Source organism: Pedobacter sp. BMA (assembly GCF_001027745.1).
Classification (GTDB): Bacteria; Bacteroidota; Bacteroidia; order Sphingobacteriales; family Sphingobacteriaceae; genus Pedobacter.
In genome coordinates this window covers 230,685-288,355 of the sequence record NZ_LECU01000004.1, presented here as the reverse complement: position 1 = coordinate 288,355, position 57,671 = coordinate 230,685, and the positions used below count along the sequence as shown (strand labels likewise).

The following is a 57,671-nucleotide window of genomic DNA, read 5'->3' as shown; positions in this document are numbered from 1 at the left end:
ATAAGTTTCCTCCACGAAGATGTTTGCTGTTGGGAAGCCGATTGTCCTTCCTATTTTATCACCTTTAATAACTCTTCCGAAAATGGAAAACGGGTAACCCAGATAATCTGAAGCCAAGCCAACATCGCCAGCCAGAAGCGCTTCTCTTATTTTAGTGGAACTCACCGCTACATCGTGAATGTCCTGTTCCATAATTTCTTCCACAGTAAAGCCATAATGAAGTCCGGCAGCTTTTAAATCCGACAGGTTTCCCGTACGGTCCTTTCCAAAACGATGATCGTAGCCAATAATAATATGCCTGGTACCAATGTTGTCCACCAGTGTATTACTGATGTAGTCGTCAGGGAGTTGATTAGAGAAATCGCGTGTAAATGGGGTGATGATCAGATGATCTACACCCAGTGCTTTTAAGATTTCAGCTTTTTCATTGATGGTGTTGATCATTTTCAAATCCTGATTTTCAGGGTCGATAATCATTCTGGGGTGTGGAAAAAAGGTTAAGATTACACTTTCCCCTCCATCTTGTTTAGCTTTTTCTACAAGCTGTTTGATAATTTTCTGGTGACCAAAATGCACCCCGTCGAAGGTGCCTATAGTAACAACGGCGTTTTCTAATTTCGAAAATTCTGAAAGATGATTATATATTTTCAAGTGACAGGGTATTAATGTAATGCGTGGCGTTTAACCACGCCGCCTTTTAAATCAGCAATTTGTTGTTGTATCACAAAAGCATCTGCATCTATCTGCCTGATAGCAGTTTGCAGCTTGCTCATTTCAAGTTTGGTCACTACGGTGAATATGATGTCGATATCTTTCTTCTCCCCGTAGCCACCTTCGCCTTTGTAAATGGTAACTCCCCGTTTCATTTCTCTGATGATAAAGTCTTTTATGGCTTCCTGATGTTCGGAAATGACGGTTACACCTGTATATTGCTCAATACCATTTACAATGAAATCGATGGTGTAGGAGGCGGAAAGGTAAGTAAGTATGGCATAAAGTGCTGTTTCGATGTTTAAGAAATACGCAGCAAATGCAAAAATAATGATATTTAAAATCAGGATAATGTTTCCCACGGTGAGTATACTGTTTTTGCTAATGTACAGTGCCAATACCTCGGTTCCATCAATCACGCAACCACCGCGCATCGCCAGTCCAATTCCACCGCCTAAAAACAAACCACCAAAAAAGGCGATGAGTAACTTATCATGGGTAATGGGTTGAAAGGGTAAAATAACCAACGCTACGGAAAGCGCGGCAATGGCTACCGCAGTCCTTAGTGCAAAGCCTTTACCGATTTGCCTGAATCCCAGAATTACGAAAGGGATATTGATAATCGCTATGAGATACGAAAGGTTCCAGCCTGTAAGTGTACTTACCAGAAGTGAAATTCCTGTAACACCACCATCAATGAAATGACTGGGCATTAAAAAACTTTTTAAACCAAAACAAGCAGAAGTTACCCCGCAAACAATAAGAAATATTTCTTTTATTAAACGGCTGTTCTTGTTTTTCAGGTAGTTCATGCTTCACTTTGTGATTTAGCTTCTTCTTTCTTGCTACGAATATAATTAACAAGCTCTAAAACCTCAAACGAATTAGCGAGCAAAAAGTTTCCGCTTCTGGTTCTGGTCAGTTTAGAAAGATAAGCACCACTATTCAATGCCTTACCAAAATCTGATACCAGCGAACGGATATATGTTCCTTTACTACAAACGATTCTGAAATCAATCTCTGGGAGTTCAATTCTGGTGATTTCAAATTCAGGAACGGTTACGAAGCGTTTACGAAGTTCAACTTCTTCTCCTAAACGGGCCTTAACATATAGTCGCTCGCCATTTATTTTTACCGCAGAATGAGCAGGAGGGTACTGTTCAATATCTCCGGTAAATTGGGCAGTAGCGGCATAGATCTGATCATTTGAAACCTGGCTGATGTCGAAAGTTTCATCTACTTCCGTCTCCATATCGAATGATGGGGTAGTGGCCCCCAGAATCATGGTGCCTGTATATTCTTTCTCTTCAGCCTGAAAAGTGTCGATCTGCTTGGTGAGCTTTCCGGTGCAAATAATGAGTAAGCCTGTTGCAAGCGGATCAAGCGTACCCGCGTGGCCTACTTTAAGTTTTAAAGGCTTTAACGAATTGCGGATTTTTCCAACCACATCAAATGATGTCCATTTATAGGGCTTGTTAATCAGCAGCAATTCACCTTCTGCAAAGTTGAAATCTTTAAATTTTGAATTTTCTGTACTCACAAATCTTTTTTGTGCAAAGATACAGATTATATAATTTGTAAGTTATGGCCGCTTGCTAATAAGATGATGATGATTAGTCCTGCTGCGATTCTATACCATCCGAAGGCTTTAAATCCATGTTTGTTCAGAAAACCAATAAAGCTTTTAATCGCCAACAATGCAACAACAAAAGCCACTACATTACCAACTACCAAAAGGTTAACCTGTTCGTGGGTAATGGTATTACCTTCCTTATAGAAATCGTAAAGTTTTTTTGCAGTTGCGGCAAACATGGTTGGTACCGCTAAAAAGAATGAGAATTCGGCAGCCACCTTTCTGCTTAATTTCTGGCTCATACCGCCAACAATGGTAGCGCCGGAACGGGATACTCCCGGAATCATCGCAATACATTGAAATAAACCGATTTTTAGTGCAGTCAGGTAACTTACATTTTCCTCTTCATCTATTGTAGGTTGATTAAACCACTTATCAACAAATAATAGTATAATTCCTCCAACGAGGAGCGATACGCCAACGGCTAAGGGACTTTCCAAAAGCTCATCAATTTTTTTGCTTAACAATAATCCGAAAACTGCTGCAGGAACAAATGCAACGAGTAGTTTGATGTAAAAATTTATCGTCTTAAAAAATCTTTTAAAATATAAAACCACCACCGATAAGATGGCCCCGAGCTGGATAGCGACGGTAAAAAGTTTAACGAAAGGATCACTGGCGATGCCCATAAAGGAAGAACCTATAATCATGTGCCCAGTGCTTGACACTGGTAAAAATTCAGTTAAGCCCTCGATAATAGCAAGGATTAACGCTTCAAAATAATTCATATTTTTTGATGGTAAATAGCAAAAACGCCCGGTTGTAAATCAGGCGTTTCCAAAGATAATCCTTTACGGAAAAATTATTTTTTTAGAATGGCATAAACTCCAAAGGCAAAACCGGAAAGGACCACCAGGGGCGCCAGTAATGTTCTTCTAAAATCGTAAATATCGCCAGTTGTGCCCATCATCAGGATGAATCCAACAGCTACAATAGCTATGCTGATTAATAACAACTGATAGTTTTTTCTGGTGAAAACCAATTCACTTTTAACGTCCTTTGCAACCGGACTTGTTTTCTTTTCTAATGCCATTATCTGTATAGATGATAAGATTTTAAACGTAAATATCTGCTTACCGCGAACCAGGTACTAATGCCTGTAATAAAAATGCCAATGATGATCAGGCTGATAAATACAAATCCAAATTCTTTGTAATTATTCAGAATAATAATTTCAGGAACTTCTTTACGCGCATAAATTAATGTAGCCAGCAAAATAATGATCGCAATAAAGGCTGCAATTAAACCATGTAATGCGGCATACAGTAAGAAAGGACGTCGGATAAAATTTTTCGTTGCACCAACAAGCTGCATACTTTTAATTAAAAAACGCTGAGAGTAAATGGCTAAGCGTATAGTGTTGTTTATCAGTGCAATGGATATAATCAAAAGTAGCGCTGCAAATGCCAGAATAATCAGGCTGATGGTGCTGATGTTCTTGTTTACCATGTCAATCAGGGAACTTTGATAAACCACTTCCTTAACAACAGGATTTTTAGAAATGCTTGCTTTCAGCGCATCGATACTTTTATTATTCGCATATTCTGCTTTCAGGTACACATCGAACGTAGATGTCAAAGGGTTATATCCTAAAAAGTTAACAAAATCTTCGCCTAAATCCTGAGTCAGGTTTCTTGCTGCAAGTTCCTTATTTACGTATTGTGTTTGTTTAACGGCAGGGTTGTTATTCAACTCTTTTTGGAAAGCTAAAACGTCCGTTTCTTTCGCGCCCTCATCAACAATGATATTTAAAACGATATTTTCCTTCACATAGTTGGAAAGGTTTTTGGCGTGTACAAGCACCAAACCAAGCAGACCCAGCATTAACAAAACCAATGCAATACTGATAATAGTAGAAATATATACGGTTTTGGTTTTTTTAGATGCGTCACTTACCTCAAATTCTTCCATGTATTTCATTTTTGTTTCTGCGAAAATATAAATTATACCTGATAAACTCCAATAATCATCCAGCTTAAATGGTCTTTAACGTAAGATGTAAACAATTAGTTTAGTGTGGAAATTGTTTTGGAAAATCTGTCTTTTGTAAAAATACGGTACGAAATTTGTTAAAACGCCGTTAATGATGATATCCTATAACTAAAATTTACTATGAAAAAACGAATTACATTACTGAGCCTTCTTTTTTTAGTCGCGACGACAATTATTTCATGCAAAAAAGATACAACTTCATTGAAAGCCCGTATGATGGGCAAATGGATGATCAGTAAAATCGAAACCACAGGCTACACTGCTGCTGAAACACTTAATGACCCAACAAAATTGAATGGAACTGTGACATATGGATCAACTGCAGATTATATCGACTTCAAATCTAATAACGATGATCAGGTTGAACTGAGCTTAAAAGGAAACCGTACTATCGGTACTTATACCATCACTTATGAGGATCAGTTTACTATGGATCTAAACGACGGACTAAACTATGCTGCAGTAAACAGCATTACCACTACTCAGTTTCAGTTTACCTCAACCATTAATAACCGAATTAAAAAAGTGTATTACCTGACTAAATAAAAGTATTATTTCAGTTTATTGCTAAACGCCATTGGTTAATGACCAATGGCGCTTTTTTTTATAAGTTTCACTAAACCCCTTAATTTCCGTAATTTCGCTGCTTTAAAAAATTATAACCTGCAATGGATTACCAATTCAAAGAAATAGAGCAAAAGTGGCAGAAGTTTTGGGCCGACAATCAAACATTTAAAGCCGAAAGTAATTCTGAAAAACCAAAATATTATGTATTAGACATGTTTCCTTATCCATCAGGCGCAGGTTTACATGTTGGTCATCCACTGGGTTATATTGCATCCGATATTTTTTCGAGATATAAACGTCTTAAGGGATTCAACGTTCTGCATCCAATGGGATATGATTCCTTCGGTTTACCTGCAGAGCAATATGCTATTCAAACCGGGCAGCATCCGGCTATTACTACCGAGGCTAACATTGCAACATACCGCCGCCAGTTGGATCAGATTGGTTTTTCTTTCGACTGGAGCCGTGAAGTGCGTACCAGTGAGTCATCTTACTACAAATGGACTCAATGGATTTTCATGCAATTATTTAATTCATGGTATAATATAGAAAACGACAGGGCAGAAGACATTACCACCTTAATTGAGAAATTTAACGCATCTGGTACGGCAGACGTTAAGGCTGTTTGCGATGAGGATGTGAAATCTTTTCTTCCAAGTGATTGGGCAACTTTTTCTGATGAGGAAAAACAGGTAGAATTATTGAAATACCGGATGACTTACCTTCGGGAAAGTACCGTAAACTGGTGTCCTGCCTTAGGAACAGTACTGGCAAATGATGAGGTAAAGGATGGTTTTTCTGAGCGTGGTGGATTTCCGGTTGAACAGAAGAAAATGATGCAGTGGAGCATGAGAATTACTGCATATTCCGACAGGCTTTTGCAAGGTTTAGATACCATCGACTGGCCGGAGCCGATTAAGGAAATGCAGCGCAACTGGATAGGTAAAAGTGTTGGTGCATCAGTTAAGTTTCAGGTAGAAGGAAGCGACAAACAAATTGAAGTGTTCACTACCCGTGTAGATACAATCTTCGGAGTGTCCTATCTTGTATTGGCACCTGAGCACGAATGGGTGGCAGAATTGACTACAACAGAACAAGAGCAGGATATCAGCAATTACATCTCACAAACTAAAAAGAAATCGGAATTAGACCGCATGGCGGATACCAAAACCGTTTCAGGTGCCTTTACAGGTACCTATTTTATTAACCCGGTAAGTGGTGAGCGTGTTCCGTTGTGGATTGCTGATTACGTGCTTGCGGGATATGGAACTGGTGCGGTAATGGGTGTGCCAAGTGGCGACCAGCGCGACTGGTTGTTCGCAACGCATTTCAATTTGCCGATTATCCAGATTCTGGACGGTCAGAAAGACATCGAAATACAGGCTGATCCAACCAAGGAAGGTAGATACATCAATTCCGGGTTCATCAACGGATTGACGTATAAAGAAGCAGTAGATTTTCTGAATAACTGGCTTGAAGTAGAAAAAGTGGGTAAAGCAAAAGTTAACTTCCGTCAGCGGGATGCGATTTTTGGCCGCCAGCGTTACTGGGGAGAGCCCATTCCGGTATACTTTAAAGATGGATTGCCTTATTTGGTGAAAGAGGAGGAATTGCCGTTGATACTGCCAGAAATTGATAAATATTTACCTACCGAAACCGGAGAGCCACCTTTAGCAAGAGCTGAAAACTGGGCGCCAAAGGAAGGCGGGACATACGAGCTTAGCACTATGCCGGGCTGGGCCGGCAGTAGCTGGTACTGGTACCGCTATATGGATGCAAACAACAATGCTGAATTTGCTTCTCCGGAAGCTATTGAATATTGGAAAGATGTGGATTTGTATATTGGTGGTTCTGAACACGCAACCGGCCACTTATTATACAGTCGTTTCTGGAATAAATTTTTGAAAGATTTGGGATACACCAAAGAAGAGGAACCTTTCAAAAAACTGATTAATCAGGGAATGATTCAGGGCAGAAGTAATTTCGTTTATAGAATCAATGATGCCGATGGCAAGCCTACAAATACCTATGTTTCCGCGGGTTTAAGGAAAGAATATAAAACATCGGCATTACACGTGGATGTAAATATTGTTGAAAACGATACATTAGACATTAATAAATTTAAGGCGTGGAGAGAAGAGTTTGCCACTGCCGAATTTATTCTTGAGGGTGGAAAATACATTTGTGGTGTTGAGGTAGAAAAAATGTCGAAATCAAAGTTTAACGTGGTTAATCCGGATGATTTGATTGAGCGATATGGTGCGGATACCCTTCGTATGTATGAAATGTTTTTAGGGCCGCTGGAGCAAAGCAAACCATGGAATACCAATGGTATTGAGGGGGTGTTTAAGTTTTTGCGTAAATTCTGGCGATTATTCCACAACGAAGCCTGGGAATTCAACGTGTCTGACGCGGAACCAACTAAGGCAGAATTGAAGGCACTGCACAAAATCATTAAAAAAGTGCAGGATGATATTGAGCGTTTCTCATTCAATACATCTGTTTCGAGCTTTATGATCGCAGTGAATGAACTAACAGATTTGAAATGCAATAAACGCAGTATTTTACAGGATATGGTCATTATCCTTTCTCCATATGCGCCACATATTTGCGAGGAACTTTGGGTTCAGCTGGGTAATCAAGCCGGAACTTTATCTTATACAGCCTTCCCTGTTTTCAATCCTGAGCACCTGGTAGAAGATGAGTTCGCATACCCTGTTTCCATCAATGGAAAAATGAAAATGAATTTAAACCTCAGCTTAAACCTATCTCAACCAGAAGTAGAAGCAATTTTACTTGCTGATGAACACTTTAATAAGTTCCTGGATGGTAAACCAGCCAAGAAAATTATTTTCGTAAAAGGTAAGATTATAAACGTTGTAATTTAATGCTGAGCACAAAAAAACCGGGTTGTCTCAACAACCCGGTTTTTGCTATTTACAGCAGATGTTTATTGTTACTGCTTTAGTTTTTATGCTTTCTTAGCTTTACTTCTGTTTCCACCAAACCTTCTGTTGTTGCTGGCATTACGGGGTTTTCCGCTCATGTTTCCATCGCCGCCTCCTTTTCTGCCTCCACCACCGCCTTTCGATTGTGCCTGAGGTTTGCGTTTAACCTGATTTTTTGCCAGCATGCTTTCCCAGGTTAACGGGTAAGGATGATCATCAACCACAGGTAAAGTAATTTTGATCAGTTTCTGGATATCCAGTAAATATTCATTTTCTTCCGCATCGCAAAAGGAAATAGCTATTCCGTTTGCACCCGCACGACCCGTACGGCCAATCCTGTGTACATAAGATTCAGGAATGTTTGGCAACTCGTAATTGAATACGTGTGATAACTGGTCTATATCAATACCGCGGGCAGCAATATCTGTAGCCACCAGCACACGGATTTTACGGTCTTTAAAATCAGTTAAGGCGCGTTGGCGGGCATTTTGGGATTTATTTCCGTGAATAGCCGCCGCTTTAATGCCAGCGTGAGCTAAATCCTTCACAATTCTGTCTGCGCCATGCTTCGTGCGCGTAAATACCAAAGCGGTCTGGATATCTTTATCCTCCAGCAAGTGGATTAAAAGTTTCTTTTTATCCGGCTTATCAACAAAATAAACCGACTGCACGATGGTTTCTGCGGTTGAGGAAATTGGTGTAACCTCAACTTTTGTTGGATTGGAAAGAATTGTATTTGCTAGTTTCTGGATTTCATCTGGCATGGTAGCCGAGAAAAACAAGGTTTGACGGATAGCAGGTAGTTTCGCTACCGTTCTTTTTACGTCGTGGATAAATCCCATATCCAGCATCCTGTCTGCTTCATCCAGAACAAAAAGCTCAATGGTATTTAAATTGATAAAGCCCTGGTTCATTAGATCCAGTAAACGCCCCGGGGTGGCTACCAGGATATCGACCCCTTTTTTCAGGGCTTCAACCTGTGAGTGTTGGTTCACTCCACCAAAAATTACCAGATGACGCAGGTTTAAATGACGGCCATAAGCTTTAAAGCTTTCTTCGATTTGAATGGCAAGCTCGCGGGTTGGCGTTAAAACCAAGGCCTTGATGTTTTTATTAGCTTTAGTGTTAATGTGTTTCTCGTGTAATAACTGCAACATCGGGATGGCAAAGGCAGCAGTTTTACCCGTTCCTGTTTGCGCGCAGCCCAATAAATCTTTTCCTTTTAATATTGTGGGGATGGATTGCTCCTGTATGGGTGTTGGTTGTGTATAACCTTCATTCTCAAGGGCCTTTAATATAGGCTCAATGAGGTTTAATTCTTTGAATAACATGTATTTTTCTTTGTAATATTTATCGAAGAAGCTAGAACAATCAATTGTTGAAGGACTAACTTGCGGAGAGAATATGCCATTCAGAATGACAAGCCCTTATTCCTGCTTCGGTGCAAAGGTAAGCTTTATTAAGGGAACAAAAAAATATTGTACGGGTTTGAGTGATATTTGCACACTACGGGGCTCCAACCCGTATAGCCCGATACAATTTTATTTTTTGTGTAGGATTTTACCATATTATTTTGTAGGTTTAATTTGTAATTGTATTAATCTAACCAAATATACACTTCCTGTTATGAAAAATAATCTACTTATCCTTGTAGGCTTTCTTTCCTATTTCTTAAATATTTCCCTGAAAAATGTACGGTTGTTTAGCAAGCTGAAGCCTCACGCGCTGAGCGGCTGTCCCTGATTTATGCTAAACCGGAAAAATAAACATTGGTTGCAGGTTTTGTAACCAGCTCTATTTCCTTAACTAATCAATTAATCTTATGAAACAAAACCAATCTTTTGTTCAGAGGAGACTTTTCCTCTGGCTACTGGCCGTGCTGTTTGCGGTCGGTGCCAATGCCCAGACCAAAATCACGGGTAAGGTAATTGCAAGCGACGATAAACAGCCTGTTGTCGGAGCGACTATTAAAATCAAAAACGGAGTGGGGGGAACCAGCACCGATGCAAACGGAAGCTTTACATTGAGTGCGAAATCCAGTGATGTGCTCGTCGTATCTTTCATTGGCTATACCGCTAAAGAAGTAACTGTAGGCAACCAGACCAACCTTGCCATTGTTTTGAATGCAGAGAATAACGATTTAACGGAAATCGTTGTTACCGGTTATTCTTCACAACGCAAAAAGGATTTAACGGGTGCGGTTGCTGTGGTGGATATGGGCTTATTAAAAGCACAACCAGCAGCGAGTGCCGTTGAAGCCTTGCAGGGGAAAGCTACAGGTGTTTCCATCATAAATGATGGTGCCCCAGGATCCACCCCCCAAATCAGGATTCGTGGAACGAGTACCATTAACAATAATGAGCCACTTTACGTGATTGATGGGGTTCCATTTGAAGGCAAACTTTCCTGGCTCAACCAGAATGATATTGAAAGTTTGCAAGTGCTGAAAGATGCTTCTTCGGCATCAATATATGGCTCGCGGGCAAATAATGGTGTAGTGATCATTACAACCAAAAAAGGAATTTCAGGTGTTCCGAAAATTTCGGTTGATTCATATTATGGCACTCAAGCGCCGCGCAAAGGTAGCTTCCCGGAAATGATGAATCCACAACAATACGCCCAGTATGTTTTTGATAGTTATACCAATGCAGGTAAAGCAATTGCAGCGGGACGTAATTATGGTTCAGGAACAACTCCGGTATTGCCAGAGTACCTGGTTGCGGGTTCAGTTTTGGGCCAGGATGTTACTGCCGCAGATGCCGATCCTTCTAAATATAACTATAGCAGAGACCCTTCTTTATTTTACCAGATCACCCGGGCCAATAAAGCAGGAACCAACTGGTTCGATGAGATTACCAAAGCTGCACCGATTCAAAATTATCAGCTGGGTGCTACCGGCGGATCTGATAATGCCACCTACTCCCTTTCGGCTGGTTATCTTAACCAGAAAGGTACAATCGAATATACTGGCTTTAAACGATATAACTTCAGGTCAAATACAACTGTCAACGCTTTCAATAAACGCGTACGGTTTGGAGAAAATGCACAGTACAGCTATTCAGAAGGTTACGGTTTTGGAGTAAATCCAAACACACCTGGAAGTTACCAGGATCAGGGTAGTGCACTTGGCTGGGCTTATCGTATACCGACCATTATACCTGTTTACGACATTAATGGAAATTTCGCAGGCAGCCGGGGAAGCCAGCTGGGTAATGCGGAGAATCCACTGGCGGTACTGTACCGGGCTAAAGACAATGTGAATAAGAATAATTTTTTTTTCGGCAATATTTTTGCCGAAGGTGACATTATAAAAGGCCTCGTATTGAGAACAAATTTCGGGATACGGTACGAAAACTATAACGGTTTATCGATGCGTTATCCGAATCTCGAATTTTCCGAAGGAAATAATTCAAATAACCTCAGCGAATACCAGGGTTACAATACAGAGTGGACATGGACAAATACACTAAACTATACCGCTACATTTGCTGAAAAACATCGTTTAACCGTATTAGCTGGTACCGAGGCCATCCGCTCGAGGTCGAGACAACTGAATGCAGCAAGAAATGATTTCTTTTTACTGGGTGATCTGGATTACTACTACCTGAATACAGGTTCTTCGAATATCAGTAATTCCAGTACCGGCTCGATAGGTTCTCTTTTCTCGCTGTTTACAAAGGTAGATTACTCGTTTAACGATCGCTACCTGGCCAGTTTTACGCTCCGTAGAGATGGTTCCTCAAACTTTGGCCCATCAAATAAATATGGATTCTATCCTGCTGGAAGTGTAGCCTGGAGACTTTCTGAGGAAGCCTTTCTGAAAAACGCCAAATGGGTGAGTGATTTGAAACTTCGTGTAGGCTATGGCCAAACCGGAAACCAGCGAATACCACCTTATCAATATATCAACAGATATCAGAGTTCCATCATTAATGCCGCCTATGCAGTTGGCGGAGGAAACACCTTAACCACGGGGGTTTGGCAAAATGCCTATCAAAATGCTGACGTAAAATGGGAATCTTTAAAGGCATTAAATGTTGGTTTGGATTTCACTATTCTTGATGGCAGATTTGATGGATCAATCGATGCGTATAGTAAAAAAACAACAGACATGCTATATAATCTCCCTCTGCCGGTAAGTGTTGTTGGCGGTGGCAGTGCACCCTTTGTAAATATTGGCGACATGAGTAACAAGGGGATTGAATTTAATGTCGCTTATCATCACGGACGTAAAGCAGATTCACCCTTGAAATTTGATGTAGGTTTAAATTTTTCAAGGAACATTAATAAAATCGACAGACTTGCACCCGGTATCTTTAATCAGGTATATGGTAACTACAGAAGTTTACAAACGAGTGTATTACAGGAAGGAGCAGCTTTCGGTTCTTTCTACGGGTATAAAACGAACGGCATTTATCAAAGTACAGCAGAAGTTCAGGCCGGGCCGTCTTATGCTGGTGCCCGTGTAGGTGGATTACGCTACCTGGATGTTAACGGAGATGGTATCATTGATCCTAAAGACCGAACGATTATTGGCGACCCGAATCCCGACTTTAATTATGGGGTTAACCTCAACGCATCTTATAAAAATTTCGATATCTCGGCATTTATATATGGTGTACAGGGTAATGACATATTCGAGGCGACACGTTATTTCACCGACTTTCCGTCCTTTGATGGTGCAAAGAGTACCCGCTTGTTAGAGGCATGGAGCCCTACCAACAGATCCAGTAATATCCCATCTGCCTATGCTGGTGCTTCTGATGTGGAGTTTGCTTCTTCAAGCTACTATATTCAGAATGGCAGTTTCGTGAGGCTTAAAAATGTACAGTTAGGCTACACGATCCCGTCTAAAGTTTTTGGAACAAAATCAGGAATAAGCCGTTTCAGAATTTATGCTTCTGCCAGTAACTTATTTACCATCACAAAATATACCGGCTTAGATCCTGAAGTTACACAAATCACAGATACTTTCACCGCTCCTGGTGTTGATCAGGGCGTATATCCATCGCCGAGACAATTTTTATTAGGTATTAATGTTGGATTTTAATCAAAGAGACAAGATGAAACATATCAAAAATACTTTCCTGTTCCTGCTGATACTGAGCTTTGTATCCTGCAAGAAAGATTTCCTTTCGCTCAACCCGCAAGCCGAACTCACAGCAGAGCAATTGACTACCCAGGATGGGGTAGAGGGCTTACTGGTTGGTGCATACGGATTGCTCAATGGCAATATTAATGGCACCTGGGGTAACTACGGCGCTGCACCAAGTCAATGGCTTTTCGGTGAGGTGGCTTCGGATAATGCGCATAAGGGCAGTAGCGTAGGTGATCAGCCCAATATGAATGCTATCGAGCAGCATTCCCCAACCAGTACAAATGATAACCTTTCCAATCTCTACAACAGATGTTTTGAAGGGGTTCAACGTTGCAACAATACCCTTAAAATCCTGGCCGACTTACAATCTGGCAAGGGTGGGAGCAAATTTGCCGATGCAAGGGCAAAAGAGATACAGGGAGAAGCGAGGTTGCTACGGGCACATTATTATTTTTTTCTGGTTAGGGTATTTAAGGTGGTTCCTTATGTTACAGAAGCCACTGCAGGTACCTTTGTCCCAAATGACAAAGATATTTATCCGAACATCATTGAAGATTTACAGTTTGCCGTTGCCAACCTGAGTACAACCAAACCGAAGAATCAAAAAGGGCGTATGGATAAATATGCAGCCCAGGCCTATCTGGGAAAAGTGCTGCTTTATCAGAAGCGTTATGCAGAAGCCTATACTCTACTGAATGCAGTAATTCTGGCTAAACCAGATCTGACAACGCTGCCCTATAGCGATAATTTCGACATCACTAAAGAAGACGGTCCGGAATCTATTGTAGTAGTGGAGCACTCTGTTGGTACCGATGGTACCGGGGGTGAAAACGGAAATGTGGGCGATATGTTAAACTTTCCTTATGGAAGCGTTACACCAATCAACTGCTGCGGATTTTTTCAGCCTACAATCGACTTAGCCAATGCATTTAAAGTTAATGCTGCGGGGCTTCCGTTACTAGACGGCAGCTACCGTACCAACCCTTATCTTTCTGATTTTGGTTTAACAGCTACACAAAAAACAAACTATCAGGTCGACAAAACTTTGGCGTTTGATCCCAGGATTGAATCAACCATCGGCAGACGGGGTGTCCCTTACCGCGACTGGGGAATCATGGCTGGAGACAGCTGGATCAGAGATGTGAGTAGCGGAGGTCCGTTTGTGGCGGTTAAAAATTCTATTGAGGCGGCACAGATTGCCTCGGGTACAGGACCGGGAATGACGAATGTTACCGGATTAAATGTTAACCTGATACGCCTGGGTGATATTTACCTGATGGCTGCGGAATGCGCGGTGGAAACAGGTGATTTGCCAAGGGCCTTAACCCTGGTGAATGCCGTTCGGCAGCGTGCCGCAAAAATAACCCCGGCAACGATTAACGGAACTCCTGCAGCGGCATATAAAGTAAGCCCTTATCCCTCTTTTCCAAATGCCGACTATGCACGTACCGCTGTTCGTTTTGAGCGTAGGCTGGAGCTGGCTATGGAAGGACACCGCTTTTTTGACTTAGTACGTTGGGGTGTGGCTAAACAAACACTTGAAAGCTACTTTGGATTTGAAGGTAATTATTTTGACTACCTGAAGGGACTTGTTATCGAAACGAGAGATGAACATTTTCCGCTTCCTCAGGATCAGATTGACAGGAGTAACGGAACTTTAAAACAAAGTCCGGGCTACTAAATCAACCATGATGTTAATCAGGCAGAACCTTTACGGGTTCTGCCTTTTTTATTGCTCTTCTTTAAATCTGCTGAAAAATAAAAGGGCTATGATGCAGAGTGAAAAACCCACGATGCCGTTTAGCCTTAAACCATAATCGTTTCCCGGATCTTTACCATAAATGGTGAGCATGGCAAAAACAGCTATGCCAATTGTTTGACCTAGTTTCACGAACAAATATTTGACTGCGAAAAACATTCCCTCGTGGTTTTCTCCACTTTCTAAAGTGTCTTTTTGTGCAATATCAGCTAAAATCGCATTGGGAAGAATACCGAGTGCCGCTAACGGAAACGAAGCGAAGACAACCAGAATATACATCTGGTTAGCAGGTGCGAAAGGTAATTTGCCTAAAAAGAATATGGTCACGAAAATCAGACTTAATATTCCGAAGGCGAAAAGTACAAGTCGCTTTTTACCAAATTTCTTTGAGCCGTAATTGATAAAAGGATAAAATAAAAGCGACAATAAAACCATTAAGCCCATAAATTTACCCCCGTCAGAATCGGGTAAGCCAAGCAGTACGGTTACAAAATATAAAAGTCCGCTCGACATGATGCTTAATGCGGTGTAGTACGTAAAATCCGAAATCAGGTAATATTTAAAATTCGAGTTGCGAAAAGTGCTTTTTATGGCTGGTAACAACGGAATATGTGAAGGTTTAGTTTTTACATACTCCCGCTCACTGATAAATAAAATTGGCATAATCATCACTAAGCCTGAGAAAACGCTTAAGGCGATGATGGTGTATTGCAAGGCCTGGAAGCGACTGGCCACATGAAATCCACTTTGAATCAAATCCGCGAAGTTATTGATCAGGGCACCCAGGATCATCCCCATTACAAAGCCCACCTGTTGCAGAGTCGAAAGCTTTACTTTTTCTTCGGTTGTATGTGTTAGTTCAGCCAGCAATGCATTGTAAGGGATAATATAGGTCGTAACTGATATGAAAAAGCCTGCCAGGGCCACTGTAAGCCACCAGGCATTATGTACACTTTCGCCCTTTACCCAGGGATGGAATACCAGGCAGCAGCACACCACTGCAGGCAGAATCGCCCACTTCATAATAGGGAAACGTCTTCCTTTGGGATTATTACTTCTATCACTTACTGAAGCAATAAACGGATCGTATATCGCATCAATAAGCCTTCCTGAAGCAGCAATAATAGAGAGTAAGTTGAAAGCACCAAATAACAAAAGTTGTGGTACAAGTGGAGTTAGGCCGGAATTGTTTGGCGGCAGGTAGAAATAGGGTAACATCACGATGATAATATTCGTCATGATACTCCAGCCCATCATTCCTGCGGCGTAAGCGATCTTTTGTTTTCCTGAGAGTGTTTTGTTCATTGATGATCTCACTAATTAAACTAAAAAGCATTACACCATAAAGTATAGTGTTGCTTTTCAGTCTTTAAATTATTTCTTTTTAAACAATTTCGCAATGAAATAGATTAACAGAAACCCAATAAATATATATAATCCATTTAATGCTGCATTTGGGTCATCGGCATAAATACTAAAAGCAACAAAAGTGTAGGCAGCAATAAATATGATTGGCAATATAGGGTATAACGGAACCGTATAAATTGTTTTTTTATCAAGATGGGCAGTGCCTTTTCTCAAAATGAAAATAGTTGCTGCCGAACTTGCCATGCTAATGCTTTCGAGGAAAATAGTGTAGTTCAAAATCTTGTCAAAGGTTTTGGCAAAGAAAATGATAACTACGGCTACGATTGCAAAAACGGTTAAACTCCAGGTAATCACCTCGGTTTTTGTGTTCATTTTACTGAAGATTTTCGGAAGCGCTCCTTCTTCACCCATGGCGAACATCGCCCTGGGGTTACTTAGCAGATTAACATTTACGTATCCCATCACTGAAATGAAGATGATGACCGAAAGCATGTTAAACCCGGCGGGACCGAAGATTTTTGAGGCGAGAATCGCCGCAATGCTTTCGGCAGTTTTCAACTCTTCGAAGCCAATTACCTTTACATACACATAATTAAGTACCATGTATAGCGCTACGATAATGTTAAGTCCGATAATAATGGAACGTGGAATAACCTTCTTAGCTTCTTTAACTTCTCCGCCAAAGTTAATGGTTTGGGCGTAGCCGGCATAAGAGAATGAAACGGCAATTAAACATAAGCCCAGGGCTTTTCCATAATCGGCCCATCCCGGCAATAAACCGTTTGTGGTTTTAAAGACAGGGGTGTCTGACTGAACCTGTCGCGCGAAAAATACTGCACAGATCAACGTTAATATCAGGACAATTTTAATGATGGTGAGCACATTCTGTGTTTTCGAACTGGCCTTTAATCCCAGCAGGTTGATGAAATAAAAGATCAGAATAGTTGAAATGGCTATGACGACTCGATAGGTCTCATTCTGCATTGCTGCCGGAAGAATAATTTTACTAAGGTATTCTGCACCGATGATTGAGATGGCGGCGACTGATGCTGCACTTGAAATTAGAACGATACAATTGATCGCAAAAGCGATAGAAGGGTGGTAGGCCTTTGAGAAAATTTTATAGTATCCACCGGTGACCGGGTAACGCGAGCCAATTTCAGCATAAGTAAGTGCGCCACAAAATGCAACAAACCCACCGATGAACCAGGCCAGATAAAACAACTCAGGGATTTGTGCTTTTGCAGCCACATTAACCGGAGTGCGGAATATACCCATTCCAATGACCAGGCTAACTACAATCATAGACAAATCAAATAGCGAAAGTTGCTTTTTCTGTTGCATTAAACGTGAATTTCAAATAAAGGTTGAAGATAGCTAAAATATAGAAAATGTGAGATGCTGCTGTGCTTCCATCTGGAATTTGTTAACGGTTCATTTTTGTTGAAATTTTCATTTGCTAGCCTCGCAGAATAAATCTATTATTGTATAATAATTTTTTGCTATTAGGTAATTCGGATTATAATTTAAATGTTTTCTGGATTTTCAATAACAAATCATCCCTAAATACTTGTCATGTTGATCGTTAAAGCTTTCCCCGAACATCCCTCGGTACAGCTGCTTTGTGTGAAAACCGGAGTTCAATCAACCTGACAGCAAATAACACAATTTATGGCAGAAGTAATTTATAACGACGACAGTATTCGATCATTAGACTGGAAAGAACACATCAGACTACGTCCCGGTATGTATATCGGTAAACTTGGTGATGGGTCGGCCCAGGATGATGGTATTTATGTTTTGTTAAAGGAAATTGTAGATAACTCTATCGATGAGTTTGTGATGGGCACTGGAAAAACCATCGAAATTACTGTTTCTGAACAAAAGATAAATGTTCGCGATTATGGTCGCGGGATACCTTTAGGAAAAGTTATTGATTGCGTAAGTAAAATAAATACAGGTGGTAAATACGATAGTAACGCCTTTCAGAAATCTGTTGGATTAAACGGTGTGGGTACCAAAGCAGTAAATGCATTGTCTACCAGTTTTACTGTACAATCTTATCGTGATGGTAAAACAAAAAAGGTAGAGTTTTCAAAAGGAGAGATTGTAAATGAGCAACCTGTTATTGATACTACACAGCGAAATGGTACAGCCATTACTTTTTATCCCGACGAAACGATTTTCAGAAACTACCATTACATTCCGGATTTTGTAGAAAGTATGGTGTGGAATTATGTTTTCCTGAATACCGGACTGACCGTAAATTTTAATAACCAGAAATATTTCTCGGAAAGGGGTTTATACGACCTGCTTTCCAAATTTAACAAGCCTGAAGAAATTCGTTACCCGATCATACACATGATTGGTAGTGACATTGAAATTGCCATGACTCACGGTCAGCAATACGGTGAAGACTACCACTCATTTGTTAACGGACAGCATACCACCCAGGGAGGAACTCACCAGGCAGCGTTCAGGGCTGCAGTGGTAAAAACTGTACGCGAATTTTTTAAGAAGGAGTTTGATGCTTCGGATGTACGTTCATCCATCATCGCAGCGATCTCAGTTCGCGTTCAGGAACCTGTATTTGAATCGCAGACCAAAACCAAGCTCGGCTCCCAGAATATGGGTCCGGACGGGCCGTCAGTTGCCACGTTTATCAATGATTTCGTGAAGAAAGAACTTGATGATTACCTGCATAAAAACCCTGATGTTGCAGATGCACTGTTAAAAAGGATCATGCAATCCGAGCGTGAGCGTAAAGATATTGCCGGCATTAAAAAACTGGCTAACGACAGGGCAAAAAAGGCATCGTTGCATAACAAAAAGCTGCGCGACTGTAAAGTTCATTTCAATTCTACCCACGAGAAACGTTATGAAACAACTTTGTTTATTACTGAAGGTGATTCTGCATCTGGTTCCATTACAAAATCACGTGATGTAGATTGCCAGGCAGTTTTCAGCTTAAAGGGTAAGCCGCTTAACTGTTATGAACTTACTAAAAAGGTGGTGTATGAAAACGAAGAATTTAACCTTTTACAACATGCATTAAACATCGAAGATGGCCTGGATGGCCTGCATTACAATAACATTGTGATTGCGACGGATGCAGACGTTGATGGGATGCACATTAGATTGCTGATGATGACATTCTTTCTGCAGTTTTTTCCTGATTTAGTAAAAGCAGGACATGTTTACATTTTACAAACACCCTTATTCAGGGTTAGAAATAAGAAAGAAACCATTTATTGTTATAGTGATGAAGAACGCCGGAATGCTATCGAGAAATTAGGAAACAAACCTGAAATTACTCGTTTTAAGGGGTTAGGGGAAATATCTCCGGATGAATTTGGTTTGTTTATCGGAAAAGATATCAGGCTCGATCCTGTTATTTTAAAAGATCAGACCATTAAAGGTTTGCTGGAATACTATATGGGAAAAAACACACCCGACAGACAGCAGCACATTATCAAAAACCTCCGAATTGAAAAAGACGAAGTGAATGAAGAACCTAAAATTATTGATGAAGTAGCCTAAAATCCGGCGTTGATGTAATCCGAAAATTAAATCAACACCTTTGAAATCCACAAAAAGTTCTGCAGCAAAGTATTTACTGATCGTATTTTTAATATTGGCCACCTTTGGAATAACCGCAGGGTTATTCATTAACTTCTCTAAAATACCAATATTAAAATCAGCAACCAGGATTGTCCATGTTCAGAATGACTTTACCAGACTTGACAGCTGCATTTTTAAACTTTATAACGCAGAGAATAGCTGCAGAATGTATGTGGTAAGTGCAAAGAGGATTTACTATAATCAGTTTATTGATGAGATCAGAGCAGTGTCTTTGATTATGGATTCAATTGAACATGATAATCTAAAGGAAAGTGCTCTTTCTCCAGACAACTTTGCTGCACTGATCAAACAGAAGAAAATCAGGACAGCCCAGTTCATATTTTTAAGGAAGTTATCGGATAGCCTGATTAACTTTTCTGCCCATATTAATCAGGATGTAAGTAAAACAGAGCCAAAGGGAAGAATATTTACCGCAAGACAATTTAAGAGCATTGTTAAAATCGATACCATTAAGGCCGGCAAAGCCGGACAGGCCCGAAAGAAGATTTTCGCCAGGATTTTTGATGCCATTAATGCCAGGGATGTAAAAGGAGTAGACAGTTCGAGGTCAACTCTGGTCAAGACAGCTATTTCTGCCGATACCTCGTCTTTGAATGTGGCTTACAATAATTTACAGCTCAAAACCATCAATGCTTACTATCTAAGGCTCTACAAACTCAATCAACAGCTCAAGGATAAAGAAAAAGAATTGCTTGATGTAAATCATCGCCTCATCACCTCCATTGTAAATGGCCTCAAACAGTACAGGTTAAATGAGCAAGAATACTATTCCACCATTCAGCAACTCATTAACGAAAATACCTACGGTACTGTTGAAAACCTTGACCGGTTTACGCTGGCATTACTGGCCCTGGGTGTTGGTTTACTCGCTTTCGTATTTTATATGGTGTTTCATCTGTACAGGAACGAAAAAGCCCTCGTGAATTATAGCAATAAGGCTGCACTGTATGCACTTTCGAAAAGCAGATTTCTCGCGAATATGAGCCACGAAATACGCACACCATTAAATTCAATTGTCGGGTTCTCAGAACAGCTAACGCAAACAGAGCTGAAAGCTGTACAAAAGGAGCAGGTAGGCGCCATTAGGAATTCATCTGTCATGCTGCTCGATGTAGTAAACGATATTCTCGACTTTTCGAAATATGAAACGGGGAAGGTTATTCTGGAGCAAATTCCATTTTCTCCTTACCACGCCATTAAGGATGTTTTTGATAGCATGAGGATACAGGCTGTTAAGAAAAAAATAGAGTTCACCATTAATCTGGACATAGATAGTGACGTTTATGTTATCGGAGACCCGCTCAGGCTTAAGCAAGTGGTGATGAATCTTTTGAGCAACGCAATCAAGTTTACGGGCAAAGGCAGCATAAGTCTTAGCGGCCGTTTATTTTTAAACGAATACAACGAGGCACAACTTAAAGTAAGTATTGCTGACACCGGCATTGGTATAAACCCATTAGATCAGCGGATTATTTTTGATGAGTTTGCACAGGTTTACTACTCTTCCACCAAAGAGAAACAGCAGGGGACGGGGCTCGGTCTGGCGATTTGTAAAAAAATTATCGAATTTCAAGGGGGAAACATTAGTGTTAAAAGTGCTGAAAAAAAAGGATCTATATTTTCTTTTGAAGTCACTTATCAGAAGACGAAGAAACCGGAAACCGAACAATCAGGTGCTCTAAAGACAGGTGATGAGGAACAAATTTTAGCTGGCAAAAAGATTCTCCTGGCAGATGACAATGCACTAAATATTTTACTGGCAAGCACCATTCTGAAGAAACATAAAATTGCTTTCGATGTTGCCTATAATGGAAAAGAAGCGCTGGATCTTTTCAACGAAAATGAATATGATCTGGTCCTTACGGATATCCAGATGCCGGAGATGGGTGGAATGGAGTTGACTCAAAAAATCCGGAATTCTGCTAAGTTGGCTAAACGGAATGTCCCGGTTCTGGGTGTTACCGCCAATGTAATGCAGGAAGACCGGGAAAGGTATCTGGCATCAGGAATGAATGAGCTGGTGCTAAAGCCATTCCTTGAACAAGAACTCTTAGAAAAGATATCACGGTTTATAATGTAAAAACATTACGGGAGTTGCTTTTATTAATTTCTGCCAATAATTTATGCTTCACCTTTAGGTGCATGAATAGTATCTTCCGGATGTTGAGGTGGTAGTACATCTACCTTTTTTTCTACAATGGTGATCTTAGTAAACACAGCATATTTGCTTGGAGATATGCCTCCATCGTATTTTTCAGCATATGCCTGTGTAAATTCCGCTCCAAAGTATAGAATAATGGAGGTATAATAAATCCACAGGAGAATCACGATGATTGAGCTGGCGGCTCCAAATGCAGACCCCGGATTGCCCTTTTCGATATAAATTCCAATCAGGTACTTGCCCAGACTAAATAGTACAGCAGTGAAAAGCGCGCCCAGGATTGCTGATTTCCATTTGATATTTACATCAGGTAATACTTTAAAAATGACGGTAAATACAGCGGTAACTGCAGCGAGGGTAATGACGTTATTTAGAATATAGATAATCAGGGCCATTGTATCGTCGGCCACCGGGACGACCTTATCGATTTCAGTTTTTGATAAAAGTGCTATCAGTTTATCGCCTAAGCCTACCACAAGGCTATTGACCACAAGCGAAACCAGTAACAAAAAGCCCATTGAAACGATAAGGGAAAAGGATAGAAGCCGGTTGGTTAACATTTTCAACCAGCCTTTTTTAGGAATCGCCTTAACTTTCCAGATCATGTTGATACTGTCCTGAATTTCAATAAATATGGCGGTAGATCCGATAATCAGTGTTGCAATACCGATAATTAAACCGATAGTTGACTGACCGGATTTGTTGGCATGGTCTACAAATCCCTGAAGTTGAGTGGTGGCATCCGGACCCACCATATCATTTACCTGAGCAAAAAATTTGTTTCTTGTATCATGATTCATCTTATCTCCGAAAAACAATGTGGCGGCTGATAAAACAATTACGATGAGTGGCGTAAGCGAGAAAATGGTATAGTAAGCAAGTGAAGCACTGAGTTTTGTAATCCTGTCTTCGGCAAAGCCTTTACCAGCCGCTAAAAAGAGGTGGTAAAGGGCTATAAAGAAACTTTTGATCTTGTTGATTAATTTCATTAACTAATTTAGAAAGGGTATCCAATACCGATATTAAAAATTAAATTCTCTTTTCTCCAGTCTTTATTACCGAAAGCAATACTATCGAATACCCAACGTTGTCCTTCAGCTAAATAGGGCTTACGCACAGGGAACGCAACATCTAAACGGATCACAAAAATGGTGGCATCAACACGTACACCCGCTCCTGTACCAACTGCCAGTTCGTTCAAAGCATTTTTTAACTTAAATTCGGAACCAGGTCTGCCTGTGTTAGTAGTACCTGGGATGCCAGTATCTTCTTTACGCAACCAAACGTTTCCAGCGTCAACAAATAATGCGCCGTATAAAATACTTACTATTTTGAATCGTAATTCGGAGTTGAGCATCAGTTTGATATCTCCTCCCTGATCGGCAAAAATAGCATCGTCTGGTACTTTATACGTCCCCGGGCCTAATGTCCTCGCCGGAAAGGCACGGATATCATTACTTCCCCCTGCAAAGAACTGCCTTACAAATGGTAGTGAGGTACTGTTTCCATAGGCGTAGCCATAGCCAAGGTTTAAGCGGTTGGCCCAGGTTACATTTCTGGTAATTTTATAGTAATCTCTTAAGTCCGCTTCCAGTCGTACAAACTGTGATAAGGGAACATTGAAGATAGACTTTTGACCATTATCATCCTTTGGCACAAACGTACCCCATAAATTTCCACCAGTTTCAACCGCACCATAGAAGTAAGTGTTGTTTCTGCGATTGGTTTCCATTTGGTTGGTATAGGTAAAGTTATAGCTACTACCAATGATAAACTGATTTTCTAAAGTTGTTCTTAAAAGTGGATTCTCTGTAAACAATCTTGTTTTTGTAGTATCAGATGGAAACGTTGTCGAAACATAACTTACCGAAATCGGGTTGAAATTATGCTCTTTATACTGGTTTTCTTTGAAGTTATATCCAAACTCTCCTTTAAAAGCATGCAAGGTGTACTCTGAACCCCTATTCAGCATTTGGTAGGATAGTGATGCAATTGTTTTGGGTATAAATGCATTTGTGCTGTTTGGCTTGTAGAATGGAACAATAAACCTAGGGAAAGTCAGCTTTCCTTCTGCCGTTAACGAAAGAGAGTTTTTACCCAAAGAGGTACCCCTGGTTTGTGTTTCAAAACCGCCGCTAACACTTACGTCCAGTTGTTCGGCTCCCCTAAAAAGATTTCTGGTGGTTTGAGTTACTTTAACTTCCGAACCTACAAAATTATTCGACTTGCTGGTTCCGGTAACCGAGAAAGTAAGCGAGTTCTTTTTTAAAGGTGTGAGGTAGATATTTAGATCGAGTTGATTGTTCCTGAAACTGTCAACGGGTAAGAATTCTGCCCGTACATCCTGAAAGGCGCCCACGTTTACCATTCTGTTTAGGGATTGGTTGTGGTCTTTACGGTTATATAGTTCTCCTTTTTGGAAGAAAACCAGGCGGTCGAATAGTCTCGGTTTAAAAGTATTGTGGTCATCGTAGATGTTGAAATCATTATACGCTAATGGTTTCAGTCCACGGAGTACACTATCCCTTCTAATGGAATAGTTGGGGTAGATATTGATATTTTTGATGGTGTAAGGCTTCAATCCTGCATCAGGAGCAATGTCTTTGACTTTGATGGTCACATTTACCAGATTTTTACCAATCGTACTGTCAACCTGCATAATTAAATAATCAGGGCTGAAATAAAAGTATCCGCTTTCTTTTAAATCATTATCAATCCTGATCCGCTCATTTTTATAAACGTCCAGATCGTAAAAATCGCCCACCTTTAATAAGGTTTTATCTTTATTGGTATTGATGATCCGGGTTAATACACCTGAATCGGGTGGGAAGGTTACCTTATTGATTTTATATCTTTCGCCGGTAACAGCCGTGTATATGGCTTTACCTTTCTTGTCCTTCACTACCGTATCGCCAGTTACCACAGCCTGCAGATAACCCTCACTAAGCAGATAGCTGGTCAGCACGTCATTGTTATACTTCAGTTTCACTTCACTTAAAAGCACAGGGGCTTCACCTTTTTTCCTGATCCAGTTCCTCAAACCTTTTGGTTTTTTAGGTTCTCCGGCAAAGTTGTAAATGGCCAGCTTCAGTTTATTGTTGGGGCGAGGCCTGGTTTTGCTTTTCAAATCAGCTTTAACTTGTTTCTCATCATCAATTTTACCCGAAGAGTCGGGATTAATTTTAACCTCAGCGCCGGTGTACAATATTTGCCCTGGTTTCAGGGATTTCGTACTGCTACAGCCCGCGTAAACTAAACAGGCCAATACAAATAAAATAGGTCTAATTAGTTTTCTCATTTTGTGCTTTCTGTTCAATGTTTCTCGTTCTTCTGTTTCGTTTTTTCTGGAATATCTCTCTGAATTTGTTGTAATCTACAACGAGGGTAAATCCTAAACCGGTTTCGATAATTTGTCCCTGTACAATTACGTCGTTTTGGTTTCTCCTGTAGGCCCTCAACCGGTACCTGCCGTCAGATGATAATGCATATTCTACATTTACATTTCCGGCAATATCAGTCGATTTCTCGCCGGGAGCCTGTGGGCCTTCTAAAGCAAATGAGCTTCCCACTGTCACAGTTAGCCTGTCATTCAACAGTTTTTTAGATAAACCAACTTCAAGATCTGTTTTTTGCTGTAATGATCCGGTAGAGTAATCTTCAGATGAATTCACACCAAAGTTAAGGTCAACACCCTGGATTAAATCTGAGGTGAGGTTATTGAGCTGTTCAGTCAATAACTTACTCACACTTGAACGGGCGAGTGTCGAAACGCCTCCGCCACCTCCGGATAAGCTTTCGAATGGGTTATTGGCAATGAAGCGGTTTAAAGCTAATAAAGCAAACACCTGCTTGTTCAGTTCACTTTCATCACGGTTAACATTTTGTAAGCGGGTATAGGCCAAACTTCCGATCTCTGTAGCCCTTTCGTTTTCCGGTAAATCTATTTTAAAAGAAATAATTGGTTTTAGCAATTCGCCTTTCATCATCAGGTATACCTGAAATGGCATTTTTGTTTTTGCCTGTACAAGATCTGGTTGGTTGAGTAAGTCGATAGGCGCAGCGTTAACCTCATACATTGCCGATAGGTTTACATTAGCTTCTGTAGGTTCACCTGTCCAGATAATCTTACTACCTTTTACAATTTTGAATGCCTTTTTACCTAGCGGACCAACAGACAGGTTATACGAGCCATCAACCACTTCGTAGCGACCTGTTAAACTGATCTTCCCGCTTGGATCCATCGTAGCATTCAGGTCTGCATCCCCCTTGATGTTCAATGCATCACCATTAGCAGGATCTACCACTACATTTAATTCAGCTTCAGGATCGATTTTTACAGCTGCTACCAGATTGATTCCTTTAACAGGTGACTTACTGATACTGTCAACTTTTAGCGCCTTCTGGCCATTAAACGGAGGTGCATCTGCATCAATAAACTGAACAATTCCTTCCTGATCAATCACCGCCGGATCATTCGCTGGCAAGGCAAAGAAAAACTTCGTTCCTTTATTCACATTGATGCTCATATTCACATCCGGCTGGTTCAAATCTCCCCTAACTTTGATGTTACTGGTTAAAAACACCGTTCCGTAGATCATTTCATTGTCTGCAGCAGTAGAGTTTATCGCCCGGAAATTATTCATGTTGACATCCAGCCCAAAGCGGTAGTTTTTAAAATCAGTAGTGTAAACCTTGCCATTGATGGTAGCTTTTTGATTTAAAGAGTCAATTAAAGTGAAATTATTAAAACTGATTCCCTCATTGGTAAATGAAATTTTCTCGTTTGGCATCCGGAAGTATGAGTTTACGTAGGCCACTTTAATACCTGCGTTATTGAAAGTCAGGTCGCCCAATATTTTCGGTGCAGTCAAAGCACCTTTCACACTCAAAGCTCCCGTAAGGGTGCCCGTACCGTTTTTAAGTTGACCCTGCGACAGGCTCTCGATATTTTTCATCTCGATTTTGTCAATATTGACTGTCAAATCAAGTGCACTTTGCGGTGCAGTATAGTAAAACCCATTTACCCTCAATTCGTGTACACCACTTAGCGCAACATTTACCTCGAAAGCATTTTCGGTATTGTTATTAACGGCCACGCGTAAAGTGCCCAGTTGATCTTTCTGGTAGCGGAGCTGATCAATGGTCAAATTGGCTTCAAACTTTGGTGTGCTAGCCAGATCTTTAACATTGGCAGTACCATTTAAACGGCCCCCAACCAGGGTTGTATCTGTTTCCGCAAACTTCGTTAACGTTTCCAGTTGAAAATCCTTAAACTCAACGCTTAAAGGTGCATTGGGTTGCGAAGGATTACTGTTGACGGACAGAGACTGACCGCTGTTACTGATCTGGAACTGATTTACCAGTATTCCGGATTGCCCAAACTGAATATAGTTATCCTGTGAAACTACCCATTTCTGATAATCAAGCAGAAGTTTCTGCGGATCCAGGCTAAACTTAAAATCTTTGTTTATAGATTGGAATGTACCGCCAATAACGTATTTGTCCTTACGTTGTCTATCGCGAAGAAAAACATTCACACCCAATACATTGTTGGCCGCATCACCACTAATCTCTGTATTAAACAGCGCAATGGAAGGGCTCTGCAAACTTTTAACGGTTAGCCCGTAAGCAAGCTTGTTGTTATCATTGTTGATATTCAAAACAGTGGTATCTACTTTAAAATCTCCGTAAACCACCTGTGGGAAATTACCTTTAATCTGCAGGCTGTCTTTTTGTGTGTCGATTAACCCGTAAAATTGTGATGATTTAAAAACAGTTAATTCAGGCACAAATTGTTTCAGCAATTTTGAATCATACACCTGTACAAAGAACCTCATTCGCTGATCTGGAATCTTTTCTACCGTTCCAAAGGCATAATACTTATTAATTTCGTTGATGATGGCACTTCCAACTTTCGTTAACTGATATTTACCATCAATTTTAGCAGATAGAATTTCTGATTTTAAGGTGAGTTCATTTTCAGTAGCAGTCGATTTTGCGCGTACAGAGATGGTATCCACATTTATTCTCTGGGCATCTTTCACCAATTGCAAGCCTGTAATATCAACTGAACCATTCAGATAATCAGCATCAGCAGTTGTTAAGTCAGCCTTTATTACCCCTGCCGCACTTAAAACAGTGGGGCTAAAATTTAAGGCTTGCAAATTCAGTTGTTTCAGGTTTAAATCGGCTTTAACTGCAGGGTATTTACCGGCGAGACTGGCTTTGGCATCTAGACTGAAATTTGCATTGCTATCTGGCATGTTACCTTTGATGGCAACATTCTGGTTGGCATAAGTACCGGAAAGGTTTAAATTCCGGTAAGTGTATTTATTGTAGTATGCACTCAAAACCCGTGCATTGAATTTGGCATTTATTTTCTTCGGATCCAGACCCGTTCCTGCGACGTTGGCTTTAACAGATATACGGCCTAACTTCGGCTGCATTTTCAATAACCGGCCAACGTTGAAATTATTCAAAGTTACGTCTGCTTTGTAGCTTTCTTTACCTTTCGGACCTTTCATTGCAGCATTTAAAACAGCTCCACCCATATCCGTCTGAATATTCATGTTGGTATTGAAATCGGTCATTGAGCCTTTAAACTTTCCTTTTGCGTTAATTACATTAGGAAGTTCAATGCTTGGCGGTAATGATTTCCTGGGCACAGCCACCAGAATATCGCTTTTGGTAACGTAGAGTTTTTTAATGTTCAGATCGAGGAAAGTCTTATTGACGTCAGGCAAACCTTTTGCCGTACCACTAATGTCGATCTGCGTATTTTTTAATCCGTTGATTTGCAGACGGGGGATGTTCAGATTGTTTAAATACCCATTTAATTCTGCATTAATTTTAATCTTTTCATTTCGGTAATTTGCCGGAACGGCATCACTAAAATAGCCTGCATCTTTCAAGCCTATCGTAGTGTTTTTTAAACTTAGTGCAAGCTTTACGCGTTCAGGATGTTTTGTTAAATCATCCATGGATGTGAAATTCAGCTCTGTAGCGTTCTCTATAGTTGTATTTGGCGTTTTTAAAGCGAAATTCGTCAGCTTAATCTGTTTATCATTATAAATGGCATTTCCTTTTAACTCATTCAAAGCAAAACCACTTTTTTCTTTAAGTGAACCATTTTTTACCATCGCTTTTATTCCTGCAGCGCTATAACTTACATCCCCGGCACCAAAGTTCAGTTCTGTAATCTTTAAATGATTGAAATCCATTCCTTTTGGAGCAGCCTTTGCTCCAAGGTTATCGAATTGCACATTGTTGTCTGCCAGGCTGATGTTTTTGATCACTAATCCCAAAGGCGACTGTTCTGGAACGACTGTATCCTTAACTTTCTTTAAATCATTACTGGGTGCTGGTTTAAAGGCAAAAAGAATATTTGATTTATTCAGCTTGGCGTCATCAACCGTATATTTACTGTTGGTTAAATCTACTTTTAAGTTTACTACACCAAGTTCATTTACATCGGCAATGGCTTTTGTCGTCGAAACCTGATCATCGTAATTAACCTTCACGTTATTGAACGCAAAGTTCTCGACTTCGATCAATGGTAGTTTGCCTGTTTCTTTCTGGCTACTGTCTACACTGTTAGTAACATGCTGAACGAGTTCTACCAATGGCTTTTGCTGGAGATATTTAAGGGAGGTGTTGTTTAATGCCAGTTCCTTAATCACGTAATGCTGATTTGCTAAATCAAATGTTTTCAATTTAGTTTTAAAGGCGCCAATGTATACCTTCACATTGTTGCCTGCTACATCATCACGGTAGGTGAGGCCTATGTCTTCGAAGGATATTTTATCAATAGAAAATTTCAGTGTTGAGGTAGTATCCTTATCCACTTTCTCTTCTGGCTTTTTCTGTTCGCTCATAAAGGCGTTCATGAGAAAAGAAAAGTTGAAAGTGGTATCTGGACTTATACGCTTAACATTTGCCCTGATGTTTTTCAGTTCAATATTGTTAACTTCAACCGTATTCTTAAGCAACTTAAACAGGCTAATGTCTACAGCGAGTTTTTCTGCATACAGCAGGGTATCGCCCTTTAAATCTTCAATATAAAATTTACTCAGGACAACGTCTTTTGGTAGGGCAATTTTGATGCTTTCCAGGCTTATTTCCGTCTTAGTTTTTGTTTTAAGATAGTTTATTGCTTTGTTTTTAACAAAGTTTTGCACTGCCGGAATGTTCAATGAGAGGGCAACACCCACTACTAAGATGATGATGGAGGCGATAATCCAGAGTAGAATTTTTAAACCTTTACGTACGTATCTATTCAAAGCTGATCATGTTTGGTGGTTGTAAAATGCCAAAAGCATGCCACTAAATAATTTTAGGGCAGATTTTATAATTAATACAAAAAATAACCTAAATTGTTCGCCCGCCATAAAAATTTAACATTAGCGGTTTTAGAAAATATTCAAAATGAAAGTATTAGATCTTAATATAAGCTTCGAACAATATAATGATATAGCTGAACTCAATGACAAAGACCGGTCTCTATGCGAACAATCTGAACAGGCTTTGTCAGGATCCTACTCTCCTTATTCGAAGTTTAGGGTCGGTACGGCCATCCGGCTAAAATCAGGACAAGTCATTTTGGGAAGTAATCAGGAAAATCTGGCCTATCCATCCGGCCTATGCGCCGAACGTGTTGCGCTTTTTTCTATTGGCGCAACTTATCCCGAAGCAATTATCGAAAGCATGGCCATTACAGCACAAACAGATCATTTTGAAATTCTGAAGCCCGTAACCTCTTGCGGAGGTTGTTTGCAGGTAATGGTCGAGTTTGAAAGGAAGCAGTCATCGCCAATTGAGGTTATTTTTTATTGCCTGAACGGAGAAATTTTAAAGGTGCCCAGCGTAAAAAGTTTATTGCCGTTTGCATTTGTGGAAGATCGGTTGGAGCGTTAAATATCATTTATTAGGGTTTAAATGTGAATAACCTGTTTTTACAGTGTGGCTTCATTTTTATTATATTTACAGCTGCCAATTTTTGTAAATAGATGAGTGAAGAAATAGACCAAAACCTAAACGGAGAACAAAAGCACACTATCACACCTATCAATGGATTGTATGAAAACTGGTTCCTCGATTATGCGTCTTATGTAATTCTGGATCGTGCCGTTCCTCACATTAATGACGGACTAAAGCCTGTTCAGCGGAGGATTATGCATTCGCTTAAAGAGATGGATGATGGCCGTTTCAACAAAGCAGCAAACGTGATTGGTAATACGATGAAGTACCACCCACATGGGGATGCTTCAATTGGGGATGCAATGGTTCAGATAGGCCAGAAAGATTTGCTGATCGATATGCAGGGAAACTGGGGCGATCCCATCACTGGCGACAGTGCAGCTGCTCCACGTTATATTGAAGCCCGCTTATCAAAGTTTGCAAATGAGGTTGTGTTTAATCCTGATACTACAGAGTGGCAGCTGAGTTATGACGGGCGGAATAATGAACCAATTACCTTACCCGTAAAGTTTCCACTATTACTGGCGCAGGGAGCAGAGGGTATTGCCGTTGGTTTGGCAACGAAAGTAATGCCCCATAACTTTATAGAACTTTTAGATGCGTCGATTGAGGTGCTAAAAGGCAGCCGCCCGAATATTTTACCCGATTTCTTTACCGGAGGCGCTGCCGACTTCTCAAATTATAATGAGGGACAGCGGGGAGGCAAAATCCGTGTTCGTGCTAAAATCACCGAAAAAGATAAAAAGACTTTGGTGATTACAGAAGTTCCTTATAGCACCACTACCAGCTCTGTTATCGACAGCATTCTGGCTGCTAACGACAAGGGCAAAATCAAAATTAAAAAAATTGAGGATAGCACTGCAGCAAGTGTCGAAATTATAGTGCATCTGGCACCAGGTATTTCGCCCGATGTAACCATCGATGCCTTGTATGCTTTTACAGCCTGTGAGGTTTCTATTTCTCCAAATACTTGTATTATCCAGGGCGATAAACCACACTTTATGAGTGTGAACGATATCCTGATTGAAAATACAAAGCATACCAAAGCATTATTAAAAAAAGAACTGGAGATTCGTTTACACGAGTTACAGGAAAAGATTTTCTTCAGTTCCCTTTTAAAAATATTTATTCAGGAGGGAATGTATAAAAATCCTGAATATGAAAACTCAGCCAATTTCGATACCGTAGTAGAGGTTTTACATTTATTATTCGAACCTTTTAAACCAACACTCTATCGCGAAATACTTCCTGAAGATTTCAAGAAACTGATCGATAAGCCGATGAGTAGCATTACCCGCTTTGATGTAAAGAAGGCTGATGAACAAATGAAAAACCTGGAAGATGAAATCAAGGTAGTGAAAAATCACCTGAAGCATCTCACGGATTATGCTATCGCCTGGTATCAGAAGCTGAAAGATAAATATGGTAAGGGGAGAGAGCGTAGAACCGAGATCAGGCTATTTGACAGGGTTGAAGCTTCTAAAGTGGCATTGGCAAACGTTAAGCTATATGTTAACCGGGAAGATGGTTTCATCGGAACGGGGTTGAGAAAAGACGAATTCATTGCCGATTGCTCTGATATTGATGAGGTAATTGTTTTCCGCGAGGATGGTAAATGCATGATTACAAAAGTAGCTGATAAAACCTTTGTAGGTAAGGGTATCATCCACGCACAGGTATTTAAGAAAAACGATGAGCGCACCATTTACAATATGATTTATAAAGACGGCGCTTCCGGAACAGCCTATATCAAACGCTTTGCTGTGGTGGGAGTAACCCGTGACAAAGAATATGACTTGACTAAGGGATCTAAAGGTTCCAAGGTACTATACTTCACTGCCAATCCAAATGGAGAGGCAGAAGTGGTAAATGTGGCATTAAAACCGCATTCGAAGTTACGTAAACTGCAATTCGACCAGGATTTTGCAGAAGTTGCCATTAAGGGACGCGGTTCGCAGGGTAATATCATTTCGAAGTATCCGGTGAAGAAAATTATCTTAAAGACTAAAGGTGTATCTACACTTTCGGGACTTAAAATCTGGTATGATGAGTTATTGAAGCGCCTGAATGTTGATGGACGAGGTAAATACCTTGGTGAATTTGATGGAGATGACCGGATATTACAGGTTCATAAAGATGGTTACTACGAACTAAGTTCATTTGAGTTAAGCAATCACTTTGACGATAATTTACTGCTGATTCAGAAGTTCGATCCCGAGAAAACCTTTGCCGCAGTTCATTTCGACGGAAAAGCCCATAATTATTTTATTAAACGCTTCGTTTTTGAACTTCAGTCAAACGGTAAAAAGGTGATTTTTATCAGTGAAGAAGCTAAATCGAAACTACTTTTCCTAACAGCCAATCCTTTGGCAAAAGTGATAGTTGATGTATTAAAAGGTAAAACTCAAACTCCTGAAACGCTTGATCTCGTTTTGGCTGAACTGATTGATGTGAAAGGTTTGAAAGCAAACGGTAACCGTTTATCGCCTCACGACGTACAAAAGGTTGTACTCGAGGAACCGGAAATAGAAGACACAGGAGATGTAGAAGGTAACGATGGCGGAGAAGAAAGTGGCACCTTAGATGAAGCAGATGGTATCGGAACGGAGGAAAACCTCGAAGCGCCTCCTCAAGCTCCTATAGCCACCGGGAAGACCGAAGTACATGTTGAAGAAAAGTCAAAGCCTAAGTTTGAACGTAAGAATGAAGTTTTGCCAGAGGACAAGTTACCGGTGAAACAAGAATCAGCAGCTGAAGCTGTATCCAAAACTGTAAAAAAAGAAGTTCCTAAAGAGGAGGCAAAAGCAAAAACCGCCGATACTGTTGTTAAGAAGGTTGATTTTGAAATTACCAATCCGGATGATATCGAGATTGATGACAAAGGTCAGTTAGGCTTGTTTTAAAAGCTTTGCATTGTGAGACACCGTTTGTTCCAGCCATCTGGAAACAGAACTGTGCCTCACCGTGCCATAGCAAGACAATCAATTTGAATAAAAATTAAAATCTTTCAATTTAAAAACTATATTTGCCTCACTCAAAGGGGTGCTTTTCAAATCCGCAATTTCTGTTGCAATCGAAAGGCTGAGATTATACCCATTTTAAGGTAAATGTAGAACATTAGGATGGCAGAGGGTTCCCTCTCCACCCGACAAATCTGCCTCTTTAAACCTTGAATGCACCTGATCCGGATAATGCCGGCGGAGGGAAGAGGTTAAATTTACAATACTGTTTCGCCCTGAAAGCAGGTTTCAATTATTTTTTATTGGCTTTAAGGTATTTATTGTAAATGAATTTTCAAGATTGGTTCGGGCTTTTTAAGGAACAAATTCTGCATACCTCGCTGGTAGAATGGCTGGCGGTTGGCTTCGGCGTTTCTGAGGTTTTACTGGCAAAGAAAAACAGCATCTGGTTATATCCTACCGGAATTGTTTCTATTCTATTATCTATGTTTTTGCTGCTAAATGTAAAACTTTATGCAGAGATGTTATTGAGTATTTATTATCTGGTAATGAGTGTTTACGGCTGGATAATCTGGAAGAAACGTAAGCTAGACGGCGAAAACCAGGTAGCATGGAGTACAAATAATGAACTGCTGATTGCGATATTGATCTCGGTTATAGGTTTTTTTGTATTCTACTTTGTACTCAGAAACCATACTGATTCTGATGTACCGCTACTGGATGCGTTCGTTTCATCAACAGCGTGGGCAGGTATGTGGCTTCTTGCAAAACGTAAAATTGAAAACTGGATTTTTCTGAATGTTTCAAATATTGTTGCCATTCCGTTATTGTTTCATAAAAAGCTTCCCCTAATGGCTTGTCTGACTACATTTTTATTTATTGTAGCCATTTTTGGCTTTTTAGACTGGAAGAAGATTGTAGGTACAAGAGAATTACGAAAGTTTAATTAACGTTTCTATAGCTTTTTAATCCGCACCACTGCGGTATAAGATGATCATATGCAAAACACCATCACAAAAACCTGGCAGGAAACTGTAGCTCAGTTTGCTTCAGAATCAGAACAAATGGGCGAATTACATCCGGAAATTTTAGAACTGGCCTATCAGGAAAACTGGTTTAAGCTTTTTGTTCCTGAAGTTTATGGGGGGGCAGGTAAAAAGCTTCCTGAAATTTTAAGACTTGAAGAAGCGCTGGCAGAAGCTGATGGCAGCCTGGGCTGGACGGTTACGCTTTGTGCCGGTGCCGCCTGGTTTGCTGGTTTTTTAAACCCCGATCTGGCAAAAGAAGTGTTTGCTGATAGAGCGGTATGCTTTGCAGGGAGCGGAGCAATAGGCGGAACAGCGATTGAAACCACTAATGGGTATTTAATAAACGGGCATTGGAAATATGCCAGCGGCGCATTGCATGCAACCATATTTACAGCAAACTGCAGCCTTAAAAACACCGATGGTACCGATATACTTGATGAAGATGGAAATCCGAAAGTGATGTCATTTATTTTGAAAAAAAATGAAGTAAATATCCTTTCGGGCTGGTCATATTTTGGATTAATCGCTACTGGAAGTCATGCCTTTGAAGTAAGTAACCTGGAAGTACCCCTTAACCGTACATTCAGGATAAACAATACCATCGAGGTTGCCGACGAGGGATTTGATTATCCTTTTCTACAGCTGGCAGAAACCACACTGGCTGTAAATAGTTTGGGGATGTCTAATCACTTCATCAGGTTGGTGGAGCAGTCGTTTTTCTCAAGGTCAGGATTAAAAAGATATAACGAGGAACAGATCAGGTATTTCGAAAATGAGTTAAATCGGTGCAAGAGCGAAGTGAAGGAACTGAAGAAAGCATTCTACCGTTGTTTCGACGATTCCTGGGAACAGTTGGTATCTGGTAAATCGATATCGGTATCCAGTCTGGACGAAGTGAGCCGCTCAAGCCGAAAGCTTGCGCATGCTTGCAGAAGCGCGTGCGATTTTTTATTTCCTTTTTGTGGTCTTGAAGCCGCCAGAAAAGAAACAGAAATAAACCGCGTTTGGAGAGATATTCATACTGCAAGTCAGCATGCGCTTTTAACGTTCGAATAACGGTTTTCCGGAAAAGCTGTAGCCTGTTAGCTGGATAGCTCAGGTTTAATTTTCTGCCGGAATTGTTCTGCCAGTTTGTTTAGCTTGGGTTGAATAACAAAAGCACAGTAAGGCTTGCCATGATTCTTATTGAAATAATTCTGGTGATAGTCTTCGGCCTCATAAAACGCTTCGGCAGGCGCAATCTGTGTTATAATGGGCTTATCAAAAACATGTTCCCTGGTTAATTCCACTATGAGTTTTTCTGCCTCGTTTTTCTGGGCCTCATTCTCATAAAAAATTATGGATCGGTATTGCGTTCCGATATCATTCCCCTGCCTGTTTAACAGCGTTGGATTGTGGGTTCTAAAAAAAATCAATAGCAACTCATTGAATGAGATAAGCTTGTCGTCAAAAGATATTTTAACCACCTCCGCATGTCCTGTACCACCATTTGAAATTTCCATATAGGTTGGATGCTTTAGTTCACCGCCCATATAACCTGAAATTACCTCTTCTACACCCTTCAGGCTTTGAAATATTGCTTCCGTGCACCAAAAGCACCCACCTCCAAAAATTGCTGTTTGCATAATAGCTATTATACGAAAGTTATGCCATTGTAGATTCCTGGTGGAAGGAATGCTGAATAAAACCGTGTGTTTAAAAAATCCATTTTACATTATGGATATTACAGGAGGCTTGTATCATTAATAGCGTTTGTTATGAAATGCATCTTAGAGTTTTTGGCAATTGATCGGGTTTGGGCTGAGACAAATCCGAGACAAAGTTTAGAAAAGTTTGGGTAATGTTTGGGATGGGCTCGCCTGTTGTTCGGCTTTTACCCAAAGAAAAGCCAAACACTTCCCGAATTTGAGGCGATGTTTATACGAACTTTTCCGGGAGAAATCCCGATCAGGAGACGAAGCTTTCCCAAACGCTTCCCAAACGCTTCCCAAACGCTTCCCGAACGCTTCCCGAACCCTTCCCGAACACTTCCCGAACCCTTCCGAACCCTTCCCGAACACTTCCCGAACAGTACCCGAAGAAATGTCTCAACGAAATAAATGAAAGGTAAATTTGTTTATTTCAGCCAACAAGGCATTTAGGTGATTTTATAAACAAAAAGGGTGCCCAAGGACACCCTTTTTAATATGCTACTGATACTGAATATATATTGGTTTTGGAGTAAGCTTAAGTAGCTCCTCGGGAGTTAGCAATTTATTTGGTGCTTTCTTCAGGTCATTCTTGTAAAATAGCTTGAAGCCGGTAAACTGAACGGGCTCACCATAAACAAAGTGGCGATAGGTACCCTTTTTCAATTCTGGTTCACCCCATCCATCCATGTGTACAACAACCTGTACTTCAGGGCGTAATTTAATGTTTGGTGAGTTGGTAACCATTTTCTTTGTAAAACGGTGTAATACAAAAACTTTTGGAGGCAGGTTATGCTTCTTAACAATGTCTGCTAAATATCCTGTAACGTAGTTTACATCTGCTGCATCATATGTCCCGATTTTTCTACCCGGCAAAGAGCCGTCTTTCATAGAGAATTCCGGATCAATACCCAAATGTACATAAGGTAACTCAAGATATTTTTCAATGTGAGGAAGCTCAGCTTTAATCGTGCTTAGTGCAACCTGAAGGTCGAGAAACACAATTGTGTTTGGTTGCATTTTCGCAATCTTCAATACCGAATCAATCTGCTTGTTTCCCATGCGGTTAATGTACTTACCATCTTTGCCAGGAGTTCCGCTGGCCACTGCAGCAATATAATGTAAACCTGGCTGTACAGGTGTGGAAGGATCGGCCTTTTCCCAATGTTTAACCTCGGCATTCAAACGCTGCCACATTTCTTTAGGCGCATATTCGCCCAAAGCCCCCATTTTTTTGGAGTGAAGGTTTCCATAGTAAACCACGATACGTTTAAATGGTAAAATTGCACCTGCTAAAGGATATGGCTGGTTTTTTACCGGCCATTTACCCGTAGTATCGCCATTGGCAAGTTTTTTTGTAAGCGAATCATATAATTTCGGATCAACGGGCTTCATTACATTCACTGTTGAATCTGTTTTCTTTTTAGTGGTGTCTGATGAGAAGATTTTGCTTACGCCGTTACTGCCTTTACCGTCGGAGTTACAGTTGGCAAACAGGCTGATGGCGGCAAAACCCAGTATAAGGGTACCAGCTAATTGAGGTAATTTCATAGATGTATTATAGAATTAAATTTTAGATTTTTTTTCCGGATCTGATGGATATGAAAATAGGGAGTAAATGGTATAGTTTAAAATAAAGTAATTAACATTTACACATTGCAGAATTTACCAAATACACCTAGTGGTAATTTGATGCCGGCAGTGGCTTGTAAATATAACTCACCAGTTTCCAAATTTTTAACACCTGGAAATGAGGTACGAATCAGATTTTCGACAATTACGGAAGAAAAGCCAAGTGAATAGGTATTCAGGATCAAAAAATGTTCCTTTTCATCTAGCAGCTGCACAACATCCTGCATCATTTCCTGAATGTGATCTTCCAGTTTCCATTTTTCTCCGTTAGGGCCATGGCCATATGCCGGTGGATCGAGGATAATTCCATTGTATTTTTTACCACGCTTAAGTTCTTTTTTTACGAACTTTAAAGCATCTTCTACCATCCAGCGGGTGTCTTTCAACCCAGAAAGTTCCTGGTTTTCATTGGCCCAGGTCACTACCTGCTTGATCGAATCAACATGTGTGGTATCGGCACCGGCAGCATTGGCAACCATAGATGCTGCACCGGTATAAGCAAAAAGATTGAGTACTTTAGGCTGTGGAGTTTTAAATTTCTTAATGGACGATGATATATAATCCCAGTTAACCGCCTGTTCCGGGAAAACGCCCACATGCTTAAATGAAGTTAAACCCAGGCGAAGTTTGATGGAAACATCATCATTTTTATATTCCACATGCCAGCGGTCGGGCGTTGCCGGGTTTTTCTTTACCCATTCGCCAGAAGTGGCTGAGCGGCCCCGGAAGGTGATATTGGCTGTTTTTTTCCACTCTTGCTCTGTCAATGTTTTCTTCCACACTGCCTGAGGTTCAGGACGGATCAGGGTCACATTTCCAAAGCGTTCTAATTTCTCAAAATCCCCGCAATCAATCAGTTCGTAATCTTTCCAATGGGTGGGGGCAAGTAATTGTATCATGTATTATTTTATGTTCCCCGCAGGGAGGGTTGTTATCTAAAACTTGTCTTTTGCAGCTTTCATGAAGCGACTGGCGAAAACAAAATCGTTGAGTTCCTGGATATCGGTATGTGCGATTTCTTTATTACTGCCTTCCCAGAATTTCTTTCCTTCGTGCAAAAATAAAATGTAATCTCCGATGCCCATTACAGAGTTCATGTCATGTGTTACCACTATCGTGGTAGTTTTAAACTCTTCTGTAAGTTCCTGAATCAACTCATCGATCACAATAGATGTTTTAGGATCCAAACCGGAGTTAGGCTCATCACAGAATAAATATTTTGGATTCATTGAAATGGCACGGGCAATACCCACACGCTTTTTCATTCCACCTGAAAGCTCGGCCGGGAATAGCTTGTTTTTTCCGGCGAGATTAACGCGTTCCAGACAAAAGTTGACCCTCTCAATTTTTTCTTTCCTGCTCTGATCGGTGAACATATTTAAAGGAAACATAATATTGTCCTCAACGGTCATGCTGTCAAACAACGCTGAGCCCTGGAAAAGCATGCCTATTTCTTTACGCACTTCGATACGCTCTTCGTAAGTCATAGGGGTAAAATCGCGTCCATCGTAAAGCACAGATCCTGAATCGGGCTGGTGCAAACCAACCATACATTTCAACAAAGTTGTTTTTCCTGACCCTGAGCCGCCAATGATCAAGTTGGTAACCCCTTCTTCAAACTTTCCGGAAATACCCTTTAAAACTTCATTTCCCGAAAATGACTTGTATATATCTTTAATCTCGATCATTATAATAACAATTGGGTAACTAAATAATCGCAAACCAAAATGGATATACAACTGATTACAACGGCTCTTGTACTTGCCTGAGAAACCTCTAAAGCACCACCTCTAACATAAAAACCTTCGTAGGCGGGTACAGTAGTAATGATAAATCCAAATACGAAGGCTTTAACAAGTGCAACTACAATGGTATATGGGTTAAAATCGGTTGTAATCCCCTGTATGTATTCAGCAGGCGTAACTGCACCAGAAATAGATCCGCCGATGTATCCTCCGGAAATGCTCAAAAACATTGAAATAATAACCAGCATGGGTACCATAGTAATACCTGCCAACACTTTTGGAAGAATAAGATAACCCGGCGCATTGATGCCCATAATCTCCAATGCATCGATTTGCTCGGTAACACGCATTGATCCGATTTCTGATGAAATTGCTGATCCTATTTTACCTGCAAGCACAATGGCGCTGATGGTTGGACTCAGTTCCAGGATACTCGAATCCCGGTTAACAGATCCAATAATGGTTTTTGGGATAAAGTCGCTTACCAGCTGGAATGCAATTTGCAGCGTCATTACAGCACCGATAAATGTAGAAATAATGGCTATTAAACCCAATGACCCTACGCCGATGTAGTCCATTTGTTTGGCTATTTCTTTTAAGTATATTTTTAGTTTTTCCGGCCTTCTAAATACAGATTTTAGAAGCAGGATGTATCTGCCGAAATTGGTAAAATTCATTCTTTATGTGTTGCTTAATTTAAATGAACATATATAATACTACAAAGAAACGATAAAAAAGTTGTTGGTCTTTGATAATTACAAAATTATTCGTGGTTTTGATTTTAAATATGGTTTTTTGTCAACAAATATTAATCCACAAAAAATGAAAGCTGTAATTACGGGCGCTACTAAAGGAATTGGGAAGGCTATAGCTGTTAAACTTTATGAAAATGGTTATGATTTAGTCATAGCAGCAAGGAGCTTGGATGATCTGGAAGAAATGAGAAGCGGCTTAATTAAGCCCGGAAGGAAAATAGATGTTTATCCGGTAGATTTTTCCATTAAAGATGACGTATATCATTTTCTGGATGAGGTAGAAAAAACTGCAGGTTTTGCAGATGTTCTGGTTAATAATGTAGGGACGTATTTACCGGGAAGTTTATTAGATGAAGAGGATGAAGCTTTCGAAAATCAGCAACACCTAAATGTGAATGCCTGCTATTATATCAGTAAGTTTTTTGCAAAAAAGATGCGTTTAGAGCGGCGTGGACACATTTTTAACATTTGCTCAGTAGCCAGCAACTCACCCGTGAAAAATGGCGGCAGTTACAGTGTAACAAAAGCAGCGATGTTAAGTCTTAATCATGTATTGCGGCAGGAATTAGCGCCACACCATGTAAAGGTTACAGCTTTTTTGCCAGGTTCTACAAAAACATCATCCTGGGAGGGAACTGAGATTCCTGACGAGAAGTTTGTGCAACCTGAAGACATCGCAGAAACGCTTTACACCATTTTACAGCTGAGCGCTGGAGTAAATGTGGATGAGGTTTTAATGACGCCGCTTGATTTTTAGTTTACATTTAAAAGTAAGGTTATGGAAAAGAAGCTTTTTAGAAATGAACACGATAAGATGGTTGCAGGGGTGGCTTCTGGACTTGCTGAATATTTGCAGGTTGAAGTTACCATTGTGAGGCTACTCTTTGCTCTGTCTGTCTTTTTTCTGTTTGGGACAGGAATTGTTGCCTACATTATCCTATGGATCGTTGTTCCGGTGAATAACGACCCGGCACGAAGGTTTTCAAAATTTAATGATTATTTTAACAAAAACGCTGCCCCATTTGACTCAGCGAATCCGTTTACCGGGCCAGTTGGTACAGGAAACACAAACTGGACACAACCTGTAAATGATCAGCAAAAGAAACCTTTTGAAACACAGCCGGAATTTAATAAATTCAATAAACCAAATGATACTGGCAGAACTGTAGCCGGCTTGCTGATGCTGGTAATGGGCTGTTTCTTTTTGATGCATCAGCTGGATTTTATACCCAACTGGTTCACATTCCGCAACTTCTTTAAATTCATGTGGCCAATGGTGTTTATTGCATTGGGAATTAGTATTATCGCGAAATCAAAAAGAAAGAACGACTGGGCTAACTTTCAAAATCAGCAAAACCAGGAACAAGACAAAAAAGCAGCTGATTTTTCTGAAACGGTAATAGTGGAAGAAAAACAACCTGAAGAAAATAATTCTACATCAACAAACCCTCAATCATAATTACATATGAAATTAGATAGATTAATATGGGGTATTATATTGCTTTTTATTGGCGGTGTACTCCTTTTGGAAAACTTTGGAATCATAGATTTTTACTGGCGTAATGTTTGGGGATTCTGGCCAATATTTTTGATTATAGGTGGTTTAAATATTTTATTTAACCGGAACAATTCGCAAACCGGAAGCATTATATCCATAGCGGTACTGGTGATTTCTCTTTCATTCCTGTTTTTTAAAGGTCAGCAAGAACCGCAAAGAGGAAACTGGTGGGGTAATAATTTCAAAAAAGATATAGATGTTAACATTGATGATGATCATAACGACGATCAGGATACGGCATTTAATATGTTGAATTTATCGGAGCCTTTTGTTGACACCGACAGCGCTAAAAAAACAGTTTTAAATATTTCAGGAGGCGGACTTTCATTCAACCTGGATGGTGAAACATCATCTTTAATCAATGCTGATGTGAAGAAACGTCATGGTAATTTTTCGTTGAAAAAGCTGGTTACTGATTCTGCAACTGTGCTCACCTTTAGTATGGACGATCGTAAAAGTAAATGGAAGTTTGGCGACAACGGCAATGATGTCGGATTCAAGCTTAACAAGGCTGCCAAATGGGATATTCTGATGAAATTAGGAGCAGGGGAGGCGAACTTCGATTTTACTGATTACAAAGTTCGCACTTTCCGTTTTGATGGCGGGGCAGCTGCGCTGGATATTAAGTTTGGCGATTTGCTACCCATTACCGATGTGGTTGTTAAATCGGGGGTAGCCAATGTCGAAATTAAGATTCCTGAAACCTCTGGTTGCAGGATCAAAACCAAAACAGGTTTATCTGCAAAGGACTTTGAAGGATTTGAAAAACTGAGTGAAGGCGTATATGAAACTTCAAACTATAAAACCTCAACTAAAAAAATCTTTATCAATTTAGATGGCGGATTAAGTAACTTTGAGGTAAGCAGATATTAAATCACAATCCTTGAATCCTACAAATCCTGATCAGTACAAAGTTGTGGTTAACGGTAAGCCACAAGGTCCTTACAGTTTAACCGAACTGAAAGATTTAAACATAAAGCCAAATACATTTGTCCGCAAACCGGGTATGGATGATTATAAGGAAGCTCACGCAATGGAAGAATTGCGTGAGCTTCTGGGTTTTACTTATCAGAAAACTGCACCTCAGTACTTTGCCTCATTTGATCAGCGACTGCTTGCTTCCGTTATTGATCACTTCCTGATATTCGGAATCTATATCGTGATCGTTTTAACCAGCTTTATTTTTATTGAGGGCAAGGAACAAAGGATGCTGGCAATTACAGCCCCTTTCCCGATGATATTCATTGTAAAGATTATATACAGCATTTTTGCTGAATCATCACTAAGGCAAGGCACTCTCGGAAAAAGAATATTGAGTATTAAGGTTACTGACCTTGAAGGAAGCAGGATTTCATTTGGTAAATCTCTTGCCAGGAACATCTGCCGGATGTTTTCTGTACTACCTCTTTTCTTTGGTTATTTATATTGTTTTCTAAATAAGAAAAACCAATGCTGGCACGATATAGCTGCTGAGACCTTAGTTGTAAAAGACAGGTTGATATAGCTTTTTGGGCATTCTCTCATCCAAAATTCTCTCATTCGAAATTCTATCTATATCTTTGCAATCGCATGGAAAATATATTGGCACAGCATGAATTAAGTGGTGGATATTGTAACAGTTTAACACAGTATTCGAGGTTTTTAACCCGCGAGGTGAAGATTGGTGATATTGCCTTAGGCGGTCATAATCCGATCCGCATTCAATCGATGACGACGACTGATACGATGGACACCATTGGCACAGTAGAGCAGACCATCCGCATGGTTGAGTCGGGCTGTGAATATGTACGGATTACTGCTCCGAGCATTAAGGAGGCAGAAAATTTAGCCAATATTAAAAAAGAACTGCGCTTTCGTGGCTACGATGTTCCGCTCATTGCCGACATACATTTTACACCCAATGCTGCGGAAATGGCAGCGAGAATTGTAGAAAAAGTTCGTGTTAACCCCGGTAATTATGCCGATAAAAAGAAATTCGAAAACCTGGAATATACACAGGATGCCTATAGCGCCGAGCTTGAGCGGATTAACAAAAAGTTTATTCCGCTAATTAAAATCTGCAAGGAATATGGTACGGCTATGCGTATCGGAACCAATCATGGTTCGCTCTCTGACCGGATCATGAGTCATTATGGAGATACGCCACGTGGGATGGTTGAATCGGCAATGGAGTTCATCCGGATGTGTGAAGCAGAGAATTACTATAACCTGGTCATTTCCATGAAAGCCAGTAACACCCAAGTGATGGTGCAGGCCTATCGTCTGCTGGTTGAAACCATGGTTAAAGAAGGAATGAATTACCCTTTGCACCTGGGGGTAACTGAGGCCGGAGATGGGGAAGATGGAAGGATCAAGTCAGCTGTTGGTATAGGTACTTTGCTGGAAGACGGATTGGGCGATACCATACGTGTTTCTTTAACTGAAGATCCTGAATTTGAAGCACCGGTAGCCAAAGCACTTGCAGACCGTTACGCTGTTAGAAAATTAGGTCCGGAAGCATTAATCCAGGAATCTGGTTTTACCTCACCAGTTTTACCGCTCACCTCATCTGTTAAAACTTATTCTCCATATGCTTACTCGCGAAGGATTACTGAAGCTGTTCAGCACATAGGCGGGCACCACCATCCGTCGGTGATGATTGATATTTCTGGTGAAAACCTTAAAGATCCCTATTTCCTAAGTTCGGTTGGTTACCATTACAGCGCTATTCTGGATAAATATAATCTTGCTGATCAGGCTTTTGATTTAGCATTTCTTGGTGATCATCTGCCTTCATTTTCATTTCCCGGAAACCTGAAGCAGATTTACAATTATAAAACCTGGCTTAAATTAAAAGACAAAAACAACTGTCATCCGTTGTTTTCGTTAGCGGAATTTGACGAAACGGATATGAAGGATGAGTTTTTGAACTTTCTTGAAATTGATGCCAGCCAGTTAAAAGACTTAAAAATTAATCAGTTCACCAATGTTGTTCTGATTCTTAAAACTGGAGCATTGCATGGAATGGCTGAGCAAAGGGCATTTTTTGTAGGATTGCAGGAACGAAATATTCAAGTTCCGGTTATCATAAAAAGAAGCTATAATAGCCTTGATGCGGATACCTTAACATTGTATGCCGCCACAGATATCGGTGCGCTATTTACCGACGGATTTGGAGATGGAATATGGATAGATGCCCGTGGACATGATTTATCGCTTGTTAATTCCACCAGCTTTGGTATTTTACAGGCAACAAGAACAAGAATCAGTAAAACAGAATATATTTCCTGCCCCAGTTGTGGGCGAACACTTTTTGATCTGCAGGAAACCACTCAGCTAATCCGCTCACGTACCGATCATTTAAAAGGTTTAAAAATAGGAATAATGGGCTGTATTGTGAATGGCCCTGGTGAAATGGCGGATGCAGATTATGGGTATGTTGGTACAGGACCTGATAAGATTACACTTTACCGCGGACAGGAAGTGGTTAAGAAAAATGTAACTACTGCCTTTGCTTTGGATGAATTGATTAATATTATCAAGGATGATGGTAATTGGGTGGAAAAAGTTTAAAAACATTCCTTCATGAAAATCCTCCAATTTCCAACAATATTTAGTGAATTACGCCGCCTCTTGACGGAGCAAGGGCTAACTGGCGGAGAGCTGGTATATTCCTATTTTTTGCTGGGATTTATCGGGGTAACACTATTTTTGTTCGTTACAATTTTCGTTACCAGACAGGCGTTTATTGCAGCTGTTAAAAGCGCAAAGACTAAACCTGACTGGCAAAAAGCATTGTTCGAATTTAGGGTGTTCAGGGCGTTTGCACTCATTTTCGGTGCTTATATTATTTACAATGCAGTTCCCTATGTATTTCTGGACTTCAAAAACTGGCTGTTTTATGCGTTAATTATCTCCAGGATTTATGTGGTTTTAGCAATTATGTTCGCCATAAATGCTTTCCTGAATGCCCTGGTTTCCATTATGGAGTCTTCCAGGAAATACGCAGATAAGCCTGTAAGGAGTTACAAGCAGGTTGCAAAAATTATCATTTATATATTAGGATTTGTTTTGATTCTTTCGATTATCCTGAACGAATCCCCCCTATACATTTTTGGAGGTTTTGGTGCTGTTACCGCGGTTTTTATCCTTGTTTTTCGCGATCCGATTTTAGGTTTCGTTGCTTCAGTCCAAATGAGCGCTATCGATTTGGTTCGGGTGGGCGACTGGATTACAGTTGAAAAATATGGCGCTGACGGGGAGGTAACAGAGATAAATTTAACCACTATTAAGGTGAGGAATTGGGACAAAACTGTCACCATTGTACCAAGTTATGCTATTGTTAGTGAGTCGTTTAAGAACTGGCGGGCAATGGAAGAAAGTGAGGGGAGAAGGATAAAGCGACATATCAATATTAAAATTTCCAGCATTAAGTTTTGCGATGATGAGCTTATTGACCGTTTAAAAACCATTGATTTTTTAAAGGAATATCTGAGCGAAACCCAGAAACACATAGAATTATATAATAAGGAAAACACGGTCGATCCATCGAACCTGGTAAATGGGAGGCATATGACTAATATCGGCACTTTTCGCGTCTACGCAGAAAAATACCTCCAAAGTAATCCTTATATCAATACCGACCTGACTTTTATGGTTCGCCAGTTACAAGCAACAGAAAACGGACTTCCAATAGAAATTTACGTATTCTCTAAAGAAAAAGGGCTGAAAAAATTTGAAGAGGTTGCTGCTGATATTTTTGACCATTTACTTGCTGCTGTTCCATATTTCGACCTGGAAATTTTTCAAAGTCCGAGCGGAAGTGATATGCGTGGATTTGTAAGAGGAGGGAACTGACTTTCATAATCTGCAATTCCCTTTTCAATGGATGGTTTATTCGCTCAAAAAAATCAACACCTTTTCACATACTTTAAATAAATGTGGCGGCAAGGTTTCGCTTTTATATGGATGCGATGCACCATATACATGATTTGCACCTTCAATTTTTATGAGCCTGCTGTTTGGATTGGCATCTGCCAGCTTTTGTGCATTTTCGTAAGGAACGTTAACATCATCGTCGCCCTGCACAATTAACCATGGAATACTGATTCTCTTTGCGGCCTCCATGATATTTAATGCTTCGTTGTTCCTCTCAAAGTCTTCAAGCAACGCAACATGTAAAGGCATTTGTTCTTTCGTTCTTGCATTGGTTACAAAGATCTTCCCATTTTTCTTCCAATCTGACTCCTGCTCTTTTTTCCAAAGACTATCAAATGCAGATATAGCACTCCAGGTAATTAATTTTTTAATTCGCAGATCATTTGATGCTTCAATGATTGCTAATCCACCGCCCCTGCTGTGTCCGATTAAATTAACTTCGGCATCTTTTCCATACGCTTTTTCGATGAAATCCAGAACAGCATTCACGTCAAAAAGTTCCTTTGATACGGTGTTATTGGCAAAACTCTCTAAATCTGTAACATCTGCCGGATGCTCAGCAGGAACGCCGCTGTGTGATAAATTGAATTTGATATAACGATAGCCGTTGGCCGCAAAATACCGTGCAACCAGGTTATGGGCACCCCAATCTTTAAAACCTTTGAAGCCGTGAACGAAGAGTACAATTGGCGTATTTGGGTTTTTATCATCGAAAGTAATGTCGCCGATGATTAATTTTCCATCTGAACCGCTAAGGCTAAAATCATTTTGTGTAATCATAGTTTAAGGAGTTGATATAGCATATAAACCTAATAAAGGTGATTTTGTTATTGTAGTAGTGTGAGTAGCTCAGCTTTTTAAATGTTTATTGCATCATTGACTGTGCTATTGTCAGGGTTAAGCTTCTATTTAAAACCGTTCTAAATTAATGTAAATTACAGATTAATGACGGTGACATGCACCAACCGTATTACTTTTGTATCCCGATAATAGTTAATAACGGAAGCACTTGGAATATTTAAAAGTAATAGCTTTTACGCATCACCACATCGACCTGAAGTCTTTAGGGAAGTTAGTTATTTGTGACCAGAGTTTAGACAGCAGATTGAAAAATATTCAAGCTGAACTTCCTGTTAGCGAAATTTTTTATATCGGTACCTGTAACCGGGTAGAGTTTGTTTTTCTGACTAAAGAAAAAACAAACAAAGAATTCGTAACGAAATTCCTCACTGTTCTGGATATGGGTTTGCCTCCTGAGTTTATGGAGCGTTTTCTTGATAACGTTACCGTATATGAGAATGAAGAGGCTTTTAATCACTTGTTGAGAACATCGTGCTCTTTAGAGAGTCTGGTTGTTGGCGAAAAAGAAATCCTTGCTCAGATACGCAGAGCCTATGAAAATTGCCGCGATGCTGGTTTCACTGGCGACTACATGCGCATGATTATGGATAGGGTTGTAAAAACGGCGAAGGAAGTTTATACGCACACTAACATTTCAAAAAATCCTGTTTCTGTAGTTTCACTGGCCTATCGTAAGCTGAAAGAACTGAACATGTGTGGTAACTCACGTGTCTTAATTATTGGTGCAGGAGAAACCAATCAAAATATTGCCAAATACCTGAATAAACACAAATATTCAAACTTTTCTATTTTCAACCGTACCCTTTCCAAAGCAGAAACACTTGCTGAAGAGTTGAATGGTAAAGCCTATCCTTTAGAAGCTTTAGAACATTTTGATGAGGGCTTTGATGTAATCATCACCTGTACAGGATCAACTGAAGCCATTATCAGCGAGACGCTTTATGCAAAATTGCTGAATGGCGATACTGGCAAAAAAGTCATTGTAGATCTGGCTATTCCTAACGATGTTGCCCCTGCGGTAATTCATAACAACCCTGTTCATTACATCGAGGTAGAATCTTTAAAAGAGGTTGCCCGTAAAAATATTCAGGAGCGCTACAACGAGCTTGTGCATGCTGAAGATATCATTAGCAATAATATTGCTGAATTTTTCACAGTTTTAAAACAACGCCGCATTGAATTGGCCATGCAGGAAGTGCCCCGTAAAATTAAAGAAATTAAAAATACGGCATTAAATGGTGTGTTTGCTGATGAAATTAGTCAGATGGATGATGCTTCACGCGAAGTTCTGGAACGTGTGATGAATTACATGGAAAAAAAATGCATCAGCGTTCCAATGATTATGGCCAAAGAAATTTTGGTAAATCAATCTTAGTTCTTCCGTGCATATATTGATGTAGTCTGTCTTCATCATATTTTTATTTTCAATTCTGCCTTAAAATTCCGGTTATGTGATTGCCTGGATATTCTGTGTTTACATAAATCAGGATACCTGTGTCATAGAAATGCCTGGAATGATCTCATCTGTAACCTCACTGTCTCATTTTTAAACAATTCATAGGATAAAGCACTATTTAATTTAAATTTGCAGTTCATTAAAAGTTTATAGTGAAGAAATTAACCATCGGAACACGCGGTAGCGAACTTGCTTTATGGCAGGCAAATCATATTCAGTCGGAATTGACTGCTATAGGAATAGAGTCGGAAATCAAAATCATAAAAACTCAGGGTGACAAAATTCTGAACTTAAGATTAGATAAATTAGAAGGAAAAGGTTTCTTTACAAAGGAACTTGAAGAGGAGCTTTTAGGGGGTACAATCGATCTTGCTGTACATTGCTTAAAAGATTTGCCCACTACACACCCCGCCGGGTTAACTATAGCCGCTATTCCTCCTCGTGAAGAAGCTACTGAATATCTTCTGATTTTGAAAGATTGTGTAGATATTTCGCAGAAGATGTCGTTAAAAAAAGGGGCGATGGTTGGAACCTCATCCAATAGGAGGAAGGCACAGCTTTTGGGTTTACGTGCCGATCTGGAGATTGAAGATCTGCGTGGCAATGTTCCCACTCGTATTCAAAAACTTCGTGACGAAAACTACGACGCCATTATGCTGGCTAAGGCAGGCATTAAACGTTTGGGTTTAGATGTTAGTGAATTTCATGTTGAAGAACTGGAGCCTACTGAATTTGTTCCTGCTCCTGCTCAGGGTGCTTTGGCCATTCAAATCAGGGAGAATGATACTGAACTGTTTGACGCCCTACAAAAACTTCATCACCCTGAAACGGCTGAAGAAGTTGGTGTGGAACGGAAAGTCCTAAATCTTTTTGAAGGGGGCTGTCACATGCCTTTAGGTTGCTATTGCAAAAAAGAAGATGGTTTATTTGAAGTTTGGACGTCAAAAGCTGAAACGGCTGATGATTTCCCGGAACGTTTATTTATCCGCTCGGAAACTACCAATGGATTAGCAGAGAAGATTGTTGCCAAGTTTGATCAGGATAGAAAAAAACCGTCAAAGGTTTTTATCTCCCGCGACATTGGTGAACATAGTTATTTCCGCAAAGCGCTGGAAAGTAACAATATTGAAATTGAAGGCCGTTCATTAATCCGGACTTTCCCGATCGTAACAGTTTTAGATCAGTTCATATTAAAAAATATTGATTGGATTTTCTTCAGTAGCAGAAACAGTGTGGAGTATTTCTTCAACCTGAAACCTCAATTACCCAAGAAAACTAAGTTTGGTGTGGTTGGGCGGGGATCGGAAGACGCTTTACGTAAATTCAACCACTTTGCCGATTTCGTTGGTTCAAGTGGCGACATTACAGAGGTTGCCGAGGATTTCGCGAAACTGGTTTCAGGTAAAAATATACTCTTCCCAAGAGCTCAGGATTCTTTGCAGTCGATTCAAAAATCTTTGCCAGCAGATGCAAAAGTGATCGATTTACCCATTTATGAAACCGTAATTGAAGAAAATATCGATCAGAGTTATGCCGAAGTACTGATCTTTACCAGTCCATCAAATGTTGATGCTTATTTCGCGGATAATTTACTTGAGCCCGGACAACAGGTAATTGCCATTGGAAATTCTACCGGTAAGAAATTTGATGAAATGGGTGTTAAGTACACTTTACCATATTCGCCAGATGAGATTGGATTAGCAGAAGCTGTTTTTGGAATAGATATGAAATAGAGATAGTGGCTGGAAAACCGCATTCTCACTGCTGAGCAAAAATAATTTGAGTTCAATAATAAGTTGATCAGCTCTCGAAAATAAATACTTGATATTAATTAGAATATGTTACATCGTCCGAGAAGATTGAGGAAAAATCCACTGGTGAGAGAGATGGTAGCCGAAACCCGGCTATCTAAAGATATGTTTGTTTACCCCTATTTTGTGGTACCAGGAACGGGTGTTACACATGCTATTGATGCGATGCCGGGCGTTAACCATTATTCGGTTGATACGCTTGTAAAGGATGTAGAAGCAGGATTAAAGAGAGGCCTGAACAAGGTGATGATTTTTGGCGTGGGAGATGAAAAGTCAGCTGATGCAAAATCAGCTTATCATGATCACTCATTGGTACCAACCGCCGTTCGTGAACTGAAGAAACAATTTGGTGAAGATTTGTATGTGATTACTGACGTATGCGTTTGTTCTTACACCACTCACGGACATTGTGGGATCATGGAAAACGATTATGTTCAAAATGATAAAACTGTTGATGTAATTGCTAAAATGGCCTTAACACATGCCCAGGCTGGTGCTGATATGTTTGCACCTTCGGATATGATGGATGGTAGAATTGAGGCGATGCGGAATTTGCTGGATGATAATGGATTTGTAAATGCAGCGATTATGAGCCATGCTACCAAATTTGCTTCTGCGTACTATGGACCGTTTAGAGAAGCGGCCGACTGTACCCCAAGTAAAGGAGATCGTAAAGCCTATCAGATGGATTTTAGAAACCCATTGGAGGCTCTACGTGAAGCTCAACTGGACGAACAGGAAGGTGCAGATGTGTTAATGGTTAAACCTGGGTTAGCTTATCTCGACATAATTCAGCGGTTAAAGCAGGATACTAACTTACCTATAGCTGTTTACAATGTTTCCGGAGAGTATTCTATGGTGAAAGCCGCTGCTCAACGCGGTTGGATTGACGAACAGAAAGTAGTAATGGAAACCATGCATGCTTTTGCCAGAGCGGGTGCCAGTATAATTACCACCTACCATATTAAAGATATTTTAAACAATGAGTGGCTTTAAGGGTTAAGCCTGAATGATTTCGGGTTTGAATCCCGGACTTTTTGCCTTCTACCTTGCAGCCTTCAACCATAAAAAGATGTTAGATTCAATAAAAAAAATGTTTTCAGGCAACGAAGCCGATATCCCTGTAAATACCGGGAGTAAACCTGATATTTCCCGAGTAAAATCAGCTGAACTGTATGAGAAGTCTAAAACATATTTCCCTGGTGGAGTGAACTCACCGGTAAGGGCTTTTAAATCTGTTTATGGAACACCACTTTTCATTGAGAAGGGTGATGGTTGCTACATTTGGGATGCTGATGGTAATCAGTTTATTGACTTTTGTGGGAGCTGGGGACCTTTGATCCTTGGACATAACAACCCAAAAATCAGAGAGAAAGTTACAGAGGTGATGCAAAACGGAATGAGTTTTGGTGCGCCAACAGCTTTGGAAAATGAAATTGCGGAGTTGATCATTAAAAATAATCGCTTTGTAGAAAAAATCCGTTTTACAAGTTCGGGTACAGAAGCCGTAATGTCGGCTATTCGCTTAGCAAGAGGCTTTACAGGCAGGGATAAAATATTGAAGTTTGAAGGATGCTACCATGGTCATAGTGATTCACTTTTGGTGAAGGCTGGTTCAGGACTGGTTACATTCGGAGAAACATCGTCTGCCGGCGTTCCAAAGTCTTTTGCAGAAGAAACTATTGTCATTCCACTAAATGATACCGCTGCAATTGAACAGGCTTTTTCACAGTTTAAAGACCAGATTGCTGCAGTAATAATTGAAGGCATTCCTGCAAACAATGGTTTGATTATTCAAGATGAAGATTACATTCACTTCTTGCGTAAAATTTGTACAGATAATAATTCTCTTTTGATTTTTGATGAGGTAATTACAGGTTTTCGGGTTGGTTTTGAAGGTGCAGCAGCATATTATGGTATTACGCCGGATATAGTTACCTACGGAAAGATTATCGGTGGCGGACTCCCTGTTGGTATGTATGGTGCTTCGGCGGAAATTATGGCGCATATTTCTCCGGATGGCGGCGTTTATCAGGCGGGTACCTTGTCTGGTAATCCGGTTGCTATGGCTGCAGGTATTGCCACGCTAACTGAGCTCAGTAAATCTGGTTTTTACAAAGATCTGAACGCTAAAGCGCAGGAGTTTGTTGCCAGCATACAACGCTTTGCAACAGCCAGAAACTATAAGTTTAAGGTTTTTACTGTTGGCTCTATCTTTTGGTTTGCCTTCACTGATAAGGATAAAATTCAATCGGCTGATGATATTGATGCCAATAGCATGGAGAAATTTAAAATCATGCACCGCGAGTTACTAAACAGAGGCATATACCTGGGGCCATCCGGATATGAAGTAGGTTTTGTATCTTCAGCACATACTAAAATAGAACTGGAAAAAGCAAAAAGGGCAATTTTTGAAGCACTTGATTTAGTGTTCAAAAAATAATGTTCAAATGTGTATCAATAACCTAACCGGCCTCAACCCGAAATAATGAAAAAATCAATTATCATATTCTATGCGTTATTGCTTTATGCCCTGGTTCAGCTCATTTCCTGGGGCACTTTAGTAGTGCGTTTACAACCTAGCCGCATGACAATGATTATGGGTGAGGGTTCAGTGTTTTTGTTTTTGCTTTGTATAGGGGGATATTTCCTGCATCAATCATTAAAACGCGAGGATAAATTAAGAGAACAGCAGCAGAATTTCCTCATGTCAATTACGCATGAATTGAAATCACCGTTAGCAGCAATCAAACTTTCTATCCAGACCATTGTTAAAAGAGATTTAGATAAAGCACGTCAGGTTTCTTTGTTAAATAATTCGCTAAAAGATATTGAACGCTTAGATGATCTGGTTGAAAACATGTTATTGGCAACTAAAATTGAAAACCGGTCATATACCTTCCCTAAAGAAGAATTTAACTTCTCTGAACTGGTTTATAAAATAACAGATCGGTTGCAGGTGCATTCCTGCGGAAATGAGCAATTGATAAATGCCCAGATTCAGCCAAATTTGCAGATTATGGGTGACAAGTTTGCCTTATCGTCAGTTGTTACAAATTTGATAGAAAATGCAGTTAAATACTCAAGTCCCTGTGATGAGATAAATGTGCTTTTAGATAAAGTAGATGGGCATATTCAATTAAGTGTAATCGATAAAGGTCCGGGTATTTCAGATCCCGAAAAAATGTTGATATTTGATAAGTTTTACCGCGTTGGTAATGAGAATGTCAGGAAAGCGAAAGGAACAGGTTTAGGCTTGTTTATTGTGAAAGAGGTTTTACAATACCATGATGCAGATATTACAGTAAAAGACAATTTGCCTCAGGGGAGTATTTTTGAAGTAACATTTAGTTAATCTCAATTATGTCACAAAAATTAAGAATTCTATTGGTAGAAGACGAGGACCACTTGTTAGATGCTATCAAATTAAACCTCGAACTTGAGGGTTATAAAGTTCACGCCGTTAAAGATGGCAAAACCGCTCTTAAAGTATTTAAAGAAGAACGTTTCAATCTGATCGTTTTAGATGTTATGCTTCCTGAAATGGATGGTTTTCAGGTTTGTGAGACAATCCGCTTAGAGAATGCTGAAGTGCCTATTATGTTTTTAACTGCAAAAAATACATCGGAAGACCGGGTATTAGGATTGAAAAAAGGGGCTGATGATTATTTGGTTAAACCGTTCAACCTTGAAGAACTTATCCTTCGTGTGGGGATTCTGGTTAAACGCAGCTTGAAAGCTGATGATCTGAAAGAACTGAACTCTTATAAAATTGGTGATAAAACCATTTATTTCAACTCTTTTGAACTTAAACATGATGACGGTACCATCACCCCGTTAACCAAAAAGGAAACCATGTTGCTGAAGCTTTTAATTGAGCGTAAAAATGAAGCAGTTTCCCGCGAGCAAATTCTGGAGACAGTTTGGAACTATGATGTCTATCCGTCGACGAGAACGATTGACAATTTCATTTTAACTTTCCGTAAGTATTTTGAACCGGATCAAAAAAATCCTGTTTACTTTCATTCCATTCGTGGTGTCGGTTATAAATTTACTGATATTCATTAATGTATAATAATAAGGGTAGGTATGCTTTAATGGCTGTTTTTATTGCAGCTGCTTTGGTTTGCCTTTATTACGAACACTACCAGCTGGCTGCTTTGGCAGCCTTCTTGTTTGGATTTACCATCTGGAGCCACTTCAGGCACAGCTCTGTATTAATGGCTTCCAAACACTTCAAAAATAATGAATTTGGTAAAGCGCAATTGCTACTTGATGAAGTAAGGAGCCCGGAAAGACTGGCTAAAAGCCGCAGAGGCTATTACGAATTTATGAAAGGCAATATGGCCTTGAAAGAGGAAGAATGGGACAAAGCTGAATATCATTTTCAGCTGGCAAGCCGTTTTCCTGTTGGGGGCAAAACTCAGAAGGGATATGTGCTGATTCACCTGGCAAATCTGGCTTTGCGTAAAAAAGATAAAGAAAGGGCAGAGGCTTATGTTAAGCTCGCAAAAGAGCTTGCTGAAACAGCCCGTTCAAAAGATATCATCGTTAAGATCGAAAAGGAATTAAACAGATTATAATATTCGAATTGTCATTTTGAAAAACGAAGTACCGGTTTAGGAATAAAAAGGTATTTCGTTTTTTTTTATTTTATACCTTTGCGGAATTACAATTTTAAGAATTAAGTAGCTAAGGACTTAAAGCCCTTGATGCCCGAAATACAAATCATGAAGAATAATTTATTTTTAGACGCAGCATTTTCGAAACAAACAGAGCGTCCGCCGGTATGGATGATGCGTCAGGCTGGTCGTTTTATGCCACAATACTGGGAGATCAAAAACAAGTACTCTTTCTTAGAGATGTGCAAAACTCCTGAAATTGCCGCTGATGTAACGATGCTGCCTGTTGATTTATTGGGTATCGATGCTGCCATTTTATTCTGTGACATACTGGTAACCGGCGAGGCTATGGGTGGCGATTTGAGTTTTACCCAGGGCGTTGGTCCGAAGTTCGCGAATCCTGTCCGCAACGCTCAGGACATTGAAAACCTGAATGTAGACTGTTTAGACGAATTACAATATGTTGCCGATGCAATTAAGGTAATTCAGCAACGTTTGGATGGAAGCATCCCTTTAATTGGTTTTGCCGGTGCACCTTTTACGGTAATGAGCTACCTGATTGAAGGTGGTTCTTCTAAAGATTTCAAACTAACAAAGCTATTTATCCATAATCAACCTGAACTTGCACACAAGCTTCTGGCTAAAATTGCGAAAGTGACCGCTGATTATCTAAACCTTCAGATTGCAGCTGGTGTAAATGCCGTTCAGATTTTTGATAGCTGGGCACTGGCCTTATCATGGAACGACTATCAGGAATTTTCTCACCGTTACATTCAGGAGATTATCGCTAACCTCAACAGAAAGGATGTTCCTGTAATTTCTTTCTGTAAAGGAAGCTCAGTTTTTGCACCGGTAATGGCAGAGGCAAAACCCGATGTAATTTCGGTAGACTGGAATGCTGATTTACTAAACATTAAAAACGCTTTGCCAGCTGGTATTGCTGTTCAGGGGAATTTAGATCCACATATTCTATACGCAGATCAAAGTGTAATTAAGGCACAAATTCATAAATTATTTGAACGTATGCGTGGAACAGAAGGGTTTATATTCAATTTGGGCCATGGAATTATGCCTGATATCCCTTTTGATAACGTGAAGTATGCGATTGAGGTAGTGAAAGAGTTTAGATATTAATTTCTAACAAAGGATGATAGATATTTTACTGCCATATTACCAGTATTTCAAAGCCGTTCACATCGTATTTGTAATAAGCTGGATGGCGGGTCTTTTCTATATCTTAAGCCTTTTTATTTACCACACAGAAGCGAACGATAAATCAGAACCCGAAAAAAGTATCCTCCTTAAACAATTTGTTAAAATGGAGGCTACTTTATGGAAAATTATTTGCCAGCCTGCAATGATTATTACATTTGTGGCAGGAGTAGGGATGCTCACCCTAAACAACAGTCTTTTACAAATGGACTGGATGTGGGTAAAACTCGGCTTCGTGTTTGGTTTGCTGATTTACCATTTCATCTGCGGAAATATTGTTAAACAACTCCAAAACAATCAATTCAAAATGACGAGCTTTCAGCTGAGGTTATGGAGGGAACTGGCCACCATTTTTATGATTGCCATTGTTTTCGTCGTGATTCTAAAAAATGCATTAAACTGGATCTACGGCTTAATTGGGATCATGGGTGTTGCGTTGGCGATTATGATTGCTGTCAAACTGTATAAAAATTACAGGTTGAAGAAGTAGGCTCAAATACTAAAGCAAAATATATACAAACACTTCTTTGTTTCCTTTGCGTAAACTTATATTCAGTTCCGGATACTTGAT

Annotated in this window: 43 protein-coding genes and 1 riboswitch (1 of these 44 only partly in view); of the genes, 25 read left to right on the top strand and 18 right to left on the bottom strand. The window is 40.1% G+C overall.

Annotation, left to right across the window (positions count from 1 at the left end):
• The 6 genes from AB669_RS07530 to AB669_RS07505 form a co-directional block, all read right to left on the bottom strand.
• Positions 1-651, bottom strand: the 5' portion of a protein-coding gene (locus AB669_RS07530) for a bifunctional riboflavin kinase/FAD synthetase (protein WP_047798687.1). It extends 342 nt beyond the left edge of the window; 651 of the gene's 993 nt are visible here — the first part of the coding sequence; it begins with the start codon at positions 649-651; its stop codon lies beyond the left edge, outside the window.
• A gap of 11 nt (positions 652-662) precedes the next feature.
• Positions 663-1,523 (bottom strand): YitT family protein, encoded by an 861-nt coding sequence (locus tag AB669_RS07525; RefSeq protein ID WP_047798686.1) that lies wholly within the window; start codon positions 1,521-1,523, stop codon positions 663-665.
• Positions 1,520-2,251: a tRNA pseudouridine(55) synthase TruB gene (truB, locus tag AB669_RS07520; protein ID WP_047798685.1), complete on the bottom strand. Its 732-nt coding sequence runs from the start codon at positions 2,249-2,251 to the stop codon at positions 1,520-1,522. Before truB ends, AB669_RS07525 begins: the two co-directional genes overlap by 4 nt.
• A 26-nt stretch (positions 2,252-2,277) precedes the next feature.
• A complete protein-coding gene (locus tag AB669_RS07515; protein ID WP_047798684.1) occupies positions 2,278-3,072 on the bottom strand; it encodes an undecaprenyl-diphosphate phosphatase in 795 nt (264 codons plus the stop codon).
• Positions 3,073-3,146: 74 nt separating this feature from the next.
• Entirely contained in the window at positions 3,147-3,377 is a 231-nt protein-coding gene (locus tag AB669_RS07510) for a DUF3098 domain-containing protein (RefSeq protein WP_047798683.1), read from the bottom strand.
• Positions 3,377-4,255, bottom strand: a complete 879-nt coding sequence (locus AB669_RS07505; RefSeq protein ID WP_047799055.1) for an ABC transporter permease — start codon at positions 4,253-4,255, stop codon at positions 3,377-3,379. Before AB669_RS07505 ends, AB669_RS07510 begins: the two co-directional genes overlap by 1 nt.
• Positions 4,256-4,456: 201 nt before the next feature.
• Between AB669_RS07505 and AB669_RS07500 the strand changes: the two genes are divergently transcribed.
• The gene (locus tag AB669_RS07500) at positions 4,457-4,882 is read left to right on the top strand and encodes a lipocalin family protein (RefSeq protein WP_047798682.1); all 426 of its coding nucleotides are present in this window, start codon (positions 4,457-4,459) and stop codon (positions 4,880-4,882) included.
• Positions 4,883-5,004: 122 nt separating this feature from the next.
• The gene (gene leuS, locus AB669_RS07495) at positions 5,005-7,791 is read left to right on the top strand and encodes a leucine--tRNA ligase (protein WP_047798681.1); all 2,787 of its coding nucleotides are present in this window, start codon (positions 5,005-5,007) and stop codon (positions 7,789-7,791) included.
• 83 nt (positions 7,792-7,874) lie between these two features.
• On the opposite strand, the gene AB669_RS07490 is transcribed toward leuS, so the two are convergent.
• Positions 7,875-9,182, bottom strand: a complete 1,308-nt coding sequence (locus AB669_RS07490; protein ID WP_047798680.1) for a DEAD/DEAH box helicase — start codon at positions 9,180-9,182, stop codon at positions 7,875-7,877.
• Positions 9,183-9,673: 491 nt separating this feature from the next.
• On the opposite strand from AB669_RS07490, the gene AB669_RS07485 reads away from it, so the two are divergent.
• A complete protein-coding gene (locus AB669_RS07485; protein WP_047798679.1) occupies positions 9,674-12,901 on the top strand; it encodes a TonB-dependent receptor in 3,228 nt (1,075 codons plus the stop codon).
• Between the two features lie 13 nt (positions 12,902-12,914).
• Positions 12,915-14,630 (top strand): RagB/SusD family nutrient uptake outer membrane protein, encoded by a 1,716-nt coding sequence (locus AB669_RS07480; RefSeq protein ID WP_047799054.1) that lies wholly within the window; start codon positions 12,915-12,917, stop codon positions 14,628-14,630.
• A gap of 48 nt (positions 14,631-14,678) precedes the next feature.
• On the opposite strand, the gene AB669_RS07475 is transcribed toward AB669_RS07480, so the two are convergent.
• Complete coding sequence (locus AB669_RS07475) at positions 14,679-16,013, bottom strand: MFS transporter (RefSeq protein ID WP_047798678.1); 1,335 nt, start codon at positions 16,011-16,013, stop codon at positions 14,679-14,681.
• A gap of 69 nt (positions 16,014-16,082) precedes the next feature.
• Entirely contained in the window at positions 16,083-17,420 is a 1,338-nt protein-coding gene (locus AB669_RS07470) for an APC family permease (RefSeq protein WP_047798677.1), read from the bottom strand.
• A gap of 327 nt (positions 17,421-17,747) precedes the next feature.
• Between AB669_RS07470 and AB669_RS07465 the strand changes: the two genes are divergently transcribed.
• A complete protein-coding gene (locus AB669_RS07465; protein WP_047798676.1) occupies positions 17,748-19,616 on the top strand; it encodes a DNA topoisomerase IV subunit B in 1,869 nt (622 codons plus the stop codon).
• A 40-nt stretch (positions 19,617-19,656) separates the two neighbouring features.
• A complete protein-coding gene (locus AB669_RS21490) occupies positions 19,657-21,798 on the top strand; it encodes an ATP-binding protein (protein WP_053058323.1) in 2,142 nt (713 codons plus the stop codon).
• 41 nt (positions 21,799-21,839) lie between these two features.
• Here the strand turns inward: AB669_RS21490 and AB669_RS07455 are convergent, their stop codons facing one another.
• The 3 genes from AB669_RS07455 to AB669_RS07445 are packed head-to-tail and all read right to left on the bottom strand — an operon-like array spanning position 21,840 to position 30,158.
• Complete coding sequence (locus tag AB669_RS07455) at positions 21,840-22,868, bottom strand: YihY/virulence factor BrkB family protein (RefSeq protein WP_047798675.1); 1,029 nt, start codon at positions 22,866-22,868, stop codon at positions 21,840-21,842.
• An 8-nt stretch (positions 22,869-22,876) separates the two neighbouring features.
• Entirely contained in the window at positions 22,877-25,177 is a 2,301-nt protein-coding gene (locus AB669_RS07450; RefSeq protein ID WP_047798674.1) for a BamA/TamA family outer membrane protein, read from the bottom strand.
• On the bottom strand, positions 25,161-30,158 hold the full coding sequence (locus tag AB669_RS07445; protein ID WP_047798673.1) for a translocation/assembly module TamB: 4,998 nt from the start codon (positions 30,156-30,158) through the stop codon (positions 25,161-25,163). The genes AB669_RS07450 and AB669_RS07445 overlap by 17 nt, the downstream gene beginning before the upstream one ends.
• 145 nt (positions 30,159-30,303) lie before the next feature.
• Here AB669_RS07445 and AB669_RS07440 point away from each other — a divergent pair, with 145 nt between their 5' ends.
• The 4 genes from AB669_RS07440 to AB669_RS07425 all read left to right on the top strand — a co-directional run bounded on the left by AB669_RS07440 (position 30,304) and on the right by AB669_RS07425 (position 35,899).
• Positions 30,304-30,792 (top strand): cytidine deaminase, encoded by a 489-nt coding sequence (locus tag AB669_RS07440; RefSeq protein WP_047798672.1) that lies wholly within the window; start codon positions 30,304-30,306, stop codon positions 30,790-30,792.
• 92 nt (positions 30,793-30,884) lie between these two features.
• On the top strand, positions 30,885-33,758 hold the full coding sequence (locus AB669_RS07435; RefSeq protein ID WP_047798671.1) for a DNA gyrase/topoisomerase IV subunit A: 2,874 nt from the start codon (positions 30,885-30,887) through the stop codon (positions 33,756-33,758).
• A 249-nt stretch (positions 33,759-34,007) separates the two neighbouring features.
• Positions 34,008-34,078: riboswitch (TPP riboswitch) on the top strand.
• Between the two features lie 63 nt (positions 34,079-34,141).
• Entirely contained in the window at positions 34,142-34,765 is a 624-nt protein-coding gene (gene pnuC, locus AB669_RS07430; protein WP_047798670.1) for a nicotinamide riboside transporter PnuC, read from the top strand.
• A 48-nt stretch (positions 34,766-34,813) separates the two neighbouring features.
• Positions 34,814-35,899 carry an acyl-CoA dehydrogenase family protein gene (locus AB669_RS07425; protein ID WP_047798669.1) on the top strand — a complete coding sequence of 362 codons (1,086 nt, stop codon included), beginning with the start codon at positions 34,814-34,816 and terminating at the stop codon, positions 35,897-35,899.
• Positions 35,900-35,925: 26 nt separating this feature from the next.
• Here the strand turns inward: AB669_RS07425 and msrA are convergent, their stop codons facing one another.
• From msrA to AB669_RS07400, 5 genes are all read right to left on the bottom strand, one after another.
• A complete protein-coding gene (msrA, locus tag AB669_RS07420) occupies positions 35,926-36,468 on the bottom strand; it encodes a peptide-methionine (S)-S-oxide reductase MsrA (RefSeq protein WP_047798668.1) in 543 nt (180 codons plus the stop codon).
• 564 nt (positions 36,469-37,032) lie between these two features.
• Positions 37,033-38,082 carry a hypothetical protein gene (locus AB669_RS07415; RefSeq protein WP_047798667.1) on the bottom strand — a complete coding sequence of 350 codons (1,050 nt, stop codon included), beginning with the start codon at positions 38,080-38,082 and terminating at the stop codon, positions 37,033-37,035.
• A gap of 98 nt (positions 38,083-38,180) precedes the next feature.
• A complete protein-coding gene (locus AB669_RS07410) occupies positions 38,181-39,062 on the bottom strand; it encodes a class I SAM-dependent methyltransferase (RefSeq protein ID WP_047798666.1) in 882 nt (293 codons plus the stop codon).
• A 36-nt stretch (positions 39,063-39,098) separates the two neighbouring features.
• The gene (locus AB669_RS07405; protein ID WP_047798665.1) at positions 39,099-39,851 is read right to left on the bottom strand and encodes an ABC transporter ATP-binding protein; all 753 of its coding nucleotides are present in this window, start codon (positions 39,849-39,851) and stop codon (positions 39,099-39,101) included.
• Positions 39,851-40,585, bottom strand: coding sequence for an ABC transporter permease (locus tag AB669_RS07400; protein ID WP_047798664.1), 735 nt, complete (start codon positions 40,583-40,585; stop codon positions 39,851-39,853). The genes AB669_RS07405 and AB669_RS07400 overlap by 1 nt, the downstream gene beginning before the upstream one ends.
• 145 nt (positions 40,586-40,730) lie before the next feature.
• On the opposite strand from AB669_RS07400, the gene AB669_RS07395 reads away from it, so the two are divergent.
• From AB669_RS07395 to AB669_RS07370, 6 genes are all read left to right on the top strand, one after another.
• The gene (locus tag AB669_RS07395) at positions 40,731-41,420 is read left to right on the top strand and encodes an SDR family oxidoreductase (RefSeq protein ID WP_047798663.1); all 690 of its coding nucleotides are present in this window, start codon (positions 40,731-40,733) and stop codon (positions 41,418-41,420) included.
• 21 nt (positions 41,421-41,441) lie between these two features.
• The gene (locus tag AB669_RS07390) at positions 41,442-42,122 is read left to right on the top strand and encodes a PspC domain-containing protein (protein WP_047798662.1); all 681 of its coding nucleotides are present in this window, start codon (positions 41,442-41,444) and stop codon (positions 42,120-42,122) included.
• A gap of 6 nt (positions 42,123-42,128) precedes the next feature.
• A complete protein-coding gene (locus AB669_RS07385; protein WP_047798661.1) occupies positions 42,129-43,094 on the top strand; it encodes a LiaI-LiaF-like domain-containing protein in 966 nt (321 codons plus the stop codon).
• Positions 43,095-43,104: 10 nt separating this feature from the next.
• Positions 43,105-43,725, top strand: a complete 621-nt coding sequence (locus AB669_RS07380) for an RDD family protein (RefSeq protein ID WP_047798660.1) — start codon at positions 43,105-43,107, stop codon at positions 43,723-43,725.
• A 65-nt stretch (positions 43,726-43,790) separates the two neighbouring features.
• Complete coding sequence (gene ispG / locus AB669_RS07375; protein ID WP_047798659.1) at positions 43,791-45,773, top strand: (E)-4-hydroxy-3-methylbut-2-enyl-diphosphate synthase; 1,983 nt, start codon at positions 43,791-43,793, stop codon at positions 45,771-45,773.
• Positions 45,774-45,785: 12 nt separating this feature from the next.
• A complete protein-coding gene (locus tag AB669_RS07370) occupies positions 45,786-47,057 on the top strand; it encodes a mechanosensitive ion channel family protein (RefSeq protein WP_047798658.1) in 1,272 nt (423 codons plus the stop codon).
• Positions 47,058-47,093: 36 nt separating this feature from the next.
• On the opposite strand, the gene AB669_RS07365 is transcribed toward AB669_RS07370, so the two are convergent.
• A complete protein-coding gene (locus AB669_RS07365) occupies positions 47,094-47,918 on the bottom strand; it encodes a S9 family peptidase (protein WP_047798657.1) in 825 nt (274 codons plus the stop codon).
• A 229-nt stretch (positions 47,919-48,147) separates the two neighbouring features.
• Between AB669_RS07365 and hemA the strand changes: the two genes are divergently transcribed.
• From hemA to AB669_RS07320, 9 genes are all read left to right on the top strand, one after another.
• Positions 48,148-49,374 carry a glutamyl-tRNA reductase gene (gene hemA / locus AB669_RS07360; RefSeq protein WP_047798656.1) on the top strand — a complete coding sequence of 409 codons (1,227 nt, stop codon included), beginning with the start codon at positions 48,148-48,150 and terminating at the stop codon, positions 49,372-49,374.
• Positions 49,375-49,607: 233 nt separating this feature from the next.
• Positions 49,608-51,188, top strand: a complete 1,581-nt coding sequence (gene hemC, locus AB669_RS07355) for a hydroxymethylbilane synthase (protein WP_197082376.1) — start codon at positions 49,608-49,610, stop codon at positions 51,186-51,188.
• Positions 51,189-51,293: 105 nt separating this feature from the next.
• Positions 51,294-52,262, top strand: coding sequence for a porphobilinogen synthase (gene hemB, locus AB669_RS07350; protein ID WP_047798654.1), 969 nt, complete (start codon positions 51,294-51,296; stop codon positions 52,260-52,262).
• Positions 52,263-52,338: 76 nt separating this feature from the next.
• Positions 52,339-53,709 (top strand): glutamate-1-semialdehyde 2,1-aminomutase, encoded by a 1,371-nt coding sequence (gene hemL / locus AB669_RS07345; RefSeq protein WP_047799052.1) that lies wholly within the window; start codon positions 52,339-52,341, stop codon positions 53,707-53,709.
• 45 nt (positions 53,710-53,754) lie between these two features.
• On the top strand, positions 53,755-54,621 hold the full coding sequence (locus tag AB669_RS07340; RefSeq protein ID WP_047798653.1) for a sensor histidine kinase KdpD: 867 nt from the start codon (positions 53,755-53,757) through the stop codon (positions 54,619-54,621).
• An 8-nt stretch (positions 54,622-54,629) separates the two neighbouring features.
• The gene (locus AB669_RS07335; protein WP_047798652.1) at positions 54,630-55,334 is read left to right on the top strand and encodes a response regulator transcription factor; all 705 of its coding nucleotides are present in this window, start codon (positions 54,630-54,632) and stop codon (positions 55,332-55,334) included.
• The gene (locus AB669_RS07330) at positions 55,334-55,849 is read left to right on the top strand and encodes a hypothetical protein (RefSeq protein ID WP_047798651.1); all 516 of its coding nucleotides are present in this window, start codon (positions 55,334-55,336) and stop codon (positions 55,847-55,849) included. The genes AB669_RS07335 and AB669_RS07330 overlap by 1 nt, the downstream gene beginning before the upstream one ends.
• Before the next feature lie 147 nt (positions 55,850-55,996).
• The gene (gene hemE / locus AB669_RS07325) at positions 55,997-57,022 is read left to right on the top strand and encodes a uroporphyrinogen decarboxylase (protein ID WP_047799051.1); all 1,026 of its coding nucleotides are present in this window, start codon (positions 55,997-55,999) and stop codon (positions 57,020-57,022) included.
• Between the two features lie 13 nt (positions 57,023-57,035).
• Positions 57,036-57,590, top strand: a complete 555-nt coding sequence (locus tag AB669_RS07320; RefSeq protein WP_047798650.1) for a CopD family protein — start codon at positions 57,036-57,038, stop codon at positions 57,588-57,590.
• Positions 57,591-57,671 lie beyond the last annotated feature (81 nt).

Excerpts from the sequence above, each read along its gene's own strand:
- AB669_RS07395 (WP_047798663.1), top strand. The coding sequence starts at position 40,731 with ATGAAAGCTGTAATTACGGGCGCTACTAAAGGAATTGGGAAGGCTATA.
- AB669_RS07515 (WP_047798684.1), bottom strand. The coding sequence starts at position 3,072 with ATGAATTATTTTGAAGCGTTAATCCTTGCTATTATCGAGGGCTTAACT.
- msrA (WP_047798668.1), bottom strand. The coding sequence starts at position 36,468 with ATGCAAACAGCAATTTTTGGAGGTGGGTGCTTTTGGTGCACGGAAGCA.
- AB669_RS07400 (WP_047798664.1), bottom strand. The coding sequence starts at position 40,585 with ATGAATTTTACCAATTTCGGCAGATACATCCTGCTTCTAAAATCTGTA.
- AB669_RS07330 (WP_047798651.1), top strand. The coding sequence starts at position 55,334 with ATGTATAATAATAAGGGTAGGTATGCTTTAATGGCTGTTTTTATTGCA.
- AB669_RS07465 (WP_047798676.1), top strand. The coding sequence starts at position 17,748 with ATGGCAGAAGTAATTTATAACGACGACAGTATTCGATCATTAGACTGG.
- hemE (WP_047799051.1), top strand. The coding sequence starts at position 55,997 with ATGAAGAATAATTTATTTTTAGACGCAGCATTTTCGAAACAAACAGAG.
- AB669_RS07415 (WP_047798667.1), bottom strand. The coding sequence starts at position 38,082 with ATGAAATTACCTCAATTAGCTGGTACCCTTATACTGGGTTTTGCCGCC.
- leuS (WP_047798681.1), top strand. The coding sequence starts at position 5,005 with ATGGATTACCAATTCAAAGAAATAGAGCAAAAGTGGCAGAAGTTTTGG.
- AB669_RS07500 (WP_047798682.1), top strand. The coding sequence starts at position 4,457 with ATGAAAAAACGAATTACATTACTGAGCCTTCTTTTTTTAGTCGCGACG.
- AB669_RS07480 (WP_047799054.1), top strand. The coding sequence starts at position 12,915 with ATGAAACATATCAAAAATACTTTCCTGTTCCTGCTGATACTGAGCTTT.
- AB669_RS07475 (WP_047798678.1), bottom strand. The coding sequence starts at position 16,013 with ATGAACAAAACACTCTCAGGAAAACAAAAGATCGCTTACGCCGCAGGA.
- AB669_RS07510 (WP_047798683.1), bottom strand. The coding sequence starts at position 3,377 with ATGGCATTAGAAAAGAAAACAAGTCCGGTTGCAAAGGACGTTAAAAGT.
- AB669_RS07505 (WP_047799055.1), bottom strand. The coding sequence starts at position 4,255 with ATGGAAGAATTTGAGGTAAGTGACGCATCTAAAAAAACCAAAACCGTA.
- AB669_RS07490 (WP_047798680.1), bottom strand. The coding sequence starts at position 9,182 with ATGTTATTCAAAGAATTAAACCTCATTGAGCCTATATTAAAGGCCCTT.
- AB669_RS07440 (WP_047798672.1), top strand. The coding sequence starts at position 30,304 with ATGAAAGTATTAGATCTTAATATAAGCTTCGAACAATATAATGATATA.
- AB669_RS07450 (WP_047798674.1), bottom strand. The coding sequence starts at position 25,177 with ATGAGAAAACTAATTAGACCTATTTTATTTGTATTGGCCTGTTTAGTT.
- pnuC (WP_047798670.1), top strand. The coding sequence starts at position 34,142 with ATGAATTTTCAAGATTGGTTCGGGCTTTTTAAGGAACAAATTCTGCAT.
- AB669_RS07410 (WP_047798666.1), bottom strand. The coding sequence starts at position 39,062 with ATGATACAATTACTTGCCCCCACCCATTGGAAAGATTACGAACTGATT.
- AB669_RS07455 (WP_047798675.1), bottom strand. The coding sequence starts at position 22,868 with ATGAAATTAATCAACAAGATCAAAAGTTTCTTTATAGCCCTTTACCAC.
- AB669_RS07385 (WP_047798661.1), top strand. The coding sequence starts at position 42,129 with ATGAAATTAGATAGATTAATATGGGGTATTATATTGCTTTTTATTGGC.
- AB669_RS07405 (WP_047798665.1), bottom strand. The coding sequence starts at position 39,851 with ATGATCGAGATTAAAGATATATACAAGTCATTTTCGGGAAATGAAGTT.
- hemL (WP_047799052.1), top strand. The coding sequence starts at position 52,339 with ATGTTAGATTCAATAAAAAAAATGTTTTCAGGCAACGAAGCCGATATC.
- AB669_RS07320 (WP_047798650.1), top strand. The coding sequence starts at position 57,036 with ATGATAGATATTTTACTGCCATATTACCAGTATTTCAAAGCCGTTCAC.
- AB669_RS07340 (WP_047798653.1), top strand. The coding sequence starts at position 53,755 with ATGAAAAAATCAATTATCATATTCTATGCGTTATTGCTTTATGCCCTG.
- AB669_RS07335 (WP_047798652.1), top strand. The coding sequence starts at position 54,630 with ATGTCACAAAAATTAAGAATTCTATTGGTAGAAGACGAGGACCACTTG.
- hemB (WP_047798654.1), top strand. The coding sequence starts at position 51,294 with ATGTTACATCGTCCGAGAAGATTGAGGAAAAATCCACTGGTGAGAGAG.
- AB669_RS07525 (WP_047798686.1), bottom strand. The coding sequence starts at position 1,523 with ATGAACTACCTGAAAAACAAGAACAGCCGTTTAATAAAAGAAATATTT.
- AB669_RS07370 (WP_047798658.1), top strand. The coding sequence starts at position 45,786 with ATGAAAATCCTCCAATTTCCAACAATATTTAGTGAATTACGCCGCCTC.
- AB669_RS07365 (WP_047798657.1), bottom strand. The coding sequence starts at position 47,918 with ATGATTACACAAAATGATTTTAGCCTTAGCGGTTCAGATGGAAAATTA.
- AB669_RS07470 (WP_047798677.1), bottom strand. The coding sequence starts at position 17,420 with ATGCAACAGAAAAAGCAACTTTCGCTATTTGATTTGTCTATGATTGTA.
- AB669_RS07425 (WP_047798669.1), top strand. The coding sequence starts at position 34,814 with ATGCAAAACACCATCACAAAAACCTGGCAGGAAACTGTAGCTCAGTTT.
- ispG (WP_047798659.1), top strand. The coding sequence starts at position 43,791 with ATGGAAAATATATTGGCACAGCATGAATTAAGTGGTGGATATTGTAAC.
- AB669_RS07390 (WP_047798662.1), top strand. The coding sequence starts at position 41,442 with ATGGAAAAGAAGCTTTTTAGAAATGAACACGATAAGATGGTTGCAGGG.
- AB669_RS07485 (WP_047798679.1), top strand. The coding sequence starts at position 9,674 with ATGAAACAAAACCAATCTTTTGTTCAGAGGAGACTTTTCCTCTGGCTA.
- AB669_RS07435 (WP_047798671.1), top strand. The coding sequence starts at position 30,885 with ATGAGTGAAGAAATAGACCAAAACCTAAACGGAGAACAAAAGCACACT.